General features: G+C 45.9%; 40 protein-coding genes (2 of these 40 only partly in view). 23 read left to right on the top strand and 17 right to left on the bottom strand.

Annotation, left to right across the window (positions count from 1 at the left end):
* From proQ to AYJ58_RS14685, 13 genes are all read left to right on the top strand, one after another.
* On the top strand, window positions 1–127 hold the 3' portion of the coding sequence (proQ, locus tag AYJ58_RS14745; protein ID WP_006081911.1) for an RNA chaperone ProQ. Its footprint begins 503 nt before the window's first position; 127 of the gene's 630 nt are visible here — the last part of the coding sequence; its start codon lies beyond the left edge, outside the window; its stop codon occupies window positions 125–127.
* A gap of 28 nt (window positions 128–155) precedes the next feature.
* Entirely contained in the window at window positions 156–2,201 is a 2,046-nt protein-coding gene (prc, locus tag AYJ58_RS14740) for a carboxy terminal-processing peptidase (protein WP_198555472.1), read from the top strand.
* 84 nt (window positions 2,202–2,285) lie between these two features.
* Complete coding sequence (gene pepN / locus AYJ58_RS14735) at window positions 2,286–4,835, top strand: aminopeptidase N (protein WP_106650708.1); 2,550 nt, start codon at window positions 2,286–2,288, stop codon at window positions 4,833–4,835.
* A gap of 43 nt (window positions 4,836–4,878) precedes the next feature.
* Window positions 4,879–5,094: a DUF2835 domain-containing protein gene (locus AYJ58_RS14730; RefSeq protein WP_106650707.1), complete on the top strand. Its 216-nt coding sequence runs from the start codon at window positions 4,879–4,881 to the stop codon at window positions 5,092–5,094.
* Between the two features lie 338 nt (window positions 5,095–5,432).
* Window positions 5,433–7,475: a DUF1302 domain-containing protein gene (locus AYJ58_RS14725; protein ID WP_006081907.1), complete on the top strand. Its 2,043-nt coding sequence runs from the start codon at window positions 5,433–5,435 to the stop codon at window positions 7,473–7,475.
* A gap of 13 nt (window positions 7,476–7,488) precedes the next feature.
* A complete protein-coding gene (locus AYJ58_RS14720) occupies window positions 7,489–8,853 on the top strand; it encodes a DUF1329 domain-containing protein (protein WP_106650706.1) in 1,365 nt (454 codons plus the stop codon).
* Between the two features lie 54 nt (window positions 8,854–8,907).
* On the top strand, window positions 8,908–9,924 hold the full coding sequence (locus AYJ58_RS14715) for a WD40/YVTN/BNR-like repeat-containing protein (RefSeq protein ID WP_106650705.1): 1,017 nt from the start codon (window positions 8,908–8,910) through the stop codon (window positions 9,922–9,924).
* A 32-nt stretch (window positions 9,925–9,956) separates the two neighbouring features.
* Entirely contained in the window at window positions 9,957–12,272 is a 2,316-nt protein-coding gene (locus tag AYJ58_RS14710; protein ID WP_106650704.1) for an efflux RND transporter permease subunit, read from the top strand.
* 264 nt (window positions 12,273–12,536) lie between these two features.
* On the top strand, window positions 12,537–17,381 hold the full coding sequence (locus AYJ58_RS14705) for an NAD-glutamate dehydrogenase (protein ID WP_106650703.1): 4,845 nt from the start codon (window positions 12,537–12,539) through the stop codon (window positions 17,379–17,381).
* Between the two features lie 63 nt (window positions 17,382–17,444).
* Window positions 17,445–18,464: a quinone-dependent dihydroorotate dehydrogenase gene (gene pyrD, locus AYJ58_RS14700; protein WP_106650702.1), complete on the top strand. Its 1,020-nt coding sequence runs from the start codon at window positions 17,445–17,447 to the stop codon at window positions 18,462–18,464.
* Window positions 18,465–18,664: 200 nt separating this feature from the next.
* Complete coding sequence (locus tag AYJ58_RS14695; RefSeq protein ID WP_106650701.1) at window positions 18,665–19,198, top strand: cell division protein ZapC; 534 nt, start codon at window positions 18,665–18,667, stop codon at window positions 19,196–19,198.
* Window positions 19,199–19,478: 280 nt separating this feature from the next.
* Entirely contained in the window at window positions 19,479–19,733 is a 255-nt protein-coding gene (locus AYJ58_RS14690; protein WP_198555470.1) for a hypothetical protein, read from the top strand.
* Window positions 19,734–19,741: 8 nt separating this feature from the next.
* Window positions 19,742–20,767, top strand: a complete 1,026-nt coding sequence (locus AYJ58_RS14685; RefSeq protein ID WP_157825779.1) for an alpha/beta hydrolase family protein — start codon at window positions 19,742–19,744, stop codon at window positions 20,765–20,767.
* Window positions 20,768–21,279: 512 nt separating this feature from the next.
* Here the strand turns inward: AYJ58_RS14685 and AYJ58_RS14675 are convergent.
* The 13 genes from AYJ58_RS14675 to AYJ58_RS14615 form a co-directional block, all read right to left on the bottom strand.
* Window positions 21,280–21,615, bottom strand: a complete 336-nt coding sequence (locus AYJ58_RS14675; RefSeq protein ID WP_106650697.1) for a YdbL family protein — start codon at window positions 21,613–21,615, stop codon at window positions 21,280–21,282.
* Between the two features lie 24 nt (window positions 21,616–21,639).
* Window positions 21,640–21,858 (bottom strand): YnbE family lipoprotein, encoded by a 219-nt coding sequence (locus tag AYJ58_RS14670; RefSeq protein ID WP_106650696.1) that lies wholly within the window; start codon window positions 21,856–21,858, stop codon window positions 21,640–21,642.
* A gap of 13 nt (window positions 21,859–21,871) precedes the next feature.
* Window positions 21,872–25,252 (bottom strand): YdbH domain-containing protein, encoded by a 3,381-nt coding sequence (locus tag AYJ58_RS14665; protein ID WP_106650695.1) that lies wholly within the window; start codon window positions 25,250–25,252, stop codon window positions 21,872–21,874.
* Window positions 25,253–25,569: 317 nt separating this feature from the next.
* Entirely contained in the window at window positions 25,570–26,757 is a 1,188-nt protein-coding gene (locus AYJ58_RS14660; protein WP_106650694.1) for an aromatic amino acid transport family protein, read from the bottom strand.
* Window positions 26,758–27,308: 551 nt separating this feature from the next.
* Entirely contained in the window at window positions 27,309–27,965 is a 657-nt protein-coding gene (hisIE, locus tag AYJ58_RS14655; RefSeq protein WP_106650693.1) for a bifunctional phosphoribosyl-AMP cyclohydrolase/phosphoribosyl-ATP diphosphatase HisIE, read from the bottom strand.
* Between the two features lie 75 nt (window positions 27,966–28,040).
* Entirely contained in the window at window positions 28,041–28,814 is a 774-nt protein-coding gene (hisF, locus tag AYJ58_RS14650) for an imidazole glycerol phosphate synthase subunit HisF (protein WP_106650692.1), read from the bottom strand.
* Entirely contained in the window at window positions 28,796–29,533 is a 738-nt protein-coding gene (gene hisA, locus AYJ58_RS14645) for a 1-(5-phosphoribosyl)-5-[(5-phosphoribosylamino)methylideneamino]imidazole-4-carboxamide isomerase (RefSeq protein WP_106650691.1), read from the bottom strand. The genes hisF and hisA overlap by 19 nt, the downstream gene beginning before the upstream one ends.
* A gap of 70 nt (window positions 29,534–29,603) precedes the next feature.
* Window positions 29,604–30,416 carry an imidazole glycerol phosphate synthase subunit HisH gene (gene hisH / locus AYJ58_RS14640; RefSeq protein WP_106650690.1) on the bottom strand — a complete coding sequence of 271 codons (813 nt, stop codon included), beginning with the start codon at window positions 30,414–30,416 and terminating at the stop codon, window positions 29,604–29,606.
* 31 nt (window positions 30,417–30,447) lie between these two features.
* Window positions 30,448–31,539: a bifunctional histidinol-phosphatase/imidazoleglycerol-phosphate dehydratase HisB gene (hisB, locus tag AYJ58_RS14635; RefSeq protein ID WP_106650689.1), complete on the bottom strand. Its 1,092-nt coding sequence runs from the start codon at window positions 31,537–31,539 to the stop codon at window positions 30,448–30,450.
* Between the two features lie 101 nt (window positions 31,540–31,640).
* Window positions 31,641–32,834, bottom strand: a complete 1,194-nt coding sequence (hisC, locus tag AYJ58_RS14630; RefSeq protein ID WP_106651833.1) for a histidinol-phosphate transaminase — start codon at window positions 32,832–32,834, stop codon at window positions 31,641–31,643.
* A 28-nt stretch (window positions 32,835–32,862) separates the two neighbouring features.
* Entirely contained in the window at window positions 32,863–34,185 is a 1,323-nt protein-coding gene (gene hisD / locus AYJ58_RS14625) for a histidinol dehydrogenase (RefSeq protein WP_106650688.1), read from the bottom strand.
* 3 nt (window positions 34,186–34,188) lie between these two features.
* The gene (gene hisG, locus AYJ58_RS14620) at window positions 34,189–35,088 is read right to left on the bottom strand and encodes an ATP phosphoribosyltransferase (protein ID WP_106651832.1); all 900 of its coding nucleotides are present in this window, start codon (window positions 35,086–35,088) and stop codon (window positions 34,189–34,191) included.
* 868 nt (window positions 35,089–35,956) lie between these two features.
* Window positions 35,957–36,934: a transposase gene (locus AYJ58_RS14615; protein WP_106650687.1), complete on the bottom strand. Its 978-nt coding sequence runs from the start codon at window positions 36,932–36,934 to the stop codon at window positions 35,957–35,959.
* Window positions 36,935–37,412: 478 nt separating this feature from the next.
* Here AYJ58_RS14615 and AYJ58_RS14610 point away from each other — a divergent pair, with 478 nt between their 5' ends.
* The gene (locus AYJ58_RS14610) at window positions 37,413–39,422 is read left to right on the top strand and encodes an ATP-dependent DNA helicase (RefSeq protein WP_198555468.1); all 2,010 of its coding nucleotides are present in this window, start codon (window positions 37,413–37,415) and stop codon (window positions 39,420–39,422) included.
* Between the two features lie 150 nt (window positions 39,423–39,572).
* Here AYJ58_RS14610 and AYJ58_RS14605 read toward each other — a convergent pair whose 3' ends face one another.
* A complete protein-coding gene (locus tag AYJ58_RS14605) occupies window positions 39,573–41,564 on the bottom strand; it encodes a TonB-dependent receptor domain-containing protein (RefSeq protein ID WP_106650686.1) in 1,992 nt (663 codons plus the stop codon).
* Between the two features lie 471 nt (window positions 41,565–42,035).
* On the opposite strand from AYJ58_RS14605, the gene AYJ58_RS14595 reads away from it, so the two are divergent.
* A complete protein-coding gene (locus tag AYJ58_RS14595; RefSeq protein WP_106650684.1) occupies window positions 42,036–42,626 on the top strand; it encodes a DUF4440 domain-containing protein in 591 nt (196 codons plus the stop codon).
* A 41-nt stretch (window positions 42,627–42,667) separates the two neighbouring features.
* Here AYJ58_RS14595 and AYJ58_RS14590 read toward each other — a convergent pair whose 3' ends face one another.
* The gene (locus AYJ58_RS14590) at window positions 42,668–43,315 is read right to left on the bottom strand and encodes a DUF938 domain-containing protein (RefSeq protein ID WP_106650683.1); all 648 of its coding nucleotides are present in this window, start codon (window positions 43,313–43,315) and stop codon (window positions 42,668–42,670) included.
* Window positions 43,316–43,703: 388 nt separating this feature from the next.
* Here AYJ58_RS14590 and AYJ58_RS14585 point away from each other — a divergent pair, with 388 nt between their 5' ends.
* Window positions 43,704–44,993: an NAD(P)/FAD-dependent oxidoreductase gene (locus AYJ58_RS14585; protein WP_106650682.1), complete on the top strand. Its 1,290-nt coding sequence runs from the start codon at window positions 43,704–43,706 to the stop codon at window positions 44,991–44,993.
* A 69-nt stretch (window positions 44,994–45,062) separates the two neighbouring features.
* Here AYJ58_RS14585 and AYJ58_RS14580 read toward each other — a convergent pair whose 3' ends face one another.
* Window positions 45,063–45,941 carry a LysR family transcriptional regulator gene (locus AYJ58_RS14580; protein WP_106650681.1) on the bottom strand — a complete coding sequence of 293 codons (879 nt, stop codon included), beginning with the start codon at window positions 45,939–45,941 and terminating at the stop codon, window positions 45,063–45,065.
* A gap of 176 nt (window positions 45,942–46,117) precedes the next feature.
* On the opposite strand from AYJ58_RS14580, the gene AYJ58_RS14575 reads away from it, so the two are divergent.
* Window positions 46,118–47,257, top strand: coding sequence for an S-(hydroxymethyl)glutathione dehydrogenase/class III alcohol dehydrogenase (locus tag AYJ58_RS14575; protein WP_025007830.1), 1,140 nt, complete (start codon window positions 46,118–46,120; stop codon window positions 47,255–47,257).
* Window positions 47,258–47,421: 164 nt separating this feature from the next.
* The gene (gene fghA / locus AYJ58_RS14570) at window positions 47,422–48,264 is read left to right on the top strand and encodes an S-formylglutathione hydrolase (protein WP_106650680.1); all 843 of its coding nucleotides are present in this window, start codon (window positions 47,422–47,424) and stop codon (window positions 48,262–48,264) included.
* A gap of 118 nt (window positions 48,265–48,382) precedes the next feature.
* Here the strand turns inward: fghA and AYJ58_RS14565 are convergent, their stop codons facing one another.
* Window positions 48,383–49,759, bottom strand: coding sequence for an L-serine ammonia-lyase (locus AYJ58_RS14565; protein ID WP_106650679.1), 1,377 nt, complete (start codon window positions 49,757–49,759; stop codon window positions 48,383–48,385).
* Window positions 49,760–50,144: 385 nt separating this feature from the next.
* On the opposite strand from AYJ58_RS14565, the gene nagZ reads away from it, so the two are divergent.
* The 5 genes from nagZ to AYJ58_RS14545 form a co-directional block, all read left to right on the top strand.
* A complete protein-coding gene (nagZ, locus tag AYJ58_RS14560; RefSeq protein WP_106650678.1) occupies window positions 50,145–51,173 on the top strand; it encodes a beta-N-acetylhexosaminidase in 1,029 nt (342 codons plus the stop codon).
* Between the two features lie 79 nt (window positions 51,174–51,252).
* Window positions 51,253–51,792 (top strand): alpha/beta hydrolase YcfP, encoded by a 540-nt coding sequence (ycfP, locus tag AYJ58_RS14555; RefSeq protein ID WP_106650677.1) that lies wholly within the window; start codon window positions 51,253–51,255, stop codon window positions 51,790–51,792.
* Between the two features lie 730 nt (window positions 51,793–52,522).
* A complete protein-coding gene (locus AYJ58_RS14550) occupies window positions 52,523–56,800 on the top strand; it encodes an NACHT domain-containing protein (protein ID WP_106650676.1) in 4,278 nt (1,425 codons plus the stop codon).
* Between the two features lie 205 nt (window positions 56,801–57,005).
* Entirely contained in the window at window positions 57,006–57,131 is a 126-nt protein-coding gene (locus AYJ58_RS22140; RefSeq protein WP_269801899.1) for a hypothetical protein, read from the top strand.
* A 225-nt stretch (window positions 57,132–57,356) separates the two neighbouring features.
* On the top strand, window positions 57,357–57,671 hold the beginning of the coding sequence (locus AYJ58_RS14545; protein ID WP_106650675.1) for a hypothetical protein. Its footprint extends 1,929 nt past the window's final position; the window shows 315 of its 2,244 coding nt (coding positions 1–315); the start codon lies at window positions 57,357–57,359; the stop codon falls past the right edge of the window.

Raw genomic sequence — 57,671 nt, 5'->3', positions numbered from 1 at the left:
CGTCAATGTTAAGTTAGGTATGACACCCGTAGCCGGTGTAATTACTGATATTAACAAGGAAGATATTCATGTTCAGCTTGATAGTGGCCTAACGATTAAAGTTAGAGCAGAACATATCCTGCTGTAATCATTTTTTAAAACGGAGTAACTTGTTGATGCGAAAACTCACTTTGGCTACCTCGATCGCCACTGTTTTTGTCGGATTCTCGGCTTGGGCCGTACCACCCACGATTCAAATCAGCGAGTTACCCACTCTCAAGCAGGAAGCGCAACATAAGGTTGCGAGTAAAAGGATAACGGACTTATACACTCGTTCGCACTATCATAGATTTAATCTCGATGATGCCTTTTCTGCGCAAATATTTGACCGTTATCTGCAGCAGTTGGACTATCGCCGCAATGTGTTAACCCAAGCGGATGTCGATAGTTTTAAACCTTATGCTACCCAATTCGATGACATGCTCAGTTCTGGTGAACTTGAGCCTGCCTATAAAATGTTTGATATCGTCCAAAAGCGCCGTTATGAAGGCTTTGTCTATGCTTTATCCCTATTGGATAAAGAGATGGACTTCTCCGCCCCCGGCGATGCCTATGAGTATGACCGTGACGATGCGGCATGGCCAAAAGATCAAGCCGAGATCAATGAGTTATGGCGTCAACGTGTTAAATACGATGCGTTAAATCTGAAGCTCACAGGTAAAAAATGGCCTGAGATTGTTGAGATCCTGCAAAAGCGTTACAACAACGCCATCAAACGTTTGACTCAAACCAACAGTGAAGACGTGTTCCAAGGTGTGATGAATGCCTTCTCACGCAGCATTGAGCCGCATACGAGTTACCTGTCACCACGCAATGCTGAACGTTTCCAAATGGAAATGAATTTAAGTCTTGAAGGGATTGGTGCTCAACTGCAACTTGAAGACGATTACACTGTTATTAAAAGCTTAATTGCTGGCGGCCCTGCGGCTGGCAGCGAAAAACTGTCGCCTGAAGACAAGATTGTCGGTGTCGGTCAAGAAGGCGGTGAAATTGTTGATGTCATCGGCTGGCGTTTAGACGACGTGGTTGATCTGATCAAAGGGCCTAAGGGCAGTAAAGTCGTACTGCAAATTTTACCGAAGAAAGGCGGTTCGAATGCTAAGCCATTCGACGTTACCTTAGTACGCGATAAAATTCGTCTTGAAGACAGAGCAGCAACCTCTAAGGTGATTGAACCTAAAGATGGCGAGTACGCAAATCGCAAAGTCGGTGTGATCCAAATTCCTGGCTTCTACATGAATTTGTCACAGGACGTTGAAAAAGAGCTAGTTAAGTTAAACGAAGCCAAAGTTGAAGGCATAGTTATCGACCTTAGAGGTAACGGTGGTGGTGCATTAACGGAAGCCGTGTTGCTGACAGGACTCTTTATCGATATGGGCCCTGTGGTGCAAATTCGTGATGCCGATGGCCGTGTGTCTGCGCACCGTGATAACGATGGCAAAACCAGTTATGCCGGTCCTTTAACTGTGATGGTTGACCGTTACAGTGCGTCTGCCTCTGAAATTTTTGCTGCCGCATTGCAAGATTATGACCGTGCACTGATTGTCGGTGAGTCGAGTTTTGGGAAAGGCACAGTGCAGCAGCATAAGAGCTTAGGTCGCATCTACGACATGTATGAAAAGCCAATTGGTCATGTGCAATACACGATTCAAAAGTTCTATCGGATCAATGGCGGCAGCACTCAGCTTAAAGGTGTGACACCCAACATTGCTTACCCAAGTGCGTTAGAGCCAGGTGAGTACGGCGAAGCTGAAGAGAAAAATGCCTTGCCTTGGGATAAAGTGCCAATGGCGCAATATGGCACGCTCAACGATGTGACACCTGAGTTAGTGACTAGCCTTGAAGCTAAACATCTTAACCGCATCAAAAGCAGTGTAGAGTTTGCCTATATCAATCAAGATATTGCCGACTTTAAAAAACATCACAAAGAGAAGACAGTTTCTCTGGTTGAAAGTGAGCGTATTGCCTCCCGTGAAGCCGATGAGAAGAAAGTCCTCGATAGAACAAACGAGCGTCGAGTCGCTAATGGTTTAGCACCGGTTAAATCAATGGAAGACATTAAAGACGACGCCGAATTGCCAGACGCATTTTTAGACGAAACCGCTTATATCACTTTAGATATGGCTGATGCGCAAAAACTGGCTAAAACTAGTGCTAAGTAGGCGCTAGTCGAGTCGATTTATCCAATATCAAAACGCGCTTATGGCGCGTTTTTTCTTATTTAGATCAGCGTTAAAGGGATCGAAATGACACAAGCTCAAGCAAAATACTTAAAAGATTATCAAGCGCCACTCTTCACGATAGACACGATCGACTTAGCCTTTAATCTGGCGGGCAATAAAACTCAAGTGCAGGCGATCAGTCGTATAAAACGCACTTCAAAACATACCCATGCCTTAGTGTTAGATGGTGAAGACTTAACTGTTGTCTCGTTGACGGTTGACGGCGAGGCAGTGCCTTACCATGTTAGCGCGGGTCAATTAGTCTTAGAAACGGCGCTTGATGAGTTTGAACTGAATATTATCACTAAGCTCGATCCCGAGGCCAATTCAAGCCTTGAAGGCCTGTACATGTCCGATGGTGCCTACTGCACGCAATGCGAGGCTGAGGGCTTTAGACGGATCACTTATTTCCTCGACCGTCCCGATGTATTAGCTAAATACACAGTTCGTATCGAAGCCGATAGCGCCGCATTCCCGTTTTTACTGAGTAACGGGAATTTGATTGATCAAGGCGAGTTAGAGGGCGGTCGCCATTATGTTTGCTGGCAAGATCCGTTTCCAAAACCGGCTTACTTGTTTGCCTTAGTCGCTGGCGATTTTGATCTGTTGCAAGATGAGTTCATTACCCGCAGTCGCCGTAAAGTGATCCTGCAAGTGTTCGTCGATAAAGGTAATTTACATAAAGCGCACCATGCGATGGCGTCACTTAAAAAATCCATGGCATGGGATGAGAGTCGTTTTGATCTCGAGTACGATTTAGATATTTACATGATAGTTGCCGTCGACTTTTTCAACATGGGAGCGATGGAAAACAAAGGCTTAAATATCTTCAACACTAAATATGTGCTTGCAGATACGTTAACGGCTACCGACGAGGATTATCACGGTATTGAATCGGTGGTAGGCCATGAGTATTTCCATAATTGGACCGGAAACCGCGTGACGTGCCGCGATTGGTTCCAGTTAAGTTTAAAAGAAGGCTTAACGGTTTTTCGTGATCAAGAATTTAGCTCTGATTTAGGTTCACGCGCTGTGAATCGAATTCACGCAATTAAAGTGATCAAGAATCAACAATTTGCCGAAGATTCAGGCCCTATGTCCCATCCAATACGTCCAGAATCTGTGATTGAGATGAATAATTTCTACACAGTCACTGTGTATAACAAGGGCGCTGAAGTGATCCGCATGATGCACACTTTGCTCGGCGAAGAAAAGTTTCAAGCGGGGATGAAACTGTATTTTAAACGCCATGATGGCCAAGCGGTCACTTGCGATGATTTTGTGGCGGCAATGGAAGATGCCAGCGGCGTAGATTTAACCCAATTCCGTTTATGGTATAGCCAAGCAGGCACGCCGATTGTGACTGCGATGGACAGTTTCGATGCGCTAACTGGCGTTTACCAATTAACCCTTAAGCAAAGTTTAGCGAACTGTGCATCACCTTTGCATATTCCTTTTAGCATCGAACTGTTAGATGCCAAGGGGCATTCTTTAGTGAATGAAGTTCTCGACTTTACTCAAGTGGAACAAGTGTTTAGTTTTGAGGGATTAAGCCATAAACCGGTGGCTTCACTGTTGCAAAACTTCTCCGCGCCAGTCAAATTACAATACAGATTCAATGTCGATCAACTGGTTCACTTGATGCGTTTTGCCAGCAGCGAAGTAGCGCGCTGGGAAGCTTCAGTGACCTTAGTGAGCCAAGCGATTTGGCAAAATGTGGCGAGTTTACAGCAGCAACAAGCCATGACACTCGATCCCCGCGTGCGCGATAGTTTTAAAGGTGTGTTGTTAGACACTGAACTTGATCCAGCATTGATTGCCGAAATCTTAGCCATACCTACGGCATCTGCTTTGATTGAGCAAACAGACAGCGTTGATCTTGATGCCTTAGCCTTAGCCCGTGAATTTGTGTTAACTGAGCTAGCTTCACACTCTGAAGATGAATTAATTGCGCTTTATCGCTCTTTGGTATCGGTCGATAGCACGCAGGCAAGAGCGCTTAAAAATCAGTGTTTAACTTGGCTAGCAAGAGTGTCGGATGAGGCAGAAGCGTTAGTCATTTCTCAGTTCGATAAAGCCAACAATATGACTGATTCCCTCGGCGCACTGACTGCGGCAAATGTGGGTGATTTGCCTTGTCGCGATGAGCTGATGACCACATTTGAGCTGCGTTGGCAGGACACGCCATTGGTAATGGATAAATGGTTCATGTTGCAAGCAACCCATAATGCACAAGATGTGATAGAACGTCTGCGTCAATTACAACAGCACAAGCGATTTAGTATGAGCAATCCAAACCGAGTGCGTGCTTTAGTGGGCAGTTTTGCGGCGGGGAATATTTATCAATTCCACCGTCAAGACGGTAAGGGTTATGCCTTCTTAACTGAATGCTTAATGACCCTTAATAAGCTCAATCCGCAGGTTGCGGCGCGCATGGTGACGCCATTGATCCAGTTCCATAAATTCGACTTAGGCCGTCAAGCCTTGATCAAAGCCTGTTTAGGGCAACTTTTGGCTTTACCTGACTTATCTAAAGATATGTACGAAAAAGTCTCTAAGACATTGGCAAAATAGCGATTTGTAGGAGGAGCGCGGCAATAGATGCCGCCCTGATATTATGGAATTGTATTTCAAACTAACGATCAGCTATCGAGATTTCTTACCTTATTATCAAGGGCTTGCTGATAAAGTTGAGGTTCGCGAAACGCAAGGACGTATTTTGTGGATTAATGGTCGTCATTTCAGACGTTTTTTAACCGAAAATGGCATTCACGGCTATTTCAAATTGGTTTTAGATGATAAGGGACAATTTGTTTCATTAAATCGAGTTTAGCCTAAATTTGTTTATTAATGCTTAGAGTAATTACTTTAAACGGTCGGCTGATTATTAGGCTCAGTTTGTGATATTTAGTTTTTAAATATGTTAATGAATTATATGATTTTTTGATGTCTTTCCTCGCTTTATTTCTATCCCGCTTTTCTCTAATTTAAATCCCACCTTTTCAACAGCTGGCACAAATGTGTCTACATGCTTAATTCTTTAGAAAATTTTCTCTAACTGCGCCTTGCCCAAGGGGATTAATTGCTGTAACAATGATGTTACCTGTGAGCTAACAAGATGTTGGTTGTAATTCCTAAAACAAAGAATCCAGCAGGGTACGGAGAGCTAAAATGAAAATTGTTAAAAATAGTTTTAACAAATCGGCGCTTGCTTTGGGGGTGGCGTCGGCATTGAGTTTGTTAATGATCCCAAGCGTTAATGCAATATCTTTTGATTGGGGAGAGGTTGAGGGTACATTTGACTCAACTTGGACTGCTGGTGCGAGCTGGCGTGTTGGGGCGCGCGATTGGGAAGGTCAAATTGGTAAGGTGAATCAACCCCAATTCGATTGGTCTAATTACAGCGCATTTGGCAATACAAAATATACTTCTGCTGAGATTTGGGCCCAGCCCGGGTCATATTCCAGCAACAATGATTTAAGTAACTTACTTTATTCACAAGGCGATACTACGTCTGAAATCGTCAAAGGTTTGCATGAATTATCACTGAAATACAAAAACTACGGTTTATTTGCCCGCGGTATGTATTTCTATGATCGTAAACTGAACGATGGCAATTATGACTACAACGATCCGATCACGGGCAAAGAATTTGACCCTTGTGAAGATAGCCGCGCTTCAGAAGTGCAATGTAAAGATATCCGTTTATTAGATGCGTTTGTTTATGCCAACTTCGATTTGAATGAGGGTGCGAATCCACTATCTATTCGTGTAGGTAATCAAGTAGTCTCATGGGGTGAAAGTACGCTGATTGCCCATGGGATCAGTGAAATTAACGCCGTGGATTTGAACATTCTTAACGCGCCTGGTGCTGAGTTAAAAGAAGCGTTCAGACCGCAAGGTATGGTGTGGGCATCCCTTGGCCTGACAGATTCGTTAACGGTTGAAGCATTCTATCAATATGATTGGCAACCTATTTGGGTCCCAACTCCGGGCTCGATTTTTGCGACTAATGATTTTGCCGGTTTTGGTGGCTATGCGCAAAACGCTCAGCTTGGGTTTAACGCTAACCCTGACATTAACTTAGATTTTGTGATGCAAGAATATGAGCGTTTAGCGGGCATGATCGCCAGCGGCCAATCTATTCCGACACAGCAATTGGTTTCTATGGCTTTAGCCTATCCAACGAAAGTGACCCTAGTGCAGGATGAAGAAGAACCAAGCAATGATGGCCAATACGGTATCAAGCTGGGTTATTACGCTCCTGAGCTGGGTGAAACTGAATTTGGTTTCTATTTCATGAATTACCATAGCCGTCGTCCACTGATCAGCGGTACTGCCGCTGATTTTAGCACGGGCGCATTGTTGTCAGATCTGGCGACAGTAGGCCAAAACTCGGGCAACATTAACCGTGAATTGCTGCTTAGTCTTAAGAGCTTCTCTAAGGCGCAAATCGTTTATCCAGAGGATATTAAACTCTACGGTTTCAGCTTCAATACCTTGATTGGTGATACCTCTGTCGCGGGTGAAATTGCCCATCGTCAAGATGAGCCACTGCAGATTGATGACGTTGAGTTGCTGTTCGCCGGTATGCCACAGCAGTTAGCCAATGCGGGGCTTCGTCCCGATCTTGATGGTATTTCGCAGATTAAAGACGTTCAACCGGGTGAAACCGTCGATGGTTTTATCCGCCTTGATACCACACAGGCGCAGGTGACTTTCACCCATCTATTTGGTCCAACCTTAGGTTTAGATAACTTAACTATGTTGGCCGAAGTGGGTGGTGTGTGGATCCACGATATGCCAGGTTTCGATGAGCTACGTCTCAATGGCCCAGGTACGTCGCGTTCTGGCGGCAATCCCGATATGCCAGGCATCATTCAAGCCTTGCACAATGGTCCTGAGACTAACCCGTTCCCTACTGACTTTGCTTGGGGCTACCGTTTAGTTGCAAAAGCGGATTTCAACAACGTCTTCGCTGGGGTCAATATGTCACCACGGGTCATTTTCTCCCATGACGTTGACGGTATTACTCCAGATCCTATGTTCCTGTTCACGGAAGGACGTAAGTCTGTCGCGCTAGGCGTTAACTTCGATTATCAAAACCGTTGGGGTGCAGATATCTCCTATAACAATTTCTTTGGCGGTGTCGGTACGACGAATGCGATGGCAGATCGTGATTATGTTTCATTCAATATCAAGTATTCGATCTAAAAGGACTCAAACAATGAAGAAACTGACGATATTGGCGAGTGCAGTGATGTTTGCACTCGTAGCGCCAGTCGCTATGGCTAAGGTATCAGAGGCTGACGCGGCTAAACTTGGCAATGAGCTCACCCCTTTAGGTGCTGAAAAGGCGGGTAACGCTGATGGTTCTATTCCGGCGTGGGATGGTGGTATCACTAAGCCTGTGGCGGGTTATACCAAAGGGATGCATCACCCAGATCCTTTCCCTGAGGATAAGATTGAATTCACCATTACCAATGCTAACAAAGCGCAATATAAAGACTTTTTAACACCGGGTCAGATGAAGTTGTTCGAACTTTATCCTGATACTTACAAGATGAATGTGTATAAGACTCGCCGTAGCGCATCTGTGCCGCAGTTTGTCTACGATGCGACTAAAGCTAACGCGACACGTGCAGAATTGATTGCACAGGGCAATGGTATTTCTGGCGCTGCTATTGGTATTCCATTCCCGATCCCTGCAAATGGCTTAGAAGCGATTTGGAACCACATTTTGCGTTTTCGTGGTATCGACATCGAGACTTCCCGTAGCCAAGCAGCACCAACGGCCGATGGAAGCTTTAGTTTGGTAGAAACGGCTGAGGAAATTCGCTTCGAATATTCTCGTCCTGAAATGACTTTAGATCTGCTTAAAGCCAGCAATACGCTGTTCTACTTTAAGCAAGTGGTAACTCAGCCAGCCCGTTTAGCAGGTACTGCGTTATTGGTGAAAGAGACCATGGATCAAGAGGCCTTGCCACGCCAAGCTTGGACTTATAACACAGGACAACGTCGTGTCCGTAAAGCGCCAAACGTCGCTTTCGATACACCGGGTACAGTGTCTGATGGTTTGCGTACGACGGATGATTTCGACATGTTTAACGGCTCTCCAGTGCGTTACAACTGGGAACTGGTTGGCAAAAAAGAAATTTATATCCCATACAACGATTACAAGCTGCACTCAGACAAACTGAAATATGACCAAATATTGAAACCTGGTCATGTGAACCCTGAATATGTTCGTTGGGAAAAACACCGCGTATGGCAAGTGAAGGCGACGTTGAAAGACGGTATGCGCCACATTTACAAAGTGCGCGATATGTACCTTGACGAAGATTCATGGCAAGTGTCGATAGCCGATCTCTACGACAACCGTGATCAGCTGTATCGTGTGGCCGTTGCACATGGCTTGAACTACTACGAAGTACCAACTCAATGGGACACGCTGGAAGTCTTCCATGATTTGCAATCCCGTCGTTATCTCGCCATGGGTTTAGACAACCAAAGTGGCATGTATAACTTCGATGCCAAACTGACCGAAGCTAACTTTACCCCTGATGCGTTGCGTCGTGAAGGTATCCGTTAATACGCCGTAAATAAAGGGGCGCTTTGCGCCCCTCATTAGTTTAAGGAAGTTTGTATGTCGTTTCGCATCCTTCAGTGTGTTGCTGCATTAAGTTTTGGTGGCGCTTTTTTCCCTTCTACGTTATCTGCTACTCCTTCTGATCCGATTTTTTCACAAATTCAACCGCTTGCGGCTTCATCTCTGATTTTAGATATTGCCAACGTGGGCAAAGGGTTAGTGGCTGTGGGTGAGCGCGGTCATGCTCTGGTGTATGACGGCAGTTGGCATCAAGTGGCGACGCCCGTAAGTTCACAGCTGACAAAAGTGTTTTTCCTTAATGACAAACTAGGCTGGGCCGTGGGCCATGATGCGACCATTTTACATACTCAGGATGGTGGCCAAACTTGGCAGCAGCAGATGCATTCGCCCGAGATTGAAAAGCCATTCCTCGATGTGGTGTTTTTAGACGAAAACAATGGTATTGCCATTGGTGCTTACGGTTTGTTTTATCGCACTAATGATGGTGGCGCCCATTGGAGTGATGAGTTCCATGAGGAGCTGTTAGCCGAAGAAGATGTGTCCTATTTAGCGGAGTTAAAAGACAGCGATCAATCAGCCTATGTGAGTGCGCGCGCTTCATTATTGCCGCACTTTAATCGTATTTTAACCTTGACTGACGGACGTTTATTACTGGTCGGCGAGTTAGGCCTAGTGGCGGTTTCAGGCGATAAAGGCAGCACATTTGCGCGTACCAGTTTTGATTACGATGGCTCTATGTTTAATGCCATTGAAACGAAAGATGCCGTGTATGTGATGGGCCTTCGCGGCCATATATTCAAAGCTGATGTGAGTTTAAGTCAGTGGAATGAAATCGAACTGCCAGTGCAATCTTCAATCAATGGGGCTATGTCAGTGTCGGACGATGCGGTTTATCTCGTGGGTAATGCGGGGATTGTGATTAAACTGAATGAAGATGACACCAGCAGTATTGTTACTCGTCGCCAAGGGGAAAACTTAGTCTCTATTGCGAAGGATAATCAAGGGAATATGTGGTTATCCGGCAGCCAAGGGCTGTTTATTCTTAAGCCATAAAATTTTAAAACTACAATAACAGGGCCGAGAAGATGTTAGAAAAACTGGTCAACGGATTTGAGTCATTTTTATTCCGCAATCGTGCGTGGGTCGTCGGCATTTTTGTGTTTTTGACGTTGTTTTTAGGCTATCAAGCCAGTCAACTCAAAATGGATGCGGCCTTCATCAAAAACATTCCGCTGCATCACAGTTATATGCAGACCTACCTGAAACATCAAAAAGATTTTGGTGGCGCTAATAGCATTATGGTGGCGGTCGAAGATACCAGCGGCAATATATTTAATGCGAACTATTTTGATACCTTAAAAAACGTGCACGATCAGCTGTTTTTTATTCCAGGGGTTGACCGCGCACAGGTGAAATCGATTTTTTCGCCTTCCACACGGTTTACCGAAGTCGTTGAGGATGGTTTTGCGGGTGGGCCCGTGATTCCGGCGGATTTTTCGACCACAGTGTCTGGGCTCGAAACCGTGCGCGATAATATTGAAAAAGCGGGCATTGTCGGTCGATTAATTGCCAATGATTACAGTGCGGCCATGGTGTCGGCGCAGTTGATGGATTTTGACCCACAAACTGGCAAACCCTTAGATACCATCGCCTTTGCGGCGCAGCTCGAAAAAGAGCTGAGGGGCAAGTTTGAAACCGATAAGGTTAAAATTCACATCATAGGTTTTGCCAAGATGGCGGGAGATGTGGCCGATGGTGCTAAGGGCGTATTACTGTTCTTTGTGATCGCCATTTTTATCACCGCCGTCATGGTTTACCTTTTCTCAAAATCGATCATTCTGACCGTTTTACCCCTCGTCTGCAGTTTAACCGCTGTGGTCTGGCAGCTCGGTTTATTGACTGTGATAGGTTTTGGCCTCGATCCCATGTCGATTCTGGTGCCTTTTTTGGTATTTGCCATCGGTGTGAGTCACGGGGTGCAAATGATCAACGCGGTTAGACGCCGCGTGATGGACGGACAGACCACTAAAGCGGCTGCTGCTTCGGCATTCCGCAGTTTATTAGTACCAGGTGGCGTTGCTTTACTATCTGATACTGTTGGTTTTATTACTCTATTGTCGATTGATATTGGGATTATTCGTGAGCTAGCGATTTCGGCATCACTGGGTGTGGGCGTGATCATTTTCACTAACCTTATCCTGTTGCCTTTGGTGATTTCCTTTACTGAAATCAAAGTCGATAAACACGCAGAGCCAACGGCTGAAGAAGTCCGCACCGAAGCGATTTGGCGCTTCTTGGCACGTTTCGCGACGCCTAAATACGCTGTCGTGGTGATTATTGCAACTGTGGTGCTGTATTTTGCTGGTCTGCAGCAAGCCAATCAGATGAAGATAGGTGACTTGCAGGGCGGGGCTCCCGCGTTACACCAAGATTCGCGTTATAACCTCGATACCTTCTTCATCACAGATCATTTCTCCATCACCACCGACGTGATGACTGTGATTGTTGAGGCGGCGCCCGAGGCTTGTACTTATCACGACGTGCTAACTCAAATTGATGAGTTCGAGTGGCTAGTGCGTAATACGCCTGGGGTTGAATCGACTGTGAGTCTGGCGTCGGTGGCTAAAAAAGTGAACGCAGGCTTTAACGAAGGCAACCCAAGATGGGAAGTACTTCCACGTACGACCGCGAGCTTAGTGCAGGCCATTGGCCAAATTCCGACCACCTCGGGTTTGTTAAATGGCGATTGTTCTGTCATGCCTGTGTATCTGTTTATGAAAGATCACAAGGCAGAAACCATAGAAACTGTGGTCGCTAAGGTGAAAGCCGTCGCCGCGAAAATGGATAACGATAAGTTGCAATTTAAGCTGGCGTCGGGTCCTGTGGGTGTAATGGCAGCGACCAACGAAGCGGTGGCTGAAGCGCAATTACCTATGATGTTATATGTCTATGGTGCCGTGTTTGTACTTTGCTTAATCAGTTTTAAATCCTTTAAAGCGACAGTGGCTGTGATTATCCCGCTGTATGTGGTGTCAACATTGGCACAAGCCTTGATGACGCAACTGGATATTGGTTTAGCGGTTAGTACTTTACCTGTCATTGCGCTGGGGGTCGGTATCGGTGTGGATTATGGTATTTATATCCTTTCGACTATGTCATCTAAGCTCTCGAACGGAATGCCAGTGCAACAGGCTTACTATGAGGCGTTGGTCGAACGGGGCAGTGCGGTGATTTTTACAGGGCTGACTTTAGCGATTGGTGTCAGTACTTGGTTCTTCTCAGCACTTAAATTCCAAATGGACATGGGAATATTGTTAACATTCATGTTTGTGGTAAATATGCTCGGCGCCATAATTATCCTTCCTGCATTGGCCGCCGTTTTCTGGCGCCAACCTAAGTAGGGTCTACAAATGGGGAGCTTAGCTCCCCATTTGCTTTTGAATACTTAGTCTGCTTTATCGATTGTTTGGTCATTTGTCATTCATTGTTTACGCCAATACTGGATTTCAAGAGGATGTACCACTAAAATTTTCCTCGAAATACAGCGGTTTTAGTAATAAACTTCGCGCGATGATCCAGATCACACTAATTTTCCTGAGATCGTTAAGCCGAAGCATCCAAATAATGAAAAAAGCGCTGCCATAGACGCTTAAGGAAACAGCAACATGGCCTTGAAAGATGCAATGCCTTCAGTACTACTTGAAAATGTAGTCAGTTTAATTCACGCTAAAGTCCCTAATTCACAAGCCAAGCAAGTTGAACAGTTCGCCACCTGCCTTTATGCCCACATGTCGAAAGACGATCTCAATGCGCGTAATGACAGTGATTTATACGGTGCGGTTCTCAGTTTATGGAACGCCCTGAACAAGACGCCAAAAGGTAGCACTCACCTACGAGTGTTCAACCCTAGCCAGGCCAAACACGGCTGGCAATCTACCCACTCGATCATTGAAGTTATCCAACCTGACATGCCATTCTTGGTAGATTCAGTTGGTATGGCATTGAATCGTATGGGTATTACTGCTCATATGATGTTGCACACTCCGCTGGCCATTGAGCGTTCAGAAAGTGGTGTGACGAATGTTACTTATCTTAATAAGAGCCCTGAAAGTACTGAGCATGTCGCCGTATTTTTGATTGAAATTGACCGTCAAAGCAGCACGGTTGATATCAAAGCATTAGAGCGCGAAATTCAGTCTGTGCTTGCCGATGTCGCTTCATCAGTTAACGACTGGGAAGTCATGTCTGCCAAGTTGGCTGAGATGATTAAGGAATTGCCAAAACGTCCGTTCCCGGGCGATAAGCAAGAGTTAGAAGAAGCGATTAACTTCCTGACTTACTTGAATAATCATCACTTTACGCTATTAGGTTACCGTCAATACGATTTGAAACGTGTCGAAGGTGACGTTGAGTTAGTGCCTAATATCGCCTCTAGTTTAGGTTTGATGAACAAGCACACCAAAGCGCAACCTGAGCAAGGTTTGTTGTTATCTAGCTTCTCCGATAGTGCCCGCAAAGAAGCCTTAGATCACAGCTTACTGATCCTCACTAAGAGCAGTGCTAAGAGCCGCGTGCATCGCCCAGCTTATGTCGATTATATCGGTATTAAGCGTTTCGATAAGAAAGGCAATGTGATTGGCGAAGATAGATTTATCGGTTTATATGCGTCAAACCTGTATAACCGTAGCCCACGTGAAATCCCACTGCTGAATGAAAAAGTGCAGCGTGTGTTAGATCGTTCAGGCTTGACCCCACGTTCACACGACTATAAAGCCCTGCTAAACATCCTTGAGAATTTACCTCGTGACGAGCTAATTCAAGCCAATGTTGATGATTTATCGCACATGGCCCATGGCGTGTTAGAAATGCAAGACAGAGACAAGCTGAAACTCTTTGTACGTAAAGATGGCTTTGGCCGTTTCTTATCCTGTTTAGTGTACGTTTCTAAGGATCGTTACAACACTAAACTCCGCCAAGATACTCAACGTATTCTGGCCCAGCACTTTAACAGCAAAGAAGATGTAGAGTTTACGACTTATTTCTCTGAGTCGACGCTAGCCCGCACTCACTACATAGTCAAAGTTGATAACAATAATATGGATGTAGATGTGGCTGCCATAGAGAACAACTTAATAGAAGCGGCACGTTCGTGGGAAGATAAGTTAAGCACTGCGCTTAACAGTGCACTCGGCGAAGAAGCTGGCACTCATCTGACTAAGCGTTATTTCAATGCGTTCGAGCAAAGCTATAAAGAAGACGTATTGCCAAGTTCTGCCGTCGTTGACATGCAACAGCTCGAAGCTCTGGATGACGAACACAAGCTCGGCATGTTGTTCTATCAACCGCAGGAAGCGGCGCTGAACGATAATAAAGTGCGTTTAAAGCTATTCCATAAAGATGAGCCTATTCATCTTTCTGACGTGCTGCCAATGCTCGAAAACTTTGGTCTGCGCGTGATCAACGAGCGTCCATATGAAGTCACGACTTCAGACGGTTCTACCTTCTGGATCTTAGACTTCTTGATGACAGTTAAAGTCGTCAACACAGATAACATCGCTGATAGCCAAGATAGATTCCAAACTGCACTGTCACAAGTGTGGCAAAAGAAGTTAGAAGATGACGGCTTCAACCGCATTATTCTGGCATCTGGTTTAACCGGCCGTGAAGTCTCTGTATTGCGCGCGTATGCGAAATACATGCGTCAAATCGATGCGACTTTCAGTCAGTCATATATTGAAGAAACCTTTGGTCGTTACCCACAAATCGCTGATTTGTTGGTGAAGATGTTCATCCGTAAATTTAACCCTAAACTGAAAACCCGTACTCTGGGTAAGTTTTTGGAGCAGATCAATTTACGTTTAGACGAAGTGTCTAGCTTAGATGATGACCGTATTATTCGTCGTTATTTAGACTTGATTAACGCCACTCTGCGTACCAACTTCTACCAACTGGATGCCAAAGGCGAATCTAAGAGTTATATCTCGTTTAAATTCATGCCTTCACTGATCCCTGAAATGCCACGTCCACTGCCGAAATTCGAAATATTCGTTTATTCGCCACGGGTTGAAGGTGTGCATTTACGTTACGGTAAAGTGGCTCGTGGTGGTCTGCGTTGGTCAGATCGTCGTGAAGACTTCCGTACCGAAGTATTGGGTTTGGTAAAAGCACAGCAAGTGAAAAACACTGTGATTGTGCCTGTGGGTGCTAAAGGTGGCTTTGTTTGTAAACAATTGCCAACTGAAGGCGGCCGTGAAGCTTTCTTCACCGAAGGTCAAGAATGTTACCGCATCTTTATCCGTGCATTGCTCGATATTACCGATAACATTTTGAACGGTGAAATCGTCCATCCATTGGATGTGGTTCGTCACGATGAAGATGACCCATATTTAGTGGTAGCAGCCGATAAAGGCACAGCGACATTCTCTGATATCGCGAACTCGATTTCCCTCGAATACCGCTTCTGGCTCGGTGATGCATTCGCATCGGGTGGCAGCAACGGTTATGACCATAAGAAAATGGGTATCACGGCCAAAGGCGGCTGGGAATCGGTTAAGCGTCATTTCCGCGAAGTCGGTATTGATTGCCAAACTACAGACTTTACCTGTTTAGGTATAGGTGACATGGCGGGCGACGTATTCGGTAACGGTATGTTGTTGTCTAAGCACACTAAACTGGTTGCAGCCTTTAACCACATGCATATCTTTATCGATCCAAATCCGGATACGGCATTAAGTTATGATGAACGGGCGCGTTTATTCGCTCTGCCACGTTCAAGCTGGGAAGACTACAGCAGCAAGTTGATTTCTAAAGGTGGCGGTATTTTCCTCCGTTCATCTAAATCCATTCCATTATCGGCAGAGATGAAGCAAATGTTGGCCACAGAGAAAACCTCTATGACCCCAACTGAGCTGATGAAAGAACTGTTGAAAATGCCAGTGGATTTGATCTGGAACGGCGGTATCGGTACGTATGTGAAGTCTTCACGTGAAACCCACGCTGAAGTTGGCGATCGTGCCAACGATGCTCTACGTGTCAACGGTGGCGAACTGCGCGCTAAGATCGTCGGCGAGGGCGGTAACTTAGGTTGTACTCAGTTAGGTCGTATTGAATATGCGTCTAATGGCGGCCGTATCAACACTGACTTCGTGGATAACGTTGGTGGTGTGGACTGTTCAGACAACGAAGTGAACATCAAGATTTTGCTGAACGCTATGGTGACTGAAGGTGAACTGACGCTTAAGCAGCGTAACCGTTTACTGGAAGAAATGACTGAAGAAGTCGGCCAAATCGTACTACAAGACTGTAAAGATCAAACTCGTACTATCTCTGTGACTCAAGTGCGCGGTGCTGAGCAGTTAAAAGAGCAGATCCGCTTTATCCAGTACCTGGAAAAAGAAGGCAAGTTAGACAGAGCGTTAGAGTTCTTACCGTCTGACGATGAGCTAGCTGAACGTTTAGCCAGTGGTCGTGCATTAACGCGCCCAGAGCTATCAGTATTGGTTGCTTATGCGAAAATGGTGCTGAAAGAGCAATTAGTGACGCCAGAAATCACTGAAGATACGCTGTTAAGCCAACTGCTTATCGCGTATTTCCCGAAAAAACTTCAGGAAAAATACAGCGACAAAATGGCAACCCATCCACTGCGTGGCGAAATCATTGCGACCTCACTCGCCAATGAACTCGTTAACGACATGGGTTTGAATTTTGTTCAACGTATGCAAGATGAGACTGGTGCCTCAGTTGCTGATGCGGCAATTTGTTACACTATGGCTCGCGAAGTATTTGGTTTAGCTGAATTAACTAAATCGATCACTGACTTAAACGGCATAGTTCCGGCTGTGGTTCAAGGTGAAATGCTGCATCAGTTACGCCGTAATATGCGTCGTGCTAGCCGCTGGTTCCTACGTCACCGTAACCGTAATGGCAGCATTGAACAAACTGTTGCTTTCTTCAAACCAGTATTTGAACAAATTAAAGATAATGTTCATTTATATCTGGTCGAAGAAGAAGCGAAAGGTATCCAATCTGAGATCAATGCTTTGGTCAAAGAAAACGTACCACAAGCTGTGGCAACCATTGTGGCTAACATGAGCACCTTGTTCTCTGCCTTAGACATTGCCCAAATTGCGCAAACAGAAGATAAGACAGTGGCATTAGTGGCTGAAACTTACTTCAAACTCGGCGCCCGCGTTGAGCTGCACTGGTTCTTAGAACAGATCAGCGCTCAACCTGTAGCGAACCATTGGCAAGCGCTAGCTCGCGCCGCCTTTAGGGAAGAGTTAGATTGGCAACAACGTGCATTGAGTTCAGTGGTCTTAAGAACTTGCAGTGCAACCTGTGATGCCGAAAGTGTGATTTCTCAGTGGATTGAGATCAATCAAGGCTTATTGGAAAGATGGTTCCACATGCTAGCTGACTTCAAAACGTCGCAAAGCCATGAGTTTGCTAAGTTCTCTGTCGCCCTACGTGAACTTAACCTTCTGATCCTTCATTGCGAAGGCCAAAAGTAAACTTATTATAACAATCAGAAGCCCTGGCGATCGCCGGGGCTTTTTTTAGGTCGAGGAAAGTACATGTTTTATAAAATCGCACAGAAAGTCATGTTTCAGATGGATCCTGAGCGAGCTCACCATCTTGCTATAGGCAGTCTAAAAATGACCGCCAATAGCCCGCTAACGTGTCTATACGGACAAACGATTGCACCCGCTCCTGTCAGCTTTATGGGACTGACTTTTCCTAACCCAGTGGGACTCGCTGCGGGTATGGACAAGGACGGCGAATCGATTGATGCCTTTCATGCGATGGGATTTGGTCATGTTGAAGTGGGCACTGTGACCCCAAGACCCCAACCCGGTAATGATTTACCCCGTCTATTTAGATTAAAGCCTGCCAAAGGCATTATTAATCGCATGGGGTTCAATAATAAAGGTGTCGATAATCTGGTCAAAAATTTGATCGCTAAAAAGACCGACATTATGGTTGGTGTTAATATTGGTAAGAATAAAGACACCCCAGTAGAACAAGGTAAAGACGATTATTTGATCTGCATGGATAAAGTTTATCTCCATGCGGCTTATATTGCGGTGAATATTTCATCACCCAATACCCCAGGATTGCGATCGCTACAATATGGCGATCTATTAGATGAATTATTGAGCGCAATTAAAACTAAGCAACTTGAGCTGGCCGAAAAGCACAAAAAATACGTGCCCATCGCACTTAAAATTGCTCCAGATTTAACCATCGAAGAAATTGAAAATATCGCAGAGGCGCTGATTAAAAACAAATTTGATGGCGCAATTGCAACTAATACTACCTTAACGCGCGATGGTGTTAGCGGTCTTGCCAACGCCAATGAAAGCGGCGGTTTAAGCGGTAAACCCTTAACTGAGCTGTCTACTAAAGTGATCAAGCAGTTAGCGATATGCTTGAAAGGGCAGATCCCGATCATCGGCGTGGGCGGCATCAATAGTGCCGAAGATGCCTTGGCTAAATTTGATGCGGGCGCAACTATGGTACAGATTTATTCGGGTTTTATTTATCAAGGTCCGAAGTTAATTAAAGAAATAGTGAATACATACCGTTTGAAATAATGATCTTAAGATCAATATAACGATCTAAAATAAGATCTTATTCTTTAACAGCGATCTAAAACGATCCTTAGATCGCTGTTAAGATCCTACAATAGATCGACTAAGTAACTGTTAAATAATTTGTATTTTATTATTTTTATTTTGATATTGGATAAAATATCTACTATTATGTCCCAGTGTTCAAATATTGGGTCACCGTTATGTTATTAATGCCGCAAAAAGATTGGCAATGGAAATATAACGATTCGTATGGTGTGTTAGGCGTATCGTTAGGTTCCGAGATAGAATTTCTGACGTCTTATAAAGCAAAATTACTCATTCCAGATGCCTTATCAAGTATGGAATTTAATATTGCGCACGCCAAATTCTATATGAACTTACTCGATAGATTGCCTAAAACCTTGTCTTTGTCCGATGCCGCTATTGTTCAAATTGCCCTCAATGCCACCGCAGCCCATTTTATGCTGACACCGCAAATGCCTAAATCATGGTTTTTTGATACCAGTGATGTCTGTGTTTATAGCGATGTAGGTAAAGTCTTCGAGCTTAAATGCCAAAAGCAAAGAGTGCTCGCCCTCGTGGTTGAAAATACCCTACAGTCCGCGCTAGTGATGTTATTGTCACCTGAATGTGTTTTGTCTGGCGCGAAAACTATGGCGCAGTTTGAAACTATCAAAGTGATGCATAATCGCTTACACCCACTGCGCGCGCAGCGCCACGTGGTTGCAGCATAGCTCATCATTGGTTTTTGATATTAACCACTTACCGATAATTCGTGAGTCTTAGTTTTCTCTATTTGGCCCTGCTTTTAGTATTAAACACACTACGCAGTCTGGTTTGCCATGGTATTCACTCGTCGACTCGCAGCCAGTCCGTCCTTGGATGCTCGACCGCCCCGTCCATGGGGCGGACGGTCGTCTCGCTAATCACCATGGCGCACCTTTCAGCATTTGAGTAGTCTGTAGATGCAAAAAATTAGAGATTAGATTTAACTGTGGTTGCTTTGATTTTTTAGTGTTATCAGTGCAGTTTAGTGCTAAAAGCAAAAAAGTTGTGGGTGTCCGGTCTTTCTCCGTACATCATGCTCCAACCACAAAATTAGAGCATGAAAAATTCAAACTGTTAAGTAAAGATGAAGTTGTAAATAAGGTTAGGCTTCAATATGAAATAGTATTTGATCTTTTGGGTGAAGAAACATTTGTTAAATGGTATCAACATTATCCAGAGGTATATACAAAAGAAAAAATTAAATCATTAAGAATTAAATGAAGGTAAAAATGAAAATTGTTCTAGCTTTTTTTCTCCTAATTATATCGAATATTTCACATTCGGAAAGTGCACCTACTCTCTTTGATGCTAATGTTATTCCTCATGCTAGTGTGATTAGTCATGAAGATTGCTTCTCAGGAGTATTCTCTTCTTATAAAAGTTGGAAGGAAGAAATGGTTTTTGGGAAGGGTATAAAAGAACTTGCATTTAAACAAAGATTTCCTGAGTCGGATTTTAACCAATATAAAGATACGGTGCAGTGCTATTCATTTGTTTATGAGGTTGAACAGCATTTAGTTAAGGGGTTTGTACTTTATCCAAAAGGTCTTCTCAATGAAAAGTTGCCATCTATTATTTATAATCGAGGTGGCAATAATGTTAACTCACATACATTAAAGTTTGGTAACTTGTTTTTTTACCATTTTCCTTTAGCTTTAGAAGGAAATGTTGTTATTTCCAGCCAATATGGTGGTGCCATGGTTTGGCCAAAAAACTTTAAAGGCAATGGTGGTGTCGACGAGTATGGAGGCGTTGAAGTCAAGGATGTACTTGCATTAATTCCTATTCTTGACAGTATGCCAATTACAGATCCTAATAGAATTGCCATGTTTGGGTGGAGCAGAGGAAGTATGATGTCATTAATTGCAGTGACTAAGACTAACAGAATAAAGACATTAGTTTTGGGTGCGACTCCAGTTGATTTAGTTTTGAGTGCAATTAATCGTCCTAGTTTAGAACATGATGTTTTTAAACGCTTAATACCTGGTTATGAATTTGATAAGTTAGCATTACTCGAGGAGAGGTCAGCAATTTATTGGCCAGAAAAAATTCCAAAAGACATATCTATTTTGATGTTACACGGTACAAACGATGAAAGAACGAGCATTGTTCCTGTTTTTAAGTTTGCCGACACAATGAAATCTTTAGGAGTTAACATTGAGCTGAAAGAATTTCCAAGCGGAAGCCACACACTTATAGAGTCAAAGGTAAGTGTATATAGAAAGGTGCTTAGTTGGTTTAATGAGCACTTGTAAGTAATCGATAATTAATTTTTATAATAAGAAAATTTAATAGGACACCCATAAAATTTAATAAGACACCCATTGTTAAATTTGGTTACCCAGTATAGGTCGATGAGATTAAGTACAGTCATGGAAGTGACCATCCGTGACATGGATGGAACGGTCGAGCCTATAGGGATACAACAATTTAGTAAGACACCCATTGTTAAATTTGGTTACAAGTATACGCAGGAGTCGATGAGATCAAGCACTGTCATGGAAGTGGCCGTTCATGACAGAGATATGATGGTCGAGCCTATAGGGGTACTTCTTACTAGGTAATAGGACGGCGAGTGACTGGAATGAGTGTGCTTAATCAAACTTCATCTAATTCTCTAGAATCTAGATCCTCGCTCAAAGGTAGTGGTCAGCAAATCATCAGTCCCTTTGACTACAATCCGCCAATACAAAACGCCTGCTATTGCAGGCGTTTTGTTTATGTCTATTCGTTTTGCTTTTACGCCCTAGAGCCCTTTAAAAGCGGACTACTTTTTAATCCATTTGCCTTTGGCATCTTGCACATAGTTGCCTTTATCTGTGGCGGCTATAGCTTTTTCGCCGGCGAGTTTAGCTACGTCGGCGGGGGAGAGTTTGTTCTTCTTGGCGATGGTTTCGTAGTGGGCGCGACGTTTGTTATTTACGTCGTCCATCACGGCTTTGGCTTCGGGATTGGCTTGCACTAATCCTAAGTAGCCGTTGGCTTGTTCGCCTAAATAGCCCTGTGATTTAGCTTCTTGAAGTGACATGGCAAAGGCGCTTAGGCTTAAGAAGCTGAGGGTTAATAGCAATAATAACTTTGTTTTTAGTCGGATTGATTTCATGGTGATTCCTCAATTCTTAATAAATTAGAACAGCTTATCGTCTGACAGGAGTTGGTCTAATTCCTTATCCACTTTGATCCGTATCTCATGTTCAATTTTCACATTGAGATTGATAACGATAGGTTTATCCGGCGGTTCTATTTTTACTGTGGGCGCACAGCCCTGTAATGCGGCGAGTGCGAACAATGCGACAAGCGCGCTGCGGGCATCTAGGCTAACTTGCTGTAATTGAATTATCTTCACTGAGGTTTCCTTGTTACTTCACTGATTTTTCGATTCTGTCCTGCAAGTCATTACCAATTTGCAGACTTCTAAATAATTGCAGCATGTTCTCTTCATGAGAGTAATTCAAGTGAATAGGGCGTTCAACCCCTTGGCTGCGGCCTTTCACTTCGACGAGTAGCTTAGCATCACCGGCTTGGTCCATGTCAAAGCTGCTCGATAATTGACTGTATTGTAAGTGTTCTAGCGTCGAAAAGACAAAGTCGAGGTAGGGCTGGGATTGGCGCATCTGTTCAACCGCCGGATTACCCGAGATAGCGATGAGTCCACCGGGGGCACGGGCGGCTAACTGACCACCTGTGATCGACACTTTGCCGTTGATTAAATCGACGGGTAATACGCCATCGAATATGCCATCGGCATAGACGCCAATTTGCGGTTGAATGCGCAGAACCTCTTCCAGACTCATGGCCTGCAGCAGCAGATAGGCATGGGATTTATCCTGTAATTTCAGATTAAATTCTGGCAGCAGAAACTGGCCGCTGAGCACTTTGCCTTTGGCGGTCATGGAAACATCGGTGTCACTTAAGCCTGTGAGTTGTTGTATCCAATTGTCGGGTAGTTTCTCGGCATCTTTACCAAGGGCGATATCGGCTTCCACTTCGATATCGGTCAGTGGAAAGCCAGGATCAAACAGGTTAAAGGTCATCAGCGTCTGTGGACAATTGAGCTTACTGAGACTGCTAAAATAGCCTTTATCCTGCGGCCTTTTATAAGATTGGCCCCAAGTAAACTCACATTGCGCCTGCAGTTTTCCGCCCTCAAAGGTGGTGTCCTTATAAAAACCTTCGAGTTCGGTCATCGATTGGGTTATTTGCATGGCAAATTGGATCTGATCGCGCCTTTGCGTTAGGTTAAACTGTGCCTGTAATTGGTTATGACCCGTGACATTAAGCTCAGCAGGCAAGGGCTGGGTTTGATTGAGCAAGGACAGCGCCTCGGTCATGCTAGTGTCGACAACCCATTGTCCCGTCAGCACTAGAGGCTTGCTCGCAGTGGCAAGGTTCAGCTTGTGTTGGCTTTGCAGCTCAACAGTGCCCACTTGCCAGTGTTCATCACCAAAGAGCGTGTTATTTTTCCAATTTAAGCTTTGTGCCAGCGTTAACTTGTCTAGCTTGAGTACGGTTTCTTTACGGCTGCGGCCTTTGCTGCTGAGCTGCTTTTCGATATTAAGCTGACTGGCTTGCCATTCGAGCTGATTCTGCCAAGTGGCTGCGAGCAACGAGTCGAGTGGGGCTTCGACCTCGGGCTTAAACTCAAATGACATGGCTTTTTGTAATGCAATCGAGAAACGGCCCGCGCTCATATCGGTTTTAGTTATGATGCTCGTGTTCTGATTTTTATCTGCACTTTTGTCAGTGCTAGCTTCTGTCACTTTCGTTTCAACAGCAGCCGTTTCAGCCTTTTTTGTATCAACAGCAGCTGTTTCACTAACAACCGTCTGTGTGGTTTGCGAAAAATGCAGCTGCTCCAGTGCCAAGTTCAAAGGCGGTAAGGCCAGTGTTAATTGGTGTGCAGTATCGGACGCGGGCACTGAAGTTTGTGCTGAGCTGATACTTGAGCTGGTATTTGAGTTGCGCTGCGATCTGACGGTAAGCGGCGCAAGGGCGTTTATTGTGATACTGCCAAGGCTCATATCGGTATGTTTAGCCGCATTGTTATCTTGAGCGCTGAGCTGTTTTAGCTCGCCGACAGTGAACTGCAGCGTATCGCCGGCATTTTGCTGTGTTTGGGTCGCAGCGCCGATAGGCGTGGTAATGAATTGCCAGTCGGTTGAACTAGGCGTTTGATTAAAACTCAATTTGCCCGCGGTGGTTAACTGGCTACTATTCCAGCTGAGATCTTGGGGAGTATTCGCCCACAATTCAGATAATTGCAGTGAGCTGGTTTGCTTAGCGTTAAGGCGCCAATCTGTGTTAAATGAGAGCGCTTCGGCGGATTTTTCCACTTCAACATTGGCCAAATCGATTTGGGTATCGAGTTTACTGCCTAAGGTTTTAAGCTGAACTTTGGGAAGTTTGAACTTAAGCGGCTTATTTTCAAGTGGATCATTCTTAAGCGGCTGGCTCTGTGCATCCTGCTGGATTTGAGTCAGCGGATAATGCAGGGCTTCAGCCAATGTCAGCGCGATCCCCACTGGTGCATCAGTGCTTTTGAGCCCTGACAGCAGCTTAGCGATTTGACTCGCTGTCTGATTTTCAACTTGATTAGACACTTGCTCCGAAGCGGGCTTGGCTGCCGATTGGGACAAAGATTGAGATAATGGCTGAGTTAAAGGTTTAGCCAGCGTCTCATCGAGCAGCTGCATCAATCGCTGTTGCTGCTCTGTATTTGGACTCAGCGCTAAGCTAAAGGGCTCAAGGCTTAGGTCAAGTTCGGCTAAATGTCCGGCAATCTTAAATGCTAACTTAGGTTTTGACCCAAGCTCGGGTTTTGGCGCAAGTTCTAACGCCGCCAACCGATTAAAGGTCAGCTTAGGATCAATTAACTGGTGCTGGCTGATAAGCTCGCCCGAGGTCAATGTCATACTGCTGCTCGAGACTAATTGCCCTTGTAAATCAATTGCTAATGCTTGCCAATTGGTATCAAGTTCAGTTAACGGGCTCAATACGCTATCTTGAGTTTGCCTTAGGCTTATCTGATGAATGCTTGCCAGTAGCGGCGCGAGTGCAATTTGACTTGCCAGTTGCCACTGTTGGGTTTCGAGTGTTGCTTTAAGTTTGGCGATGCTTTCACCTGCGTGACTAAACTCGCTGCTGATTTCCCCCGCGCCATTAAGGCTCAACTTGTCCATCACCAAATGATAGGCGGGTAAATCATTTTGGGGGTCGAGATGATGAGCGTTGAGAATAAGGCTGGTTTTACCTATATCAATAAGTGGTAAGGATTTGATATCTAAGGCTAATGAGGGACCTTGTTCATCGATGGCATTTCGATTGGGTAAAAATAGCGATTGCCCTAACTCGACTTCAATATCACCCGTCGTGATTTGGGTGATTTTTTGAGTGAGGTAAGCGATTTGGCTGAACTGTTTCAGCTCAGCAAAGCTCTGCGGCCAGTCAAGTTTCAGCTGAATATTCAGGTTATTCAGCCTAATATGGCTGTCATGCACCCTAAGATTGGCAGAGGTAATGCGCCAATGTTCTAACTCACTTTTCCCTAACTCAATGTCAATCAGTTCGCTGTCCATGCCTACGAGAGCAAAATTTGCCGCCTGCATGATCAGTTTTTCAGCCTGGGTATTCACAATCCACACGGTTAACGCCACGCCTGCCAAAATGCCCGTTAAGCTGGTCGCCAATAAGGTATTTTTTAGGGGAAATTTTCGGGGATTCGGCTTGTTGTGGATTGGCATTGGGTTCGACTTCTATCCTTATTCACTGAGCCCTGATTAAACTCGTACCTAGCAGCGCAAAAATACACTAAGTCGTATTTATATAGGCACTTTTGCTTAGGAGCTATCGTTTCGAGCTATCGCGTTTCGAGTTATCGCAGCGTGCACGAGCATCAGAGGCAGTTTAACACTCAAGGGCTTAGCTGACTAATGTGAAAGGATCATCGAATAGACAAGAGCCTGCTGTCAATAGTTGAAGCTTTACAGGCTCTTGTACCTAATCTTTTATTCGAGCTAGCTAACTTTTAGTTAACTCACTCTTGGTGAGTGAATTGGCGTTAGCTAAACATCTGCGCGCCAATCACCACGATTCCGCAAAGTGTGGCGAGCAGTAGGGCAAACTTACCGCCCGCGACCCGATATCCCGTCGGCAGATTGGCAGCATCTCGCATCTGGCGCTGTGTCCACACCATGGCTACAGGTAAAAAAATGGCGAGGATCACCAGCGCAATCGCCGCATAACCTAGGGCTGTGATAAAACCTTGTGGGTAGAAAAGCGCAAAACCTAAGGGCGGCAAAAAGGTGATGGCAGCGGTCAGACTACGGCCAGAAAAGTTATCCTCTCGTCTTAAGGTCGAGGCCATAAAATCAAACAAGCCTAAACTCACCCCTAAAAACGAAGTCGCAAGGGCGAGATCGGCAAATAAACTGATCGCGCTGCTTAAGTATTCGCTGTGCAGTACGCTCGCCAGTTGATTGATAAAGCTCGATAAACTTTGGTTTTCGAGCAATTGGCTTTGGCTCAGTACGCCTTGGCTACCTATTTGCCACAAAAGGTAAATGACCAGAGGTAAGGCCGAGCCGAGCAGCATGACCCTGCGCAGGGATTTGACTTCAACGCCTAAGTAGCGCACCACTGATGGAATCGAACCGTGGAAACCAAAGGAAGTAAAAATTACCGGAATAGCCGTAATAATTAAACCTTGGTTAAGTGGGAGTTCGAGTAAATGTGGGCTTTCTACCTGCGGCAGTAACAAGGCCAACATAAGCAATAATGCCAATAGCTTAAGGGCAAATAAACCGCGGTTGATAAGGTCCACACAGTGGGTTCCCATGCCCACAATCGCCCCAATAAGCAGGGTAAACAGGATCGCGCCCGCCTGTGGTGGCAAACTTAGCCCTAGCCAAGTGCTCAGCTTTTGGTTCACTTGCTCACCGCCACCGGCAATGTAGGCGGCGCAAAGGGCGTACAGTAAAAACATCAAGGCGCTATTGGCGATCAACTGGCCTTTACGGCCCAATAAGCGTTGCGCCAAGTGATTAAGGCTGGCATCGCTGGGGGCGAATTGATGGATTTCCACCATTAGCAGTGCCGTGTAGGCCATTAGCGCCCATAGGATCAACATGATGGCGGAGGACGTACCAAAACCAAGTCCCGCCGAAGCGATAGGCAAAGCTAGCATACCCGCGCCGATTGTGGTGCCTGCGATAAGCAGCAGACTGCCGAAAATTTTATTCTGTGTCATAGCATAATCTCAAATGCGTGTCGCAAGAAAATGAGCTAAAGATTTGATCCGAAAGTCACTGTCTTAAAATATTTTGATGCGATTCAATATGAAACGATTCAAGCACAAAATGATTTAAGCAAATGAGACAGTGGCGCTCAGCGGATCCGAAAGGATATGGCCACAATGGAAGGTCAGGCGAGGGAGCCTATCTATGCCATTGCGGCTACAGATAGGGATAATAAAAGGGTGTGAAACACATAAAACTTGCCTTAGCGTGTGTTGAGTAAAACGGATAAGTGTTTTTATGCCTTGCCTTAATAACCTAACGGCAACGGAGGCTACCATAGGGAGTTGAGGTGTACTTGTCAACCATTACAACAGTATTTTGTTTGTTTTTTGTCATGTGACTAAGCTTAAAGACATACCTAACTCACACTGAGTTTATGGTCAACGAGAGGGAGGAAAGAGGAGTTACATTATCGCGCGATAAAAAATGCCACAGACTTGGCTCAAGTTTGCGGCATTTCTATATGTAAGCGACTAGCTTGAAATCAGAGACAGTGAGACGTTTATGCTTTGCTCTGCAGTGCCTTTTGATGTCTTGCCAGCAAGTTTGCTGTGATGTCACTGAGGCTTAAGTTTTGATCTTCAAGCAATACCAGCAAGTGATAGATAAGATCTGAGGCTTCATTAACTAGCTCTTCCTTATCGTGGGTCGCAGCGGCAAGGGCGGTTTCAAGACCTTCTTCCCCGACCTTTTGGGCGATACGTTTAGTGCCGCGCGCAAATAAAGACGCTGTATAGCTTGAATCGGCACTTTGCCCTTTACGCGAGGTGATTAAGCTGGCGAGATTGTTCAAGAAAGGGTGTGCATTGTCATCTAACCAGCAACTTTCGGTGCCTTTGTGGCAGGTTGGGCCGTTGGGGATCACTTGCACTAAAAGGCTGTCGTTATCGCAGTCTTTATCGATAGCCACCAACTTTAGCGTATTCCCCGAGGTTTCACCCTTGGTCCACAAGCGCTGTTTTGAGCGGCTGAAAAAGGTGACATCACCTGTGCTTAAGGTTTTTTCCAGCGCGGCCTTATCCATATAACCGAGCATTAATACCTTGCCCGATAAGTGGTTTTGGATCACGGCAGGAATGAGCCCATCCTGTTTGTTCCAATCCAGCTCATTAACTTGAACAGGGCTAAAATCCGACTTAGTGTTTGTTTGCGTTGACATAGTGTTCACTCTTAATCCGTTTGTAGAACCTAGAACCTAGAACCTAGAACCTAGAACCTAGAACCTAGAACCGCTCTAGCGTCTAATCGCGATCCCTTCGGCCGCTAAATAGGTTTTTAATTCACCGATGTTGATAATCGCCTTGTGGAATACGCTTGCTGCCAGCGCCGCATCGACCTTAGCTTCAATAAATACATCGCGAAAATGCGCCATAGTTCCAGCGCCGCCTGAGGCAATTAACGGCACGTCGCAGATGGCACGAACAAGGCTTAACTGCTTGATATCATAGCCGCCGCGCACGCCGTCTTGGTTCATCACATTGAGCACGATTTCACCACAACCCCGTTTTTGTACTTCTTCAACCCAGTCTTGGGTAAACCACTGCGTGTCCTTAGTCGCCGCTTCATCGCCGGTAAATTGCTTTACCTTATAGCTGTTGCTGGTGGCATCGAAAAAGGAGTCGATACCAATCACGATACATTGGCGGCCAAACTCGTCCTGCAGGCGTGAGATCAAACTCGGATCGGTTAAGGCGGGCGAGTTAATCGAAATCTTATCCGCCCCAAAGGCTAATAATTCACGGGCTTGGCTAATGGTTTTAATGCCTCCCGCCACGCAGAAGGGAATATCAATCTGCTCCGCCACGCGGCTCACCCAAGATTTATCGACCACACGTTCGTGGGCGCTGGCGGTAATGTCATAAAATACTAGCTCATCGGCGCCTTCTTCGGCATAACGCGCGGCTAAGGGCACTATATCGCCGACAATTTCGTGGTTACGAAACTGCACGCCTTTCACTACTTTACCGTCTTTTACATCTAAACAGGGGATTAGTCGTTTGGCCAGCATTGGATTGCCTCCGCTACGTTAAACTGATTGATAAGCAAGGCTTTACCGATAATGATGCCCGCAGCACCGCTATCACGCACGGCGGCAACATCCTCAAGGGTCGCAATACCGCCGGAGGCTTGCCAAGCGATGTCGGGGAAGCTGGCTGCAATTTCTTGATAAAGCGCTGTATTCGCGCCCGTTAAGGTGCCGTCCCGGCTAATGTCAGTGACCAGCGCATGCTTTAAACCGACCGCGCTAAAGGTTTCTACAAGGGATTCTAAACTCTTACCGCCGCCACTTTGCCAACCGGATACGGCGACCATTTTCTCTCCGCTCTGGTTGATATTGACATCGAGCGCGAGGCAAATGGCTTCGCTACCGTATTTGATAAACCACTCTTTAACTAACTCAGGTTCTTTTACCGCGAGGGAGCCAATCACCACACGTTTTACGCCGATAGCTAATAATTCAGTGACTTGCTCTTCTGTACGAATACCGCCGCCCACTTGAATATTAGCGTTTAGTCCCGCTACGAGTTCACCGATAAGGCGAGTTTGGTGTTTAGCGGGATCTTTCGCGCCGGTTAAATCAACGATATGCAACCACTTCGCGCCTTGGGCTTCGTAGGATTGCAGCTGCGCCAAAGGACTTAAATCAAAGGTGGTCTGCTGGCCGTAATCGCCTTGATAAAGGCGGACGACATTGCCATCAATTAAATCGATCGCAGGAATAATCATAAGCTTAAATCCTCGATTGATTTGTTTATAAGTTGTTCATTGGTAATTGGTTTTTTGTTGAGTAATTTATTCATTGGTCAGCCTTCTTTGCATCAGCTTGGCCATCAGCAGAGTTACTTCGCAGCGTTTCGTTCATCAGAGCTTCGTTCATCTCTAACTCGTCCATCAGTAAAAAGTTACGCAGAATTTGCGCGCCCACGGCGGCACTTTTTTCGGGGTGGAACTGCACGCCCATAAAGTTGCCTTTGCCTATGGCGGCGCTAAAGCCTTCGCCATAGGAACATTCGGCTAAGGTAAATTCACTCAGCGGCGCGCGGTAACTGTGGACGAAATACACATAACTGCCATCTTCAATACCCGCAAACAGCGGATGAACGCTAGGGCTGTTGGCGCCTTGTGATTTGGTCGTGAGCTTAAGTTGGTTCCAGCCCATGTGCGGTAAAGGCAAGCCTTCAGCTTTGAGTAACTGCGTATCCAGCTCGCAAATGTCGGTCGGGATTATGCCTAAGCACTCGCAATCTTGACCTTTGCCGCCGCGCTCCTTAGAAATCGCCGCGAGCATTTGCATGCCAAGGCACACGCCCAGCACAGGTTGAGTCAGGCCTTGAATGAGTTCGACTAAGCCTTTCTCATGCAAGGACGCCATGGCCGCACCCGCCGTGCCTACACCCGGCAGCACCACGCGTTTTGCCGCTTTGATTTTGGCTTTATCGTCTGTGACCAATACCTTAGCGCCTAAACGCTCGAAGGCGAAACGTACTGAGTTTAAATTGGCACAGCCCGTATCTATGATCACGGTGTCAGCATCTGGTGATGCATTTGCTGTTAATTGCTGGCCAGCTGTTAATTGCTGACCTGCTGTTAATGAAGAGTCTTGTTGCATCCTAACCTCTTAAACGATTTATGCTGATGCCTTAAAGCACGCCTTTGCTCGATGGCAGAATATCGCCTTCGACTTTAACTGCTTGGCGTAGCGCGCGGCCGAGCACTTTAAACAGGGCTTCAACCTTGTGGTGATCGTTATCGCCTTTGGCGGCGACATGCAGCGTACAGCGCAGGCCATCGGCAAAGGAGCGGAAGAAGTGTGGCACCATTTCTGTGGCCATTTCACCGACGTGCTCACGTTCAAAATCGGCCGAGAATTTGATAAAAGGACGGCCAGAGATATCCAGCAGACATTCGCCCTTGGCTTCATCCATCGGCAGACTAAAGCCAAAACGGGCAATGCCGCGTTTGTCACCGAGCGCTTGGCGCAGGGCATCACCTATGGCTAGCGCCGTGTCTTCGACGCTGTGGTGATCGTCGATTTCTAAATCGCCATCGACTTTCACATCCATTCTAAAATTACCGTGGGTGGCAATTTGATCGAGCATGTGGTCGAAAAAGCCAATGCCAGTGTCGATTTTGCCTTTGACTGAACTGTCAAGATCAACAGTTACGCGGATATCCGTTTCTTTGGTGGTACGCACAACAGTGGCGGTGCGGCCTTTACTCAGCAGTGCATCGGCGATGGCATTCCAGCCCAAAGTGTCGCGTTGATATTTAAGACTTTTAATGCCCATGGCATTGCCGAGTTCCACATCGGTTTCGCGATCGCCAATCACCGCCGATTGGGTGAAATCGATGCAGCCTTGGGTGAGATAGTCTTTTACTAGCCCCAGCTTAGGTTTACGGCAGCTGCAATTTTCATCGTTAAAGTGCGGGCAAATCACCACATCTTCGAAGTTAACCCCTTGGCTTTTGAGGATTTGCATCATCATATTGTGGGGCGCGTCGAAATCTTCCTGCGGGAAAGACGGTGTGCCAAGGCCGTCTTGATTGCTGACCATGACTAAACGAAATCCTGCCTTTTGTAGACGGAGCAAAGCAGGGATAACCTGTGGCTCAAACACTAATTTCGCCAGGCTATCGACCTGTTTGTCGGTGACGGGTTCTTCAATCAAGGTGCCATCGCGGTCGATAAACAGAATTTTTTGTGCAACGTTCGGGATAAATTGTGGGTTCATGGCTCTACCTTCAAATTCAATTCGTTTAGCTAATGCTTAAGCTGATTTTACCTTCAGCGCAGCATTCGCTTTTTATTGGTTTTATTAGTTTTTATGTTCAGTTACTTATTATTCGTTTCTGGTGATTGCTCAGTGCGTTGCGATTCAAATAAATTCACTAACACATCGGTATCCGCCTTTGAACTAAAGCTAAAGCGGATAGCCTTGGCAAGCCTTGGGTCTTTGTAGGCGCGGGCGACAACACCGCTGCCTTGCAGTAACGCTGCGACCTTGGCGACATCATCAAATTCAGCCAGCACATAATTGCCGTTAGGCTTAAGTACGCGGGCGCGCGAATCTGAGCTATTCGATTTTGAACAATAAGCGCTGATCGCCGCTGTGAGTCTGGCGCCTTGCTCATTTAATTGTGCAACTTGCACTTTCATCCGTACAACGCTAGCGCTTGATAACGCTTGGGTGGCGACTTCACTCACGGGTAGAGGCACAGGATAGGGCGCAATCACGCGCATAATGATTTCGACCACGGCCTCGTTTGCTAGCATAAAACCACAGCGTGCACCGGCGAGTGCAAAGGCTTTTGACAGGGTGCGCAGTACCACCAGATTCGTATAGCTTTCCAGCAAATCCGCCACGCTGTATTCAGGGCAAAACTCAATATAAGCTTCGTCGATCACCACAAGCGCGTCGGGCAGGGCTTTAACTGCTTGCTCGATAATGGCTTTGTCGATCACAGTCCCGGTCGGATTATTGGGATTGCAGATAAACACCAGTTTTGCGCCGCGAACGTCTTCTGCATAGCTGGTCGGCAAGCCATATTCCGCGCTGAGATTTAATGCTTTAACGCCCACATTAAAGGTTTGCGCGCTGATGGCATACATGCCGTAGGTTGGGCCAAAGGTTGCAATACTATCAACGCCAGGTATACAAAAGGCGCGAATGAGCAGTTCAATCGCTTCATCGGCGCCGCGGCTGGCGACTATCTTGCTGGCGTTTACACCACTGTATTCGCTGTAGGCCTTGATAAGCTGAGGCGGTTGGCATTCTGGGTAACGATTCAATTTCGATAAATCGAGTGCTGCTGTATCGACATTATTGAACGGCGACTCGTTGGCATTGATCCAAATATCACCACGACCGCCCAGTCTGCGGGCACTCTGGTAGGGCGTTAAATCCAGTAACTCAGGCCGCGCTAGGCGCTCGGCTAAATTAAGCGTCGCTGACTGCGTTAACGTTGATGGTGCTAACGTTAATTCTGTGGGTTCTGCTGTCCTTTCCATGCTGCTCACTTGGCTCATTTTCTTCACTCACATCTCATTAAACGGATCATTTTTCTAGGCTAGCTAAACGTACTGCGATGGCATTTTTGTGTGCATCGAGCAATTCGTTACTGGCTAATGTCATGACCGCTTGCCCCAATCCGATTAAACCCTTAGCGCTGAGTTCCTGTACGGTAAAGCGGCGGCTAAAGTCGGCCAGTGATAGGCTCGACACGGCGCGGCTGTAACCGTAGGTAGGCAGCACGTGGTTGGTGCCACTGGCATAATCGCCAACAGATTCCGGCGTATAAGCGCCTAAAAATACTGAGCCAGCGGCGCGAATGTTTTTCAGCACCTCACGGGGAAAGCGCGTTTGAATGATTAAGTGTTCAGGCCCGTATTGATTGGAAACCTGCGCTGCTTGCAGCATGTCGTCCACAACAAAAGTACGACTGCTCAGTAGCGCCGTTGCCGCGATATCACAACGCGGCAGCGCGGCGAGTTGTCTTGTTAGTGCTTCATTGACACCATCGGCGATAGCTTGCGAGTCCGTCACTAAAATCACTTGTGAATCAGGGCCGTGCTCCGCTTGCGAAAGCAAATCGGCGGCGATAAATTCGCAATTGGCGTCGCTATCGGCAATCACCAACACCTCAGAAGGGCCAGCGGGCATATCGATACACACAGTGCAGCGGCCATCCTGTGACACTAAGCGTTTAGCTTCAGTTACATAGCGATTACCTGGGCCGAAAATCTTATCGACCGCCGGAATCGTTTCTGTGCCAAAGGCTAGCGCTGCAATGGCCTGCGCGCCGCCCACTTGATAAATTTCAGTGATCCCACAGGCATTGGCGGCATAGATAATGGCATCGTTGATCGGCGGTGGGCTGACTAATACTCTTTGTTCGCAGCCTGCAATTTTGGCGGGCAGGGCAAGCATCATCACGGTCGAAATCAATGGCGCGCTGCCACCGGGGATATATAAACCCACTTTTTCAATCGGTTCGCTACGTAGCTCGCAGCGTACTCCCACCTCGGTCTCCATATCAATCGGGCGAAATTGCTGGGCGCTGTGAAACACATCTATATTCGCCATGGCTTTGGCGATCGCCGCTTTAAGCTCTGGTGATACCCGCGCGCTTGCGGCAGCAATCTCGGCTTCACCCATGCGCAGCTCGCCACTTCCATGTCCATTTAAATCTTTGGTCGCGCTATTGAAGCCATCAAACTTTTGATTAAATTCGGCAATGGCGGCATCCCCCCGCGTAGCCACTGCATCGATAATGGCGCGAACACTTTGTTCTAAGCCACTATCTCCAATTAAGGGCGAGCGTTTCAGCGCCGTTTTCTGCTCGGCGCTTGATAAGGTTGACCAAGTTAGGATTTCCATAGATTACCCCATCATTTTTTCGATTGGCATCACCAGAATCGAGCTGGCACCGAGTGCGGTCAGCTGTTCCATGGTATCCCAGAACAAATCTTCGGTACTGACGGCGTGGATAGCCACGCGGTTAGTATCATCATTTAATGGTAATACGGTGGGGTTTTCAGCACCGGGCAGCAGGGCGACGATTTGGTCTAAGGTTTCGGTTGGCGCGTGCAGCAGGATGTATTTGCTCTCACGGGCGCGGATAACGCCGTTGACACGGGACAGAATTTTGTCGATGAGTGCTTGTTTAGTCGGCGTTTGGGTTTGGGTCGATTGAATGATGCAGGCCATAGAGCGGTAAATTACTTCGGTTTCGTATAAGCCGTTTGCTTCTAAGGTGGCGCCCGTCGACACGAGATCACAAATTCCATCGGCAAGGCCAGCGCGTGGGGCGACTTCAACCGAGCCTTTTAACATACAGTCGCGATAATTTATGCCTTTTTGTTGCATAAAACGGCGCAGCAGGTTCGGGTAAGACGTGGCGATGCGTAATCCTTCTAACGAGGAGGCATCGGCGTAACTGAATTCCGTGGGTACGGCTAACGAGAGGCGACATGAGCCGAAATCTAACTGACGCAATTTGAGGCAATCTGCGGGTTTGTTCAGTGTTTGACGCTCGATTTGTTCCTCTTCGAGCACATTCTCACCGATAATCCCCATATCAACCACACCGTCCATCACCAATCCTGGGATATCGTCATCACGAACGCGCAGTAAATCGATAGGCATATTGTCGGCGTGAGCGATAAGACGTTGTTCATTAATGGAAAATTTAACACCACAGCTTTTTAGCAGTTGCTGAGAGTCAGTAGAAAGACGGCCAGATTTTTGGATGGCGATGCGTAAACGGTTCGATTCAGTCATAGTGTTATCTCGCTCAAAAGTATCAAAATTAAAAGATTCAAAAGTGTGTTGTTTAATCGGTTTAATACGCCTGCCGTTCAATGGGCTCTAGCTAAGATCTCTAGTTAAGTGCTCTAGCTAACGTATTGATAATTTATAAAATATCTAAAATTTCTTATTAAATTAAAATCAAAATCAAAATCAAAACCAAAATTAACGTCTAAAAGCAAAAAACCCCGGAATTCCTTCCAGGGTTTTTTGATTATCTTGAATCAGTCCGCCAGAAGGATATAGTCCTCCGGCAGTGAGCGTCCGAAGGCTACCGCATATGGTGGTGATGGTGGTGGATAGCGTTCAGTAATGGGCTCATTTTACTCTCTCGGTATTTAACGTTATTGGCCCAACTGTTCGAAATAAGTGCAGTCGAAATACAGTGAAGCCTTGAATGCGTTGTTACGGATGTCTATCCGTATAAGTGGATTTAAACTAACCGCTTTTAAGAGCCTTTGCAACAGCCAATTTGAATTAAATGAGAATATTTATGCGTTTTTGTGAAAAGGCAGAGGGTTATCGCTAAATAAAGCCATTGAGCATATTTGTTGAGGGAATGTTGAAACTGGACCGAAATGTGTTGGGTAGTCGTGTAGGGGATTCGTAACTTGATTTTGAGATTTCCAAGCCACCCATGATGCGAAACATAACCTACAACACCTAAGTCGCATTTACCAAGGGTATTTTTACAGAGGTTGAAAGTCACATATTCGAGAGATTTTTGGTCGTTTTGTATTAATTTGCCGATAGTTAGCTGAAATTGGATGGATTAAGTTCGAGCCATATTCTCCACTGCGGTGGATTAATCAGTTTGAACACTAAATTATCTCTGATTCGGTCAGCTTGCCATTAAATGCTGGCAGCTGTGTCGATAGTGCATTCGTCGCTTTTCAAGGTGTTCGCAGTAACAAGTAAGTTCTTGCAAAGTACCCACGGGACCTTTAAATAGCTGTCCGAAATGTTGAGTGAGCTTAAGCCAGTGCTCAGGCGGAATATTAAGGCGAATCAGTAAGCTTGCACTGCTCGAACTGATACTCCCGCGTTTATCATCGCGAATAATTCTGCCAGTATCATCGACCAGTTGCAGATAATCTTGTACATCAAAGGACAGCCCTTTAGGCATATTATCTCGCTCATTACCGATAAAAGGCAGTAAGGTTTCGGGTTGTTTGCCGGCTAGTGCCGCACGGATACGCCGTTGAATACTAGTGAAGTTCGAAGTTTCTGGTGATGTGGCCAGTTGAGCGCGAATAGGGTTGAGGTCAACATAAGTCATACATGCGAGTACTGCCGCCTCATCGAGTAGGGCTTGGGATTTAAAACGGCCCTCCCAGAAGCGTCCAGTGCAGTTATCCTCTTGATTTGCCTTACGGGCGATAGGTTCATTTAACGCTCGCATAAACCAAGAAATATCACTTAAGCGACTGCGGTATAGAGCGATATGGTGTTTAAGGTTAACCACGTCATGGGCTTCAACAACTTGCCCTTTGACAAATTGTTGTGTTAATTCAGTGCCTTTAAATACTTGATGCCAATGCTCAAGCACTTCTCTATCGCTCCATTGATTAGCTTGGTAAATGTCCACGCAGAGTACCAAGTGCAGATGATTGCTCATCACCGCATAAGCAGCGACATCAATAGCAAAAACCTGAGCCAGCTTAAGCAGTTGTTGCTCTACCCACTCGCGTCTATGGTCGTAGTTTTTACCAGAGAAATGGTCTTCACCACACAAATAGGCACGCCTAACGACTCGACTACAACAGTGATAAAAAGGCGTATCTTCCAAACTAATTTGAGTTCTCCTTGGCTGTGGCATCATCACACTCCTTGTGTGGGGAAACAGACACTAAGCCTAGTTGCGAAATTGGTGATTCACCAAGAAGCACCATGAAACTCGCAATAATTAACAATGGGTGGCTTAGAAAAACTGGTCTAGAAAAACTGGCTTAGAAAAACTGAGAAAAACTCTGCGTGTACTCAAATATCTTGTTTTGGGAGCTTTGTATCAAAACTGACGACCCATAATGAATAGCTTTAAATGGAGGCTCATGTATGGCGCGAGGGAAAGAACCCGCGAAATTATCCTTGCTAACTTGTAGTCTTATCTTAAATCAGCATAATGCTTCGAGCCGTTAAGCTTAACGCTATTGTTTACGGCTGCGGTTTGCGACACGAACCAGTGCTTGTGGTTAATTAAAGTCATCACAATGCACTCGCTCAGCAGCTTATAGTGTGGCCTTACTACATTGTTTTATAACGCTCCCTAACACCTTGATTAAGGATTGATTCTCCCTTTGACTCGCTCCCGCCAACCGACATCTAAGCACGGTTTATCTAAAGAAACAGTGGTTAAGCCTGCTGCCTTAAAAGGCGCTGCTGCGGTGAGCCGACTCGCGGGCGAAGTGCAACGCGCATTTTTGCCCGATGGAGTATTGTCTAAACATATTCAAGGGTTTAGTGCGCGAACAAGCCAAATGCAGATGGCGCAGCAAGTGAGTGAGGCAATAGCGTCTAAGGGGAATGTAGTAATTGAGGCGGGTACGGGGGTAGGTAAAACCTTTGCGTATTTGATCCCTGCGATATTGAGCGGTAAGCAAGTCATCGTCAGTACGGGCAGTAAAAACTTGCAAGAGCAGTTGTTTTTTAAAGACTTACCCGCGCTGGTCGCCATGTTGGGGATTGAGCCTAAACTGGCGCTGCTAAAGGGCCGCAATAATTATCTGTGCCAGTGGCGACTCGATAAGCAAATGAGCGAGGCGACACATATCGATGCGCGTTTGTTGGATGATTTGTTGAAAATCAATCAGTGGGCGAGCACCTGTAAAGATGGAGATATTGGCGGTTTAACCTCAGTACCTGAGAATTCCTCGGCGCTGCCGCTTGTGGTCAGCACTAAGGAAAGCTGTATTGGTAAGCGCTGCGACTTTTACGATGCCTGCTTTACCCGCAAGGCGCGCAGCCGTGCTCTGGATGCCAAAATCATCGTGGTGAACCACCATTTGTTTTTCGCGGACAGCGTACTGAAAGACACGGGGTTTGCCGAGTTATTACCCGATCCCGATGTGGTTATTTTCGATGAAGCGCATTTATTACCCGATATTTGCGTTAACTATTTTGGTCAGCAATGTTCGAGTCGTACTATTGATGATTTTATTCAAAAGCTACTGGTTATTTATCAAACTGAACTGAGTGACACAGGGCAACTTGCCCAATTTTGTCAGCGTTGCCTTGCCAAATTAAGTGACTGGCATAATCAGTTATATTCCAGCGGTGAATCCGACTGGCGTTTAGTGCTGGGCAATAAAGCGCTCGCGGCGGCGTCATGGGATTTATTAGCGGAATTAATCGCGCTGCAGAATTTATTAATGGCTCATATTGGCCGCAGTGAATTGTTAGATGATATCGCCATCAAGTTGGCGGAGCTGAATAATAAGCTCAGTGTGTTTTTTAACTGCGATAATAATCTGGCGGCCTACAGCATTGAATTTGGTAGTCGTTTTGTGGTGCTGCGAATTTCACCCATCAATATTGCCCGTGAGTGCCAGCAGTTATTTGTGCCGGAAACCAGCTGGATATTTACCTCGGCAACTTTGCAAGTTAACCGCAGTCTTGCCCATTTCGCCCGAGAAATGGGCATCGTCGATGCGCAACAAAGCATTCTCGACAGTCCCTTTGATTATCCGCGCCAAGCGGTATTTTGTGTACCAAGACAACTTGGCAGCGTGACCAATCAACAGCAAGCGTTAAAACAGTTGGTGGATGTGTGCGTGCAGGCGATAGATGCGGCGCAGGGACGGACTTTTATTTTATTTACCAGCCACAAAATGCTCGAACAAGCGGCGTTGGCGCTGCGAACTCGCACTCAGTATCCGCTGCTAGTACAAGGCCAAGCGGGTAAACAGAGTCTGCTGACTAAGTTTCGCCAACTCGGCAATGCGGTATTGCTCGGCACCAGCAGTTTTTGGGAAGGGGTGGATGTGCGCGGCAAATTGTTAAGCTGCGTGATTATCGACAAATTACCTTTTGTGTCGCCGGATGAACCCTTGTATCGTGCCCGCGCCGACAATGTGAGTAGGCAGGGGCTCGATCCCTTTACTGAAGTGTCGTTACCTCAGGCTATTATTGCGCTGAAACAAGGGGTTGGCCGTCTTATTCGCGATGAAAAAGACCGCGGTGTGCTGATCCTTTGCGATAATCGCATTGTGAATCGCTATTACGGCCAAGCCTTTCTAAATTCACTGCCGCCGATGGCGCGTACCCGTGACCTAGATAAAGCGCTGGAATTTTTAAGACAGATCCCTTAATGCCGATCCCATAAAACAAATCCCTTAAGGCTGCTCGCTTGAGGAAGTGTTCTAAAAGTTAGACAGCTTAAAACTGAATTCATAAAAAACGGGCTTGCGATAGTTTCGCAGGCCCATTTTCACCTAGATAAATCAATGTGTGGCAGATTGTTATCTGAAACTTGCCGTTACGCCCGCATAAATACTGCGACTCTTTTGGATGTAATCCAGATCGGTAGCCACTTGGTCGCGCTCAGCATCCGTTAGGTTAGTGACGCCGAGTTTGACTCTGAACATAGGATTGATTTGGTAATTTGCCCCTAGGTCGAGTGAACCATAACCCGTCGATTTTACATTGGTGCGCAAATACTGATCGCCAGTATAGTGGTAGGCGATAAAGGTAGATAAGCCCTCCAATGCCTGCCATTGCAGTTTCAGGTTGTAGCTGTCATCCGGCGTTAAGGTAAAAGGCGCGCCATTTTGCTTATCTTCGGCATCGGTTTTACTGTAATTACCGCTAATGCTGACCGTGTCGCTTACATCGTACCAAGCCTGCAGTTCCCAACCAGTAATCTTAGCTTCGTTCACGTTTTGGTAAGTTAATACTGCACCGGGCGTTCTATCCCAAGTTTCTGTGATGATTTTATTTTCTACATCATTGTGGAAGTAGGTGATCGAGCCACCAAAATCTGTGGTTTGATATTGGGTCGATAACTCGTAGTTCACTGAGGTTTCGGCCTGTAGATCGGGATTGCCCGCAACAGTACAGGCGCCGCGACAAGCGGGGATAATATAATCGGCTTGGGATTGCGCCATATTTGGCGCTTTAAAGGCTTTGCCACCGCCGCCTTTGATCACCCATTCAGAACTTAAGTTATACACTAAATACATGCGTGGGCTAAATTCGGTGCCGTACACATCGTGGTGATCGACACGCCCGCCCAAAGTGATATTGAGTTCGCCCAAGCTAAATTCATCTTGCAGATACAAGGCCGATTGACTGTCGTCTAAGGTGCCATCGCCTAAAATGTTGCGGCTGTTTTCAAGTTGAGTCCAACGGTATTCTGCGCCGCTGGTTAACATGTGATCCCCAAGCAGGACTGTGGTTTGGCCGTCGAGATTGTGGTTGGTTTGGGTGATATTACCAATTTCGGCGATTAACGCTGAGTCGTCAGTTACCTCAACATTTTCATAGTAATAGCGCAGGCGAGTATCGCCCCAGTTCCAGTGGCCATTGTGGGTTAGACCTGAGCTTATCCGCTCGGCTTGTTGGTTATTGGTGAGAATCGTGCCGTAGTTATTCCAATCTGATTCACGTTCGTCATTGGCATAACTTAAATCAAATTGCAGATCTTGCTGGCTATCAATCAACCATTGCAGGTTAGCGAGGGCGCTGATTTCATCTCTGTCTTCTAACGCATCAATGGTGGGTTTTAAGTCTGAACGCCATGCATCGCGTTTATTGCTGTCGACGATTAAGTTTGCCAGTAATTTATCTTTGATCAGCGCGCCGCTGGTATAGAAATTATACTTAGTGCTGTCGCCACCTTTGCCACTGGTGGGCGTATCGTATTGCACGCCGACACTGGTCTGCCAGTCGTCAGTGGGTTTGCGCAGTATGACGTTAACCACACCGCCTAAGGCTTCGGAGCCGTAGAGGGATGACATAGGCCCGCGCACGACTTCGATACGTTCAATGGCAGACATGGGAATGGATGATAAGTCAAAATCGTTGCCATAACCGGAGGTTAGTGCTTCGCGGGAGTTGACTCGGCGGCCGTTGATTAAGATCAGCGTGTAGTCCGAATCCAGTCCGCGCAGGCTAATTTCATTGCGACCATAGGGCGTGCCTTCGCTGATGTTCACACCCTGTAAATAACGCACTGCGCTGGCCAGATCGTCAATCACTAGCGCTTCAAGTTCACTGCGGTTTATCACAGACACAGATGCGGGCGCCGACAGTTCCGAATGCTTAGTTTGCGTTGCTGTGATCACCATACGTTCCATTTCTGCTGTGGCATCTTGAGTCGTTGCGGCACTTACCCAGGCCGCGGGTAACAACAGACTTAAGCCAATGGCGCGTGATAGGCGGTTCAGCGTAAGAGTCGATTTTGTGGCAGATGCGTGACAGATTAGGCGAGTACGGCGGATAAATCGGGACATATCATTCTTCCTTGGGTAATTTCGGCGAATGATAATTATTCTTAAATAGTGCATCAAGAGCGCAGATCCCACTTTTGTGTAAAGACTATGTAAATTTTACTGTTTAATAACAGTATGATAGAGGGTATGTCTGTTCAGGGGGCAGCTTGCACTACCAAGCAGATGTTGCTGAGAAACAAATATGAGAAAGTGAGTGTGATCAGCGAATGTGAGAAGCGAATACGAAATAGCGAATGCGAAAAAGTGAAACGCCGTGGTGGGGTAAATCGCGCAAAAATAGTGAGATTAGCCACAAGTTGTCGGCAGCTTCTACAGATCAACTCAAGCCGTAATTATATTTGCATGATTTTAAAGGGTATTTTAATTGGCATACGCTTTGCTGATACTTCTGCTGCAGATGTGTGGCGCTATGCAGTTTTGTGATGTGGAGCGTCGCCATAAAAATTTACAGCCAACATTCACGGAGAGAATATGAATCCAGCACTCTATAGCCTAGCCACAGTCGCGGTATTAACTTTGTCACTCGCCACAACCGAACCCGCTGTTGCCACAGATGCGCCCGCATTAGCTAATGCCGCATCAGCTAAAACCGCTGAGGCTCCACATGCAGGCACTGTGCAACCGGCTGCCTTAGAAGATACCTTATCTACCCAAATTACAGCGGTGGATTTTGCCGTGTTTGATAGCTTCAATAAGTGCGCGGCCCCCGCTGAACTCAAGAAACATGCAGCGTTTTTCACTGAAGATGTTGAGTTCTACCACGATACAGGTGGCGTAACGTGGAACCGCAAGGACATGATCGCCAATACCGAAAAATACGCCTGTGGCCATTACCGCCGCGAGTTAGTTGCGGGTACGATGAAAGTGTTTCCGGTGAAAGAGTTTGGCGCGATAGAGCAAGGCGTTCACCGTTTTTGCAGCTTTGAAACCGGCAGCTGCGATGGCCTAGCCGACTTTGTGATCGTATGGCGCAAACAGGACGAGCAGTGGAAGGCCACCCGAGTGCTGAGTTATGGGCACAGAACCGCCGAGGCCAAAACGAATTCAGTTAAAACAGACTAAACCAAACTCGCTCTTACCAAAAAATAGCCATAAACAAAAAGTTAGCCTTTAACAAAATGCAGTAGTCTATTATTGGCGGGCATAGCCACATCTTGTTTCAGTGTGAAGCCTTGCTCGCTGGCTAAACTGCAAATCCATTCGATATCGCGAATGCCGCTGGCGGGATCGCGCTGTTTTAAAAAGGCATCGAATTGGCGATTGCTGTCACTGCTAAATTCGCCTTGGTAGTTGAATGGGCCGTAAATGCACAGTGTTTTGAGTTGGGGGAGATACAGACCAAGACCAGTAAAAAGCGCTTCTACCATGTTTTTGCTCATAATATGCAAAGTGTTCGCAGTAAATACGCCATCAATATCAGGTGTTAATCCTTCCACCGGCCATGGCGCGGTAACATCAAGGATAAGCGGTAAAGCTAGATTTGCCCCTGCATTTAATAGCCCGCCTTCTTGCTCACACCTTGCGCTAATGCCACCAATATACTCAGCTTGATCGCTGGTTTGCCAGATTAAATGGGGAAGATTTGCTGCAAAAAATACGGCATGTTGGCCAGTGCCACTGCCGATTTCGAGTACATGTTGGTTGAGTGAGAATGCCTGCGTTAGTACGGCTAAAATCGGCGCTTTGTTGTTTTCGCACGCTTGGGAAAACGGCAGTTGGCTAAGTGGCTGGGCAATGGGTAATAGTGACATAATGGACTCTAGGCAGTTGAGATTAAAAGAGTATGGCGCCGCACAAGCCTATCTTAAACCAGCAAAAAGCATAAGGCTTAAAAGATAAAATGAGCCACGCTTCAATCCTAGGTTCCTCAAGCAGACGCCATTCCTGCTTCCTTTGTTATCTCCAGCAAGCGGTTAGCACAATCCACTGTTGACCTCGATCTCAACTCAGATATACTCTCAAATTCTGAACGCTTGTAAAAAATATAAAACAACATCGACGGGTAACGTGTTAACGCTAGCGCTCATAAACTAAGCCTTAATACCCATTACCAGCACACAACTTTCAGTACTTAATGTTAAACACTCAGCTTTTAATATTTAACTTTTAGCACTTAACTTTCAACATCAAGGAATGACCATGCCAGCAGAGCGTTGCGCCTCCTACTACAATGCCACCATTAACCAAGAGTCGGATTATCCTGAGCTTGAAGGCGACATTCGCGTCGATGTGGCGATTGTCGGTGGCGGGTTTACCGGTGTAGCAACGGCGCTGGAATTATCCGAGAAGGGCTACAAGGTGGCACTGATTGAGGCCAACAAAATTGCGTGGGGCGCGACCGGACGTAACGGCGGGCAGGTGACGGGCAGTTTGTCCGGCGACGCTGCGATGACAAAACAGCTGCGCCGCCAAATTGGCAATGAAGCTGAAGATTATGTGTGGAATATGCGTTGGCGCGGTCATGACATTATTAAAAATCGGGTGGCCAAGTACGGCATCGACTGTGATTTAAAGTTTGGTCATATCCAAACCGCCTACCAGCCAAATCACATGCACGAGCTTAGGGCTATGCATGATGAGGCGCAGCGTCGCGGCATGGGTGAATTTATGACGCTGGTATCCGCCGATGAAATGCCCGCCTATTTAGGCTCGCCCTTGTATCACGGCGGCTTAGTCAATCGGCGCAACATGCATTTGCACTCAGTCAATCTATGCCTTGGTGAAGCTCGCGCTGCAGCAGGTCTGGGGGCGTTGATCTTTGAGCACTCACCCGTGCTCGATATTAAGGAGGGCGATCTTGCTACCGTTATTACCGCCAAGGGGAAAGTGCGCGCCAATAGCGTGCTGATCGCGGGGAATGCCTACCATAAACTCGCGCGCCCTCAACTGCGTGGCATGTTATTTCCGGCGTCCTTAGGCAATTGCGCCACGGCAATTTTGCCCGATGAGATCGCTTCGCAACTCAATCCGCAGGATTTAGCCGTATACGATTGCCGCTTTGTACTGGATTACTATCGCTTGACCGCGGATAAACGGTTGATGTTCGGCGGCGGCACTAACTACAGCGGCCGCGATCCCAAAAATGTGGCGGCGGAACTGCGGCCCGCAATTGAGCGTACGTTTCCACAATTAAAGGGTGTTGATATCGAATTTGCCTGGGCCGGAATGGCGGGCATTGTGATTAACCGTATCCCGCAGCTCGGCAAAGTGTCGCCTAATGTATTCTATTGCCAAGGATATTCTGGGCATGGGGTGGCGACATCGCACATTATGGCCGAGATCATGGCCAATGCGATGGACGGGCAACTGCGTGAATTTGATTTGTTTGCCGCCATGCGCCATATCCGCATTCCGTTAAATGAATGGTTCGGTAATCAAGCGCTGGCGTTAGGCATGTTGTATTACACTTTACGGGAAAACTGGCGCTAGTTTGCACCGTTTTGCCTGTTATCACTCAGGTTGTTCTATCCGCTCAACAACAGGCTGTTCAGAAAAAGATTAGTCCTGTTCGGCGAGTTTTTCGGCGAGGTAATCGACCAATACGCGGATCTTAGCCGACAGGTGGCGGTTTTGCGGATAGAGCGCCCAAATGCCTTCTTTGGCTTCGCGGTGACCGTCGAGTAAGGACAGTAAACGTCCAGCTTGAATATCTTCTTCAATATAATAATCAGGCAGTTGTACTATACCAATTCCTTTTAACGCCGCATCCCTTAATGCGTAGCCGCTGTTACAATTGAGATTGCCACGGACTTTGATATTACGCTCGCGGCCATTCTCCACAAAGCGCCAGTAATTATGATTACCGATCAAACAATTGTGCTGGCTAAGTTCAGATAAGGTATGGGGCTGGCCGTACTTTTCCACATAGCTTGGTGAGGCGGCGACATAGTGAGTGCGACTGCTGAGCGGTTTGGCCATCAGACTCGAGTCGGCGAGTTTGCCGAGGCGAATCGCTAGATCGTAACCACCTTCAATCAAGTCCAAGGTGCGATTAGTGAGGTCAACGCTAAACTCAATACTTGGATATTGCACCATAAAATCATTGAGTAACGGCATGATAAACTTCTCGCCATAGGCCACGGGAGCCGTGAGTTTGACTAAGCCTTGAGGTGAGTCCTTTAGGTTGGATATGGCACGCTCGGCTTCTTCTAACCCGGTTTGTAATTGGCGGCAATGGCGATAATAAATCGTACCTTCTTCGGTGAGCGATACTTTGCGGGTGGTGCGGTAAAAGAGTTTTGTGCCGAGGCGATTTTCCAATGCCGTGATTTGGCGACTCACGTGGGCGGTGGAGATATTCAGTCGCTGCGCCGCTAGGGTAAAACTTTCGGCCTCAGCCACCGCGACAAATTCAGAAATGCCGTCCCAGAGATACATTGTTGTTACTCAGTAAAAATGAATTGCTTGAATACTAGATTGTCTCTCGCTGAGAAACAAATACAATCCTCCTATTCAGTAGCATCAGTGCAATGGTCGCAAGAATTTACTTGGCCTGAATTGAATTTATGATACACCAATGACTTACTCCTATTACCTATTCAAGGGACGTAACAATGTCGAACGAAAAACCGCAGTTTATTAAATCAAAGGCCGCAGTGGCTTGGGGACCAGGACAACCACTTAAGATTGAAGAAGTGGATGTGATGTTACCTAAAGCGGGCGAAGTCTTAGTGCGCATTGTGGCTACGGGCGTGTGTCACACGGATGCGTTTACCCTGAGCGGTGACGATCCAGAAGGCGTATTCCCAGCGATTTTAGGCCACGAAGGAGGCGGTATCGTTGAGCAAGTGGGCGAGGGTGTGACCAGCGTGCAAGTGGGCGATCATGTGATCCCACTTTATACCCCAGAGTGCGGCGAGTGTAAGTTCTGCCTATCGGGCAAAACTAACCTGTGCCAAAAAATTCGTGCGACCCAAGGTAAAGGCTTAATGCCCGATGGCACCACGCGTTTTTATCTTGATGGCAAGCCTATTTTCCATTACATGGGCTGCTCGACCTTCTCTGAATATACCGTGTTACCTGAAATCTCATTGGCGAAAGTCAATAAGAGCGCGCCATTAGAAGAAATTTGTCTGCTGGGTTGCGGCGTGACCACTGGTATGGGCGCTGTGATGAACACGGCCAAAGTGGAAGAAGGCGCAACCGTGGCGATTTTCGGCCTCGGCGGTATCGGTTTATCGGCGATCATTGGTGCGACGATGGCAAAAGCCAGCCGCATTATCGCCATTGATATCAACGAGTCTAAGTTCGAGTTAGCTAAAAAACTCGGCGCGACCGATTGCATCAACCCTAAATTACTCGATAAGCCCATCCAAGAGGTGATCGTTGAGATGACCGACGGCGGCGTGGATTACTCATTCGAGTGTATCGGCAACGTCAACGTGATGCGCAGCGCCTTAGAGTGTTGCCATAAGGGCTGGGGTGAGTCGGTAATCATAGGTGTTGCCGGTGCAGGGCAAGAGATTTCAACCCGTCCATTCCAATTAGTGACTGGCCGCGTGTGGCGCGGTTCTGCCTTTGGCGGTGTGAAAGGGCGCTCTGAACTGCCCCACATTGTTGAGCGTTACTTAGCTGGTGAGTTCAAGCTCGATGACTTTATCACCCACACTATGGGACTTGAGCAAATCAATGAAGCGTTCGAGTTGATGCACCAAGGTAAGAGCATCCGTAGCGTGATCCATTTTGATAAATAAGTGGTTTTGCATTTTAAACGGATGCTTCAGCTTGATGTGACTAACGGGCAGACAGGTGCAAATCTGTCTGCTGTGTTGCCAACTGAGCTGACGATAAGCGCCATGACTAACGCTAAGACTAACGTTATAAATAGCGCTAAAAGATTGAGCTTAAAAGGACTTGTATGACCATAGAAAATATCAGTTGTAACAAGAGTTTTGGCGGTTGGCATAAGCAGTATCGCCATCAATCTCAGTCATTAAACTGCGAGATGCGCTTTGCGATTTATCTGCCACCTGAAGCGGTTAATAAACCTGTGCCAGTGCTGTACTGGCTCTCAGGCTTAACCTGCACAGATGAAAACTTTATGCAGAAGGCCGGCGCACAGCGCATGGCGGCTGAACTTGGGATGGCGATTGTCGCTCCAGATACCAGTCCTCGCGGTGACGATGTGCCCGATGCGGCGGACAAAGCCTACGATTTAGGCTTAGGCGCGGGGTTTTACCTCAATGCGACCAAAGCACCGTGGAATCGTCATTACAAAATGTACGATTACATAGTCCACGAGTTGCCAGCCTTGATTGAAGCCCATTTTCCTGTGACTACCCAGCGCGCCATCTCCGGCCATTCGATGGGCGGCCATGGTGCTTTGGTGATAGGCCTGAGTAATCCGCACAGATACAGCTCCATTTCGGCCTTTAGCCCGATTTCGAATCCGAGTAATGCACCTTGGGGCATTAAAGCCTTCAGTGAGTACTTAGGTGAAAATCGTGAACATTGGCGCCAGTATGATGCATGCGAGTTGCTTAAGCTCGCGATTAGCGAAGTGCCAGTACTGATTGACCAAGGTGAAGCTGACAGCTTTTTAGACACCCAATTGATGCCACAATCGCTGGTGGATATCGCCCATACCAAGGGTTATCCCTTGGATGTGCGGATGCAGCCGGGGTACGATCACAGCTACTACTTTATCGCGAGCTTTATTGAAGAACACCTTAAGTTCCATAGTTTGTACTTTAAGGCCTGAATCGTCGATTCAGCATTCATGCCGATGAGCTAAAACAAAAATGCCGCAACTTTGTGAGTGGCGGCATTTTTTATGGTGCGATTTAAGCGGTTAGCTAGAGTGAACTAACACTCAGCACTTAGCACTCAACTATGTTTACCGCTAGACCGCCTTTGGCGGTTTCTTTGTATTTGCTGCGCATGTCTCTGCCGGTATCCATCATGGTTTTGATCACTTTATCCAGTGAAACCTTGTGGTTACCGTCACCGCGTAGGGCCATACGAGAGGCGTTGATCGCCTTGATCGCGCCCATGGCATTACGTTCGATGCATGGTACTTGCACTAGGCCGCCCACAGGATCGCAGGTTAGACCTAAGTTATGTTCCATGCCGATTTCAGCTGCGTTTTCAACGTGCTCAACCGTGCCGCCCATGATTTCAGTCAGTGCGCCTGCAGCCATAGAACAGGCTACGCCGACTTCACCTTGACAACCGACTTCGGCGCCAGATATTGAGGCATTTTTCTTGTACAAAATACCAATTGCGGCGGCGGTTAATAGGTAACGGGCGCAGACATCAATATCCACTTCTTGTACGAAAGTATCGTAGTAGCATAATACTGCTGGGATAATTCCCGCTGCGCCGTTTGTGGGTGCTGTCACTACGCGATCGCCGGCTGCATTTTGCTCGTTGACCGACAGGGCGAATAAATCGACCCAATCCATAGCGGTTAATGGATCGACATTGTTACGGCCTTCGGCTTTCAAACGACGGTACAGGGCAGGGGCGCGGCGACGTAGTTTTAGGCCGCCAGGTAAAATACCTTCCTTCTGATAGCCGCGTTCAATACAGGTTTTCATGGTCTGCCAAATGTTCCACAGCTTGGCTTTGACTTCATCTTCGGTGGCTAAACTCAGTTCGTTCGCCATCATCAAAGAAGAAATACTCAGACCTTGTTCGCCACACAATTCTAATAATTGCGCTGCGCTGCCAAAATCAAAAGGTGCCGCTTCGATTTGTGATGCAGGGGATGCGTTACGTTGGCTGATTTCATCTTCATCTAAGATAAAGCCGCCGCCGACAGAATAATAAGTACGCTCGAAAAGACACTCATTTTTACAATAAGCGTACAGGGTCATGGCGTTGGCGTGGGCTGGCAAGGTTTTGCGTCTGTGGTAGGTAATGCCTTGCTCGCGGGTAAATTTAACCACTTTGCCACAGTGCAACGTTAAGGTTTCGTCCTTGGATACGTGCTCTAAAATGCCGTCGATACTATCAGTGTCTACGGTTTCTGGATCTTCACCCATTAAACCTAAAATCACTGCTTTGCCCGTGCCGTGGCCTTTGCCTGTTTGGCCGAGGGAGCCAAAGAGCTCGGCTCTTAATTCATCAATCTGGGTCACGAGTCCTGAGTCAGTCAGGTTTTGCATAAAAATTTTGCCCGCTTTCATTGGGCCGACAGTATGTGAACTCGATGGACCTATGCCGATCTTGAACATGTCAAATACGCTAATCATGATAGAAGTCCTGTTGTGTCTTGTTTATTATTTTAGTCTGAGTGCATGGGATTGCTCGCTCTGCAGATTGAAGCACGCTAATCTTCAACGTGAACTCTGGTCAATGGCGGCGCTCTTTCATGCGAAATCTGCTTGTGTCATACTCTAGCTTCAGTATCCCATAGATTAGCGTGACAATTCACATTAGTTTTTTTAATTCGTTATAGTTCGGATAAGCTGAACTTAATTGGGACTTTTTTGCTGACCATTTTATGGCCAAGAATACAGGCTTTAAAAGCGCTACAAGGGCAGATGGTTCGCTTTTTTGGGCTTTTTTGTGAGCGCGACCCACTTATGGCTTGAGTGGTTATTTTTTGAGTATTAATGAAAATTTTTAGGGAGAAGTATGAGCTATTTAATGTTGGACCTACTGTCGTTGGACGTCAGTGAGGCAGAATCTGAGATGCTACGTCATCCACAGGTGGGTGGTTTAATTCTATTTTCCCGCAATTTTTCAAGCCGTGATCAGTTGATCCGTCTGGTACAACAGATACGCCAAATCCGCCCTGAACTATTAATTGCCGTCGATCATGAGGGGGGTCGAGTACAACGCTTCCGCAATGGCTTTACCATTATTCCCGCTATGGGCGACATTCTACCTGCAGCTAAGGGCGATATAGCGTTAGCCAAACGTTGGGCCTGTGAGCTGGGTTTCTTGATGGCGATTGAATTACTGGCCTGCGATATCGACTTAAGTTTCGCGCCCGTGCTGGATTTAAACGGTGTGAGCCAAGTTATAGGTAAACGCAGCTTTAGCCCAGAGCCCGCTGAGGTCATTACACTGGCCGAAAGCTTTATTGCGGGCATGGCGGCCGCAGGCATGGGCGCCGTGGGTAAACATTTCCCCGGACACGGCAGTGTACTGGCGGATTCGCACTACGAGAAACCCATTGATGATCGCGATGCGGAGGCGATTTTTGCAAAGGATATCCTGCCGTTTAAAGAATTAATCGCAAAAGAAAAGTTATTAGGCGTGATGCCCGCGCACGTGGTTTACCCTAAAGTTGACCCCAATTCTGCGGGCTTCTCTGAATACTGGTTAAAACAAGTGCTGCGCAAAGAGTTTGGCTTTAACGGCGTGATTTTCTCTGACGATCTCGGCATGCAAGGCGCTGGATTTGCGGGCGATTACCGTGCAAGGGCCAGCGCGGCGTTAGCTGCTGGTTGCGATATGATTTTGGTGTGCAATGATAATGCGGGCGTGATGTCGCTGCTGGATGGCTTTACATGGCCAGCGAGCGCGCCGCAGTATCCAGCAAGTTTACTTAAACCCAATGCCGCACAAACGGCCGCAGCGCTCGATAATACCGCCCGTTGGGAAAACGCGAAGCAGCTTGCCGAGCAAATTTGTTTGGCCCAACAGGCGAAAGTTTGATGTAGCGCAAGGTGTGAGATCACTCTTTTGCTAGGGTTAGTTAATTCACTGTAATCAAAAATGATTAAAAGGCCTTGATATGATTTTTTATCTTCATGGATTTGATGCGACTAGCCCAGGTAATCACGAAAAAATGCGTCAGCTGCAATTTATCGACCCTGATGTACGTTTGATCAGTTACAGCACCCTGCATCCTAAGCACGACATGCAACACTTGCTCAAGGAAGTCGCTAAGCAAATGCAGCATAGCGACGACCCTGCGCCGTTAATGGTTGGCGTAGGACTCGGTGCTTATTGGGCCGAACGCATTGGTTTTTTAAATGGTCTTAAATCTGTGCTGATTAACCCTAATTTGCACCCAGAAGATAATATGCAGGGCAAGATTGACCGCCCAGAAGAATATGCAGATATCGCCAATAAGTGTGTGTCGCAATTTCGTGAAAAGAATACCCACAAGGCCATGTGTATATTCTCAGTGAATGATGAGATGTTCGATAATCAGCAACTCGCCAGCGAATTAAGCCCCTATTATTCGATTGATTGGGATGACGTTCAACCCCACAAATTCCCCCAACTTGCCGCACATCTGCCCAAAATAAAAGCCTTTAAGTTGGCTTGATTGATATCGATTGAATAAAAGTATCACTCCTCTTTTTTCTATTTAAGAGGGGGAGTGGATTTATCTCATCGGCTATTTCGCCTTATGGTTTGGCTTTCATATTTCATGTGGCGCACCTTGCGACTCTGAATATGAGCGTGACTATGGGTATATATTTCAGTAGGGCATATTGAGGGCTCTAGATTATAAAATCGACTGTATTGGTTTTGGACTTAAATGTGTAGGAAAGTAGTTTAGGGTGGCTACGACTTTTGGTTTTGTTTTTAGGGGATTAGTGTTGGCTGGTATCTACTTGCATAGGCTTGCCATGGCATTGACTCACCGACTCGCAGCCAGTCCGTCCGTGGATGCTCGACCGCCCCGTCCATGGGGCGGACGGTCGTCTCGCCAATCACCATGGCTCACCTTTCGACCTCATGCGTAACTTCTAGGTTTTAAAGACTAGATCTAATCTTAACGATTATAGGCACCACTCTATTGGACAAAAATGAGTTAAAGCAGTCAATCTTATCAGCCTGACGTTAATTAGAAAAGTATCCTCGTTTATCCAATAGACGCAATTCGCACCGTCTTTATTTGACAATACAAGAGATGACCCAGAAACAAACCTAAGTATCTTAACTTTCCATAAAATATTAAATAACTACAATAACTTCCATCAAAAAAGTTGCAAAGAAAGGCCTATTCGTTGTCAAATACAGTTAATACTTTTTGTCTAGGCCAAATGCTGATGTATATCGAACTAAACAGAACCTTTCGCAAGTTAACTGAAAGTGATGACGATACTGGAATAGATTTGGATTGGATTGGCCTAAGTACAGTAAAGACCACTTGGCCTGACATACTTTCAGAGTATCGCACGATCATTCTGTCAGAAGCAGGCTCAGGGAAAACAGAAGAGATTAGGAACATTGCACTACAGCTAAGGGCTGAAGGTAAAATAGCCTTCTTTATGAGGCTCGAAAATATTGCTGATGATTTCGAACTAGCATTTGAAGAAGGAAGTTTAGATGAATTTGAAAGCTGGATATCTTCAAATGATGAAGCTTGGTTGCTTCTTGACTCAATAGATGAAGCCAAATTACGTTCACCACGCGACTTTGATACAGCCATCAGGAAAATTGGGCTAAAATTCAAATCATCATTTCAGCGTGTTCATATCATACTCACTGGGAGGGCATCTGCTTGGCGCCCAAAAACAGATTTGGACTTTTGCAGCAAACAACTCCCATTTACTAAACCCATTGAAAATACAGAAGAGAACGAAAAGATCTCTAAGCAATGTTCTCGAGAGTCAACTTTTACAATTCTTGCTTTAGACGATCTAGCTGTAAAACAGATCGAACATTTTGCCAAAGCTAGTGGCGTATTAGACACTGAACAATTTTTAGATGCTCTTGAACGCGCAGAAGCATGGTCTCATACCAAACGCCCCCAAGATCTGGTCGAGATAATAGATTTTTGGTTGTCAAAAAACCGTATAGGTAGCCGTTTAGAGCTGATGCAAAATAGTATCACTCAAAGATTAATAGAATCTGATCAAAGCCGTGATTTAATCATTCCTATATCCACTGAGAAAACGCGAAATGGAGCAAAGTTAGTAGCTTCTGCTTCTACTTTGACTCGTAAACAGATCATCCTTGTCCCTGATAGCCAGAGTCAAGCTGATGGCTTATCTATAAATGAAGTGCTAAACGATTGGACCGCTATTGAGTGTTCAGCTCTATTATCGCGACCCATTTTCGATGAGGCAATTTATGGCACCGTACGTTTTCATCATAGATCCGTTCGCGAATACCTAACTGCGGAATGGTTTGCAGATCTACTTAAAAATGAGGCTTCTCGACTACGAATAGAAGAGTTATTTTTTAAAAAACAATATGGAATAAATGTAATAGTTCCTTCAATGCGGCCAATTTTGCCATGGCTAGTAATATTCGATGAGAAAATATGCGAAAAAGTATTGACTATGGCACCAGAAATCTTTTTTGAAGGCGGTGATCCAAGCCAATTACCTCTTATAACTCGTAATCAAATTATATCTAGAGTCTGCGATCAAATCTTAAATCAAGGTTCACAACACTCATCATCTGACTCTAATGCCATTCAAAGGTTTGCAACACCTGACTTATCCGATGAGATAAGAAGATTATTCCATTTATATAGATCTACTGACGAAGTAATTTGGCTTCTTATGCGAATGGTCTGGCAGGGTGAACTTTCTATTTTATTGCCAGAAGCTATCCAAGTTGCAGAGTCACCGACCGCCGAACGTTATACCCGCACAGCCGCTCTGAGAGCCGTTTTTTCACTTGGCTCAGATATAGAAAAAAACAACCTGAGAGATAGATACTTAAACGAATCAACCGAACTCAAACGCGATATATTGGCAGAGTTTGTTCACCCCTTATCAAACTCAGATATCAATATTAAATGGCTCTTTGCTTGCTTTACCAAAGCCGAAGCACCTAACGAGAATAACGTAGACCAACTCAAACGTGAAACAACATCACTCATCCGTCGCTGTAATTTAAACCTTTTAGCTCCTTTCATCGAAAAAGCAGCATTACTGCTTAATCAAGCTCCGTTTAGTGAACTAGAAGACTCTGAAATATCAATCAAATATGCATGGATGCTCTCGCCTGCCGCCTTTGCAGTAGAGCGGCTAGTTCTAGATAAAAATCAAGATGCATTGAACTCATCTTCGCTATCAATCCTGTCAAAGTATTCACCCTACGAGCGCAGGTATCATCTTGACTTCGATAGGGACAATAAGAATAACTTAAAACAGCTAGTTCAAGAGTGGCCTGAGCTAAATCTCACGTTGTTTTGGTTTTTAGTTGAAAATAAACGTCAGGAACTTGGTAAAAGCAAAAAAGAAGCCTTAGACCAATGGCGTCAAGTAGGAACCTGGAACTCTTTTGTTGGCTTTGTTATCAATGACTTTGACTCAGTTATTGAATCTATGACTACGCGTCCACTTATCGATGACAAACTCATCGCGCTCTCATTAGCATTTGAACTATATGTTCAAACTGGACGCCATCCTAAGCAACTAAAAATGTTAAAAAAATCAGTGTGTGGAACCCCTGTTTTAGCAGAAAAGTTATCTAACTTAATGCGACCACCAAAACAAACCGAGGAGCAACGCAAAAGAAATAAAAAATACCGTCAGCAGGAAATCTACTGGAAAAAACAAAATGAAAATAGGTTGTTAACGGAAGCTGCAAGAAATACTGAATGGCATGAATACTTAACTGCGAATTTTGAGACATTACGTGATAATGGTTTTGAAGATCCTAGAACATTATCAAAGGCTCAAGCTTACCTTTACGATCAACTCCATCAATTAAGTGAAGATAACTCCAGCCGTTCAGAATCAAATTGGCAGCATCTCACAAGTAAATTTGGTGAATCTGTTGCACTCGCTTTTCGTGATGGAGCCGTCTCTTATTGGCGTAATAACTCGCCCCTATTGCGCTCAGAAGGCGCTCCAACTAACAGCACTCCTTCTACAACTCGCTTTGGCCTAATAGGTTTAGCAATTGAAGCGAATGAAATACCTTTATGGCCATCTATACTTACTGAAAAAGATGCAGCGATTGCATTTCGCTACGGGATGTACGAATTAAACGGATTTCCATTTTGGTTTGAGCAACTGTTCTCATTCTTCCCAGAGCTAATATGCAAATTATCACTCGAGGAGATCAACTATGAGCTTGCTAATGAAAATGTGGAAACAGAAAGCCATTACCTTCTAAGTCGTATCGTTTGGTCAGGAAAGTGGATTTGGAATTCCCTAGCCTCAAAACTTTGCTCAGTAATTCAATCTTCCGAGCCCAGAAACCTGCAGAGTTTGGATAACATACTGAATATTATACAAGGCTCTAGTATTAGCAATGAAGCAATAACAAAATTAGTTACGACAAGATCACCCACTTCAGATTATATCCGTGAAGCTTATTGGTTTGCAGCTTGGACTGGGGTTAATCCAAGCGAAGCAATATCCGAATTTGAAGATTATCTAAAAGTACTTTCTGATGACGCAACCAAAACTACTTGCGCTATGGTCTATGTCGCCCAGTTACTCGGTACTCGTCTTAGTCGTGGCACCTATGTAAGGGATGACTTTAAAACACCTGAATATTTAAAACACCTTTATCTGTTGATGCATCAATACATAAAAGAAAGTGAGGATATAGATAGAGCATCTGGTGGAGTATATTCTCCTGAATTGAGAGATGACGCCCAAGATGGAAGAGACAAGCTAATCAGATTATTATGTAATATTTCTGGTAAAGAAACTTTTGAAACACTCCTAACTATTTCAGATCAACATCCAAATGGTAACGTACGATCGTGGTTGAAAAGAGAAGCTAAAACTCGTGCAGAACAAGATATTGATCTTATTCCATGGATTGCTAATGACATTTATCACTTTCAAAATGAACAAGAGAGAACGCCAAGAAATCATAATGAATTATTTGAGCTTGCGGTGATGCGTATAAGAGATCTTAAGCATGATCTCGAGGATGGAGATAGCAGCATTGCCTCGATCCTGAAACCAATTAAATTAGAAACAGAAATTAGAAAATTCATCGGAAATTGGTGTCGAGATCGCTCAAGGGGACGATACTCTATACCTCAAGAAGAGGAACTAGCGGATGCAAAACGCCCCGATTTTCGCTGGCACTCAAGTGGTATAGACTGCCCAGTACCAATGGAGCTAAAACTAGCAGACAAATGGTCTGGTCCAGATTTATTTGAAAGGCTAGAGGTTCAATTGTGTGGTCAATATTTACGTGATACTCGGTCGAGTCGTGGAATATTCCTGCTTGTTTATCACGGCACCAGGCAATATTGGGAGCGACCCGATACTGATGAAAAACTTAACTTTGATATTCTTATCCACAATTTACAAAATCATTGGGCTGATATATCCCATCAGTTTCCAAATATTAACGAGATACGAGTGATAGGCATAGATTTGACCAAGCGAGCAATTTGATCACTATACCTCGACTCAAGGCCAAAGATACGCATATTAAGTTTGTTGGGTTCTATTTGATAGCCAGTAGAGTGCGAATTGAATCAATTTTTGCTTACGGCCTTACCATTTATTCAAGTCAGCAAAAACAGATCACCAGTATATCAATAATGATCGATACCAACATGTTTTGGGCAATAGCTTTATAGCTAAACGAACAGCAGAAGTGTTAGTTAGGATTGGCATTGTTGCAACAGTGACCGTTGGCGGCATGGATGCCGCCGTCGAGCCCTCAGGGACGAGTTTATGGCGTGTCACTGGGGAAGCAATGACAATTCAAGCCGCAAACTGACGACAAAATTATCTTGCTTTGGGGCAAATATCTTTTTAGCTAAACGAACAGCAGAAGTGTTAGTTAAGATTGGCATTGCTGTACCTGTGACTATCTAAAAAGGATGCTTTAGTAGCGCACTCAGGTGTTGTGCTGGACAGGCAAAATAGCCAAAGCATTTTATTTACTGGGTATGAAAGGGCATAATGCGGCGCTTACTATTTGTTTGAGATACAAGGAATAACCATGAAGTACTTGGTTAGCGTAGTTGCATGCTGTTTATTATCGGCCTGTTCTTTTGGGGATGCTGATGTTGAGTTTACGCCAGAAAAAGGAGAAGAGCGCTCGTATCAGCTGTATAGCACCACCAACATCACTGTAGATAATGGTCAGCGTACCGAAACGGTGAACACTAGCTCACATCAATTGCTGCGTTATAAAGTCCTCGAAACGGGCAAAAACAGTCGGTTTCAAGTGTACGTCGATTACATAAACATGCGCGATGGCCAAGGGAGCGGCGTCAGTAGTGGTCAGCGAGCCGATCGTAATCCTGAAATGCAC

Origin of the sequence: Shewanella sp. Pdp11 (genome assembly GCF_002838165.1) — a bacterium.
GTDB lineage: Bacteria > Pseudomonadota > Gammaproteobacteria > Enterobacterales > Shewanellaceae > Shewanella > Shewanella hafniensis.
The sequence above is the reverse complement of the archived record's forward strand: the minus strand, read 5'-3'. Positions and strand labels throughout refer to the sequence as shown.

What these genes read in the sequence shown, in the direction of transcription:
- AYJ58_RS14710 (WP_106650704.1), top strand. Translation starts at nt 9,957, where the DNA reads ATGTTAGAAAAACTGGTCAACGGATTTGAGTCATTTTTATTCCGCAAT.
- hisC (WP_106651833.1), bottom strand. Translation starts at nt 32,834, where the DNA reads ATGAGCCAAGTGAGCAGCATGGAAAGGACAGCAGAACCCACAGAATTA.
- hisF (WP_106650692.1), bottom strand. Translation starts at nt 28,814, where the DNA reads ATGCTGGCCAAACGACTAATCCCCTGTTTAGATGTAAAAGACGGTAAA.
- AYJ58_RS14585 (WP_106650682.1), top strand. Translation starts at nt 43,704, where the DNA reads ATGCCAGCAGAGCGTTGCGCCTCCTACTACAATGCCACCATTAACCAA.
- AYJ58_RS14675 (WP_106650697.1), bottom strand. Translation starts at nt 21,615, where the DNA reads ATGAAATCAATCCGACTAAAAACAAAGTTATTATTGCTATTAACCCTC.
- hisA (WP_106650691.1), bottom strand. Translation starts at nt 29,533, where the DNA reads ATGATTATTCCTGCGATCGATTTAATTGATGGCAATGTCGTCCGCCTT.
- AYJ58_RS14575 (WP_025007830.1), top strand. Translation starts at nt 46,118, where the DNA reads ATGTCGAACGAAAAACCGCAGTTTATTAAATCAAAGGCCGCAGTGGCT.
- AYJ58_RS14660 (WP_106650694.1), bottom strand. Translation starts at nt 26,757, where the DNA reads ATGACACAGAATAAAATTTTCGGCAGTCTGCTGCTTATCGCAGGCACC.
- AYJ58_RS14730 (WP_106650707.1), top strand. Translation starts at nt 4,879, where the DNA reads ATGGAATTGTATTTCAAACTAACGATCAGCTATCGAGATTTCTTACCT.
- hisH (WP_106650690.1), bottom strand. Translation starts at nt 30,416, where the DNA reads ATGCAACAAGACTCTTCATTAACAGCAGGTCAGCAATTAACAGCTGGC.
- hisG (WP_106651832.1), bottom strand. Translation starts at nt 35,088, where the DNA reads ATGACTGAATCGAACCGTTTACGCATCGCCATCCAAAAATCTGGCCGT.
- AYJ58_RS14615 (WP_106650687.1), bottom strand. Translation starts at nt 36,934, where the DNA reads ATGCCACAGCCAAGGAGAACTCAAATTAGTTTGGAAGATACGCCTTTT.
- AYJ58_RS14705 (WP_106650703.1), top strand. Translation starts at nt 12,537, where the DNA reads ATGGCCTTGAAAGATGCAATGCCTTCAGTACTACTTGAAAATGTAGTC.
- AYJ58_RS14595 (WP_106650684.1), top strand. Translation starts at nt 42,036, where the DNA reads ATGAATCCAGCACTCTATAGCCTAGCCACAGTCGCGGTATTAACTTTG.
- AYJ58_RS14565 (WP_106650679.1), bottom strand. Translation starts at nt 49,759, where the DNA reads ATGATTAGCGTATTTGACATGTTCAAGATCGGCATAGGTCCATCGAGT.
- AYJ58_RS14715 (WP_106650705.1), top strand. Translation starts at nt 8,908, where the DNA reads ATGTCGTTTCGCATCCTTCAGTGTGTTGCTGCATTAAGTTTTGGTGGC.
- pepN (WP_106650708.1), top strand. Translation starts at nt 2,286, where the DNA reads ATGACACAAGCTCAAGCAAAATACTTAAAAGATTATCAAGCGCCACTC.
- pyrD (WP_106650702.1), top strand. Translation starts at nt 17,445, where the DNA reads ATGTTTTATAAAATCGCACAGAAAGTCATGTTTCAGATGGATCCTGAG.
- hisIE (WP_106650693.1), bottom strand. Translation starts at nt 27,965, where the DNA reads ATGTCAACGCAAACAAACACTAAGTCGGATTTTAGCCCTGTTCAAGTT.
- AYJ58_RS14590 (WP_106650683.1), bottom strand. Translation starts at nt 43,315, where the DNA reads ATGTCACTATTACCCATTGCCCAGCCACTTAGCCAACTGCCGTTTTCC.
- hisB (WP_106650689.1), bottom strand. Translation starts at nt 31,539, where the DNA reads ATGAACCCACAATTTATCCCGAACGTTGCACAAAAAATTCTGTTTATC.
- AYJ58_RS14685 (WP_157825779.1), top strand. Translation starts at nt 19,742, where the DNA reads ATGAAAATTGTTCTAGCTTTTTTTCTCCTAATTATATCGAATATTTCA.
- AYJ58_RS14720 (WP_106650706.1), top strand. Translation starts at nt 7,489, where the DNA reads ATGAAGAAACTGACGATATTGGCGAGTGCAGTGATGTTTGCACTCGTA.
- AYJ58_RS14605 (WP_106650686.1), bottom strand. Translation starts at nt 41,564, where the DNA reads ATGTCCCGATTTATCCGCCGTACTCGCCTAATCTGTCACGCATCTGCC.
- AYJ58_RS14550 (WP_106650676.1), top strand. Translation starts at nt 52,523, where the DNA reads ATGTATATCGAACTAAACAGAACCTTTCGCAAGTTAACTGAAAGTGAT.
- AYJ58_RS14665 (WP_106650695.1), bottom strand. Translation starts at nt 25,252, where the DNA reads ATGCCAATCCACAACAAGCCGAATCCCCGAAAATTTCCCCTAAAAAAT.
- nagZ (WP_106650678.1), top strand. Translation starts at nt 50,145, where the DNA reads ATGAGCTATTTAATGTTGGACCTACTGTCGTTGGACGTCAGTGAGGCA.
- prc (WP_198555472.1), top strand. Translation starts at nt 156, where the DNA reads ATGCGAAAACTCACTTTGGCTACCTCGATCGCCACTGTTTTTGTCGGA.
- fghA (WP_106650680.1), top strand. Translation starts at nt 47,422, where the DNA reads ATGACCATAGAAAATATCAGTTGTAACAAGAGTTTTGGCGGTTGGCAT.
- ycfP (WP_106650677.1), top strand. Translation starts at nt 51,253, where the DNA reads ATGATTTTTTATCTTCATGGATTTGATGCGACTAGCCCAGGTAATCAC.
- hisD (WP_106650688.1), bottom strand. Translation starts at nt 34,185, where the DNA reads ATGGAAATCCTAACTTGGTCAACCTTATCAAGCGCCGAGCAGAAAACG.
- AYJ58_RS14580 (WP_106650681.1), bottom strand. Translation starts at nt 45,941, where the DNA reads ATGTATCTCTGGGACGGCATTTCTGAATTTGTCGCGGTGGCTGAGGCC.
- AYJ58_RS14725 (WP_006081907.1), top strand. Translation starts at nt 5,433, where the DNA reads ATGAAAATTGTTAAAAATAGTTTTAACAAATCGGCGCTTGCTTTGGGG.
- AYJ58_RS14695 (WP_106650701.1), top strand. Translation starts at nt 18,665, where the DNA reads ATGTTATTAATGCCGCAAAAAGATTGGCAATGGAAATATAACGATTCG.